Consider the following 42629-nt stretch of genomic DNA (forward strand, 5'->3'; position numbering starts at 1 on the left):
GCTTGGCCGGGCGCCCTGTGCAGTAGGCCGCGCCTTGCAAGGGGACACGGATGTCGTCGACGATCGAAGAACTGGAACGCCGCCGCGCCGCCGCGCGGCTGGGAGGAGGCCAGAAGCGCATCGATGCGCAGCACGCCAAGGGCAAGCTGACCGCGCGCGAGCGGATCGAGGTGCTGCTCGATCAGGGATCGTTCGAGGAGCTCGACATGTATGTCGAGCATAACTGCGTCGATTTCGGGATGCAGGACCAGATCGTTCCCGGCGACGGCGTGATCACCGGCAGCGGCACGGTCAACGGCCGGCTGGTCTTCGTGTTCAGCCAGGACTTCACCGTGTTCGGCGGCTCGCTCTCGGAGCGGCATGCGCAGAAGATCTGCAAGGTCATGGACATGGCGATGAAGGTCGGCGCGCCGCTGATCGGGCTGAACGACAGCGGCGGCGCGCGCATCCAGGAGGGAGTGGCGAGCCTGGCCGGCTATGCCGAGGTGTTCCAGCGCAACGTGCTGGCGAGCGGCGTGGTGCCGCAGATCTCGCTCATCATGGGGCCGTGCGCGGGTGGCGCGGTCTATTCGCCTGCAATGACGGACTTCATCTTCATGGTGAAGGATTCGTCCTATATGTTCGTTACCGGCCCGGATGTAGTGAAGACCGTTACCAACGAGATCGTCACGCAGGAGGAACTGGGTGGTGCGGTGACGCATACCACGAAGTCGGGGGTCGCTGACCTGGCCTTCGACAATGATATCGAGGCGCTGCTCGCGGCCCGCGACTTCGTGGATTATCTGCCGGCCTCGAACCGCGAGGCGGTGCCCGAGCGGCCGTGCGACGATCCCTGGGATCGGATCGAGGAGAGCCTCGACACGCTGATCCCGCCGAGCGCGAACCAGCCCTATGACATGCACGAGCTGATCCGGAAGACGCTCGACGAGGGCGAGTTCTTCGAGATCCAGCCGAGCCATGCGGGCAATATCCTGATCGGCTTTGGCCGGATCGAGGGGCGCACGGTGGGCGTGGTGGCGAACCAGCCGATGGTGCTGGCCGGATGCCTCGACATCAATTCGTCCAAGAAGGCGGCGCGGTTCGTGCGCTTCTGCGATGCATTCGACATTCCGATCGTGACGTTCGTCGACGTGCCGGGCTTCCTGCCGGGCGTGGGGCAGGAGCATTCGGGGATCATCAAGCATGGCGCGAAGCTGCTGTTCGCCTATGCGGAGGCGACCGTGCCCAAGATCACCGTCATCACGCGGAAAGCCTATGGCGGGGCGTATGACGTGATGAGCTCGAAGCATCTGCGCGGCGATCTGAACTATGCCTGGCCGACCGCCGAGATCGCGGTGATGGGCGCCAAGGGCGCGGTGGAGATCATCTTCCGCGGCCGCACGCCCGAGGAGATCGCCGAGCGGACCGCCGAATATGAGGCACGCTTCGCCAATCCGTTCGTTGCGGCGAGCAAGGGGTTCGTCGATGAGGTCATCATGCCGCATTCGACACGCCGGAGGATCGCGCTGGGGCTACGGAAGCTGCGCAACAAGCAGCTCGAGAATCCGTGGAAGAAGCATGACAATATTCCGCTATGAACTCCCCTCCCGCTTGCGGGAGGGGCTAGGGGAAGGCGTGTTCCTTTCCATTATTCAAATCGGTTGCGGACAGGCCCTCCCTCGGCCGCTCTCGCAAGCGGGAGGGGAGAGATCATGAAACTCGGCCGCCTCAACCATGTCGGCATCGCGACGCCTTCGATCGAAGCGTCTATCGCCTTCTATCGCGACGTGATGGGCGCCGAGGTGATCCGGGAGCCCTTCGACATGCCCACGCAGGGCGTGAAGGTCTGCTTCGTCGACACGCCGAACAGCCAGATCGAACTGATCGAGCCGCTGGGCGAGAATTCACCGATCCATGGCTTCCTTGCCAGGAACCCGTCGGGCGGGCAGCATCACCTCTGCTACGAAGTGCCCGACATTTACGAGGCCAAGGCGTGGTTCGAGGCGAAGGGCGCCAAGCTGCTCGGCGAGCCGCGGATCGGGGCGCACGGGACGCCGATCTTCTTCGTCCACCCCAAGGACATGGGCGGCGTGCTGACCGAGATCATGGAAACGCCGAAGGGAGACGGGCATTGAGCGATGTCCTTTACACGCTCGACGGCGACGTCGCCGTCATTCGGCTCAACCGGCCCGACGAGCTCAACGCGCTGACGCTCGACATGCTCGATCTGCTCGCCGCGACGCTCGCCCGCGCGGTGGAGGATGGCGCGCGCGCGGTGCTGCTGACAGGCGAGGGCAGGGCCTTCTGCTCGGGCGCGTCGCTCAGGCAGGGTGCGGGCGGTGATCCGGGCGAGCGACTGCGCAATCACTACAACCCCGTCCAGCAGGCCATGGCCGATCTGCCGATCCCGATCGTCAGCGCGGTGAACGGCGCGGCGGCGGGCGCGGGCGCTGCGATCGCGTTGGGGGCGGACATCGTCGTGGCCGCCACAGATTCCTATCTGCTGCTCGCTTTCGCCAATATCGGGCTGGTTCCCGATGCGGGCGCGACCTGGCTGATCGCCAAGGCAGCGGGGCGCGCCAAGGTGCTGGAGATGGCGCTGCTCGGCGAACGGCTCCACGCGCATGAGGCGAAGGAGGCGGGGCTCGTCACCCATGTGACCGACAACAGCGCGCTGTTCGAGATGGCGATGGGTTATGCCCGGCGGCTGGCGTCCATGCCGACGGTCGCGCTGGGGCTGATCCGCAAGCAGGTGAAGGCCGCGCTTTCGGGCACGCTGGAGGAGACGCTCGCGCTGGAGGCGGAGCACCAGTCGATCGCGGCGCGTTCCGAGGATTTCCGCGAGGGCGTCGCGGCGTTTCTCCAGAAGCGCAAGCCGGAGTTCAAGGGACGATGATGGGATCGGCTGGAATCTCCCTCTCCCGTTGGGAGAGGGAAGGGCCCCGCTCGGCGCAGCCGAGTGGGAAGGGTGAGGGCGGCATGAAATTGCTGGCACCTGCCCGCACCCTTCCGCCGACTTCGTCGGCTCCCTCCCTCTCCCAAAGGGAGAGGGTTTGTGGTTGAAAAACCGAACCTCGACGCCTGGGCCGAAGCCGCCGCGAAGGAAGTGAAGGGCCGTGACCTGACCTGGCACACGCCGGAGGGGATCGACGTCAAGCCGCTCTACACTCCCGAGGATGTGGCGGGCATCGACCCCGGCCTGCCGGGCTTCGCGCCGTTTACCCGGGGCGTGCGCGCGAGCATGTATGCCGGGCGGCCCTGGACGGTTCGGCAATATGCGGGCTTCTCTACCGCCGAGGAATCCAACGCCTTCTATCGCCGCAACCTGGCGGCGGGGCAGAAGGGACTTAGCGTCGCCTTCGATCTCGCCACGCATCGCGGCTATGACAGCGATCATCCGCGCGTCACCGGCGATGTCGGCAAGGCGGGGGTGGCGATCGACACGATCGAGGACATGAAGATCCTGTTCGACGGGATACCACTCGATCAGATGTCGGTCTCGATGACGATGAACGGCGCGGTGATCCCGATCCTTGCCTTCTTCATCGTCGCGGGCGAGGAGCAGGGCGTCCCTCAGGAGAAGCTGGACGGCACGATCCAGAACGACATCCTGAAGGAGTTCATGGTCCGCAACACCTATATCTATCCGCCCGAGCCGAGCATGCGGATCATCTCGGACATCTTCGCCTATACCTCGACCCATATGCCGAAGTTCAACAGCATCTCCATCTCCGGCTATCACATGCAGGAGGCCGGAGCGACGCAGGTGCAGGAGCTGGCCTTCACCATCGCCGACGGCATGGAATATGTGAAGTATGGCGTCGCCTCGGGGCTGGATATCGACAAGTTCGCGGGGCGGCTGTCGTTCTTCTTCGCGATCGGCATGAACTTCTTCATGGAGATCGCCAAGCTGCGCGCGGCGCGGGTGCTGTGGCACCGGGTGATGACGAAGCTGGGCGCGCAGGACGAGCGTTCCAAGATGCTGCGCACGCATTGCCAGACCTCGGGCGTCTCGCTCACCGAGCAGGATCCCTACAACAACGTCATGCGCACCACGATCGAGGCGATGGCGGCGATGCTGGGCGGCACCCAGAGCCTCCACACCAATGCATTGGACGAGGCGATCGCGCTGCCCACCGACTTCTCCGCCCGGATCGCGCGCAACACGCAGATCGTGATCCAGGAAGAGACGGGGATGACCAAGGTGGTCGATCCCCTGGGCGGCTCCTATTATGTCGAGGCGCTGACGCAGGAACTGGTCGACCGCGCCTGGGAGATCATCGCGCGGGTCGAGGCCGAGGGCGGCATGGCCAAGGCCGTGGCGGCCGGCTGGCCCAAGGCGATGATCGAAGAGGCTGCCGCCGCCACCGCCGCGCGGATCGACCGGGGCGAGCAGGTGATCGTCGGTGTCAACAAATATCGCAAGGACGGCGAGGATCCGATCGACATCCTCGATGTCGACAACCACGCGGTACGCGAGGCGCAGATCGCGCGGATCAAGCGGGTGAAGGCCGAGCGCGACGAGGCGGCGTGTCAGGCGGCGCTGGAGGCGCTGCGCGTCGGCGCAGAGGGCAAGGAGAATCTGCTCGGTCTCGCGGTGGAATGTGCCCGCAGGCGCGCGACGCTGGGCGAGATCTCGTCGGCGATGGAGGCGGGTTTCGGCCGCTATGCGACTCAGCCCGAGCCGGTGAAGGGTATCTATGGCGGCGCCTATGCCGACGATATCCGTTGGGAACGGCTGAAGGACGGCCTGGCCGCCACCGAGCGGCGGCTGGGCCGCAAGCCGCGCATGCTGGTCGCCAAGATGGGGCAGGACGGGCATGATCGCGGGGCGAACCTCGTCTCGTCGGCGTTCGGCGATTTGGGGTTCGAGGTGGTGCCGGGCCCGCTCTTCCAGACTCCGCAGGAAGCGGCCGCCTTGGCCCTGGAGAAGAATGTCGATGTCGTCGGCGCCTCCAGCCTCGCGGCGGGGCACAAGACGCTGATCCCTGAGCTGATCCGCGAATTGCAGGACGCCGGCCGCGCCGACATCAAGGTGGTCGCGGGCGGCGTCATCCCCGCGCAGGATTACGAATTCCTGCGCGAGGCCGGCGTGCAGGCCATCTTTGGTCCGGGAACGAACCTCGTTAAGGCGGCCGAGGAAGTGCTCCGGCTGCTGGGGCACAATATGCCCCCGATCGAGGAAGCCGCCGAATGAGTAGTGAAGTGCGTACCGACTGGACCCGCGACGCGATCGCCGCGCTGTTCGACATGCCGTTCCTGGACTTGGTGTACGAGGCGGCGTCGGTCCATCGCGCACATCATCCGCGCAATGCCGTGCAGCTCTCGACCCTGCTCTCGATCAAGACCGGCGGCTGCGCGGAGGATTGCGGCTATTGCAGCCAGTCGGCCCATGCCGAGACGGGGCTGAAAGCCACCAAGCTGATGGACGTGCGCGCGGTGCTCCAGGCGGCGGCGCAGGCCAAGGACGATGGCTCGTCCCGCTTCTGCATGGGCGCGGCGTGGCGCAGCCCCAAGGACCGCGACATGCCCGCCATCGTGGAGATGGTTAAGGGCGTGCGGCAGATGGGCATGGAGACCTGCATGACGCTGGGCATGCTCAGCGAGGGGCAGGCGAAGACGCTCGCCGATGCGGGGCTCGATTACTACAACCACAATATCGACACCTCGCCCGAGAACTACGCCAACGTCATCACCACGCGCGGCTTCGAGGAGCGGATCGAGACGCTGGAGCATGTCCGCTCGGCGGGGATCAATGTGTGTTGCGGCGGGATCGTCGGCATGGGCGAGACGCGCGCGGACCGGGTGGGCTTCCTCCACGCGCTGGCGACGATGCCGCACCCGGAAAGCGTGCCGATCAACGCGCTGGTGCCGGTGAAGGGCACCGTGCTGGGCGACATGCTGGCGGATACGCCGCTCGCCAAGATCGACGAGATCGAGTTCGTGCGTACCGTGGCGGTGGCGCGGATCCTGATGCCGCTGTCGATGGTGCGGCTGTCGGCCGGCCGCGAGAGCATGAGCGACGAGACGCAGGCTTTGTGCTTCCTGGCGGGGGCTAACTCGATCTTCACCGGCGACAAACTGCTGACGGCCGGCAATGCAGGCGACGACAAGGACGCGGCGCTGTTCGCGCGGCTCGGCGTCACGGCGATGCAAGGCGAGGTGAAGGCGGAACTGGAGGCTGCGGAGTGATCCTCTTTGCGGCGGCGATCCTGCTGCAGGATTGGCACCCGGCGCCCTGTACGGACAAGAGCGAGCGCGGTGACATCCGCTGCGCTCAGCGCGATCTCGCCAAGGCGGAGCGTGCGATGGGAACTGTGTTCAGTCAGGCGATCTTCCGGTTGCAGCACTGCACGCCGCGCAACTCGACATCCTGCTATAACCGGCCGCGCGCGATCAAGCTGCTCCAGGCCGAGCAGCGGACATGGCTCGCCTGGCGGAATGCCCATTGCGATGTCGTCGCCTTCGGCATGGAGGGAACCTCCGGTGAGATTCAGGTGCGAAGCGATTGCAGGACCGGGTTGACCGTGGCCCGTACCAAAGAATTGCAAGAGGTGGGGCACCGCTGACCATGCTGGAGACTGCACAATGATCTCGCTGGCGATGGCCCTGCTGTTGGCGGATGCCCAGACCGACGCGCAATGCAGCAATGCCGTCACCCAGGCGGATATGACGGGCTGCGCGGTGCGGGAATTCAACGCGGCGGACGCGGCGATGAACCGGCAGTGGAAGCTGACGCTGGCAGCGATGCACAATGCGGACCGCTATCCCGCGCAGGACGGGCGCCCCACCTATGCCAACCAGTTGCTGGCCGCCCAGCGGGCATGGCTCGCCTATCGCGACACGCATTGCGTCAGCGCCGGATATGCCGCGCGTGGCGGCAGCATGGAGCCGATGCTCGTCGCCCAATGCCGGGCTAAACTCACGCGCGAGCGCACCGAACAGCTCAAAGCCCTTATCGGAAACCATTGATGTTCAAAAAAATCCTGGTCGCCAATCGCGGCGAGATCGCCTGCCGTGTGATGCGCACCGCCAAGAAGATGGGGATCGCCACGGTGGCGGTCTATTCTGATGCCGATGCCCGCGCACCGCATGTGCGGATGGCGGACGAGGCGGTGCGGCTTGGGCCGGCGCCGGCGGCGGAGAGCTATCTGCGCGCGGACCTGATCCTGCTCGCCGCCAAGGAGACCGGGGCGGACTGCATCCATCCAGGCTATGGCTTCCTCTCCGAGCGCGAGAGCTTCGCGCGCGCCTGCGCCGAAGCGGGGATCGCGTTTGTCGGCCCGCCGCCGGGCGCGATCGCGGCGATGGGCGACAAGATCGAATCGAAGAAGCTCGCCAAAGCGGCCGGCGTGAACGTCGTCCCCGGCTTCCTGGGCGAGATCGCGGATACCGAGGAAGCGGTGCGGATCGCTTCCGAGATCGGCTATCCGGTGATGATGAAGGCTTCCGCCGGCGGCGGCGGCAAGGGGATGCGGCTCGCGTACAGCGAGCAGGACGTGCGCGAAGGCTTCGAGGCTACCAAGCGCGAGGGGCTCGCCAGCTTCGGCGACGACCGCGTCTTCATCGAGAAGTTCATCGAGCAGCCGCGCCATATCGAGATCCAGGTGCTGGGCGACCAGCATGGCAACATCGTCTATCTGGGCGAGCGCGAATGCTCGATCCAGCGGCGCCACCAGAAGGTGGTGGAGGAAGCCCCGTCGCCCTTCGTCACGCCGGAGATGCGCAAGGCGATGGGCGAGCAAGCCGTCGCGCTGGCGCGGGCGGTGGACTATTTCAGCGCGGGCACGGTCGAACTGATCGTCTCGGGCGCCGACAAGACGGGGCAGGGCTTCTACTTCCTGGAGATGAATACCCGGCTCCAGGTGGAGCATCCGGTGACGGAGTGCATCACCGGGCTCGATCTCGTCGAGCAGATGATCCGCGTCGCGGCCGGGGAGAAGTTCGCCTTCACCCAGGAAGAGGTGACGCTCACCGGCTGGGCGATTGAGAATCGCGTCTATGCCGAGGATCCCTATCGCGGCTTCCTGCCCTCCACCGGGCGGCTGGTGCGCTATCGGCCGCCCGCGCAGGGGGACGGGGTTCGCGTCGATGACGGTGTGGTCGAGGGCGGCGAGGTCTCGATGTTCTACGATCCGATGATCGCCAAGCTGGTCACTTATGGGGCGACGCGCGACGAGGCTGCGGACAAGCAGGTCGTCGCGCTCGATCGCTTCCGGATCGACGGGATCGGCCACAATATCGATTTCCTCTCGGCGATCATGCAGCATCCGCGCTTCCGTGAAGGCGCGCTGACCACGGGCTTCATCGCTGAGGAATATCCGGAGGGATTCCATGGCGCGCCCGCTTCGGCGACGCTCAGGCGCAAACTGGCGGCGGTGGCCGTGGCAATCGACCTCGAACGATCCCATCGTGCATCATGTATTTCGGGCCAGCTCGCGGATCGGGTGATCGGGGCGGCCGAACGCACGGTGATGATCGACGGCGAGCGGTTCGAGATCACCGTCGATGGTTATGAAGGCGGATTGCTCGTCAATTTCGGTCCGGCGGAGCCGCCGCTCGACCTGATCGGTCATTGGCGCCCCGGCGAGCCGCTGTTCGCGGCAACGATCGATGACGAGCCGCTCACGGTCGGGATCGATCGCAAGGGTGCCGCGTGGAAGCTCACCGCGCACGGCGCTTCGCATCTGGTCGGGGTGCTGCCGCCGCACATCGCGCAATATCGCCACCACATGATCGAGAAGGTGCCGCCCGACCTCTCCAAATTCCTGCTCGCGCCGATGCCGGGGCTGCTCACCCGGCTCCATGTCGCGCCCGGCGATCAGGTCGAGGCGGGCCAGCCGCTTGCGGTGGTCGAGGCGATGAAGATGGAGAATATCCTCCGCGCGGAGCGTGCAGGGACTGTCAGGGCCGCCAATTTCGGTCCCGGCGACAGCCTGGCCGTGGACGCCGCCATCCTGGAATTCGAATAGCTTGCGGGCGGCTTTACGCATCATCGTGCCGTTCTGAACCCGGATCAACAAGTGTAACCGCGCCCGCTTTCGCCTTTGGTTCACAAAGGGATGGCGGTATCTGTCCATCGCGTTACGATGGTTGCCCCACAAGCCGAACAAGGCGTGGGCTGGGGAGTGCTTGAGAGTGCAGGAGGAGGATGACAGCTTCACGCGGTGGATCGAGGCCTGTGCAGCCGGCGAGCTGCTGGGCATCGCCAGCGCGGCGCTGTGGTGGGTCACCTGCGATCGCTTCGATCCCGCGCCGGTGGGGCTTACCGCACAGATCGTAATGCTGGTCGCGAAGGCCGGAAGCGGAGTCCTTCAGGGTCTGATCCTGGGCTATCTCCAGGGCTGGGCGCTGCGGCGCCCCTATCCGGCGCTGGGCGTGGGGCATTGGGCCTCCGCGACGACGGCGATCGCGACGGCGGGATGGGGGCTGGCTGCCTGGGTATCGGTCTTCGGGCTGGAGAGCGGGCCGGAGGCGCCGGTGCTCGATCTGCTCCAGACCGCGCTCACCGCCGCACTGTTCGGCATCGTCGTCGGATTGCTCTTCGGAACGGTCCAGGCGCTGGTATTGCGCGGCGTCGCCTATGGCGCGCATTGGTGGATCCTCGCCAACATGATCGGCTGGGGGCTGGCCTTGCCGTGCATCTATGTCGCGTCCGCGGTGGGCAGCGCCGATCCGGGCTCGCTGGAAATCGCGTTCCGCGGGCTGATCGGCGGCGTCGTCTCGGGCGTGGTGCTGGGCACGGTGACGGGCCTCTCGTTCAACCTGATGCCGTCGCGCCGTCCGTCAACCGAATCGCTCGACGTCAGGTTCTGACGAACAGGTTCTTGAGCCAGAGCGGGCCGGTGTGCGCCGCTTGGCCCCAATCCGCTTCCTCGTCGAACGCATCTGGCGCATAGCCCCAGGGATTGAAGACCTTGACCCGGCCCGCCTTGAACGCGGCGGGGGTGCGGGTGACCAGCGTTAGGCCGTGTTCGAGCGCCGTCGCGGCGATCAGGCCGTCACGCGCATCGGCATAGGCGAGCTGGGCGCGCCGGCGCACTACCGCCGTGTCTATCGCCAGGATGCGTCCTTCGAACGCGGGCAGCACCTGCTTGTCGATCCAGTCGCGGAGCGCGGTTCCTGCCACCTTGTCCTGGCGTTCGACTGCGGCGGCGCCGGTGTCGAGCTCGAGAAGGGCCAGCGCGGAAAGGAACAGGCTCTGTCGCGGCACGCTTGCCGCCCAGCCCGCAAGGCCGGGATCGGTGCGCCCGGCCTTGGCCTTGCGCAGCTCGAATACGACGCCGGTATCGAGCAGGTACATCAGCCGGCGCTCCTGTCCCAGGCGCCGCCCGCGCGCGCCGCTTCCAGGTCGATCTCCGTGGTGGCCGGCATTGCCAGAAGCTCGACGATCGTCTCGCCATGGCCGGTCAACTGGCGGAACGCCTCGATGCTCATCAAGACATGGGTGGGCTTGCCGCGATCGGTGATGAAGACCGGTTCGAGTCGCGCGGCGCGCTTGGCGCGGCTCACATCCTGGTTGAGATCGCGGCTGCTGATGACCTTCATATCGAGCCTGTATAGCTACACTTGACAGCGTTGGCGTGTAGGCACGTTACTACCTTGTGTCGGTTCGGCAACATTTCATTTGCCGGTCATGAAAAACCGCATTCCCCAATCCCGATCGCTGCAATTTCCGGTTGCGCGCGATCCCTGAACTGCGCTCCCTGAAGCCAGATCGTGCGAAAACGACGCGAAGCAAGCCGGGGGGAGAATATGATGCTGACGGATCTGTTGAACGATGCCGTGCGCGTGGCAGGCGATATATTGAGCGCGCATGGTCCGGCGGTGAACGCCGCCAAGAGCTTCGCCCCGAGCGACTACAGCATCCATTTCTTCCTGCAGCTCGCGGTAATCATCCTCGCGTGCCGCGTCTTCGGCTGGCTCGGCCAGAAATTCCTGGGCCAGCCCCAGGTGGTGGGCGAGATGGTCGCGGGCGTGGTGCTCGGGCCATCGCTGCTCGGCTTGCTCTTCCCCGATTTCCAGGCGCTGCTGTTTCCCAAGGAGACCAAGAACGTCCTCTATGCCGGGGCACAGCTCGGCGTGGGGCTCTACATGTTCCTGGTCGGCACGACGCTGCGGCTCGATCACTTCCAGAGCAAGGGCAAGAGCGCGTTCGGCGTCTCGATGGCGGGAATCATCGTGCCGTTCCTGATCGCCACGGCGATCACGCCCTTCCTGCTGACGGTGCCCGGCCTGTTCGCACCCGGCATCAGCCAGTCCAACGCGACCTTGTTCATGGGCGCGTGCATCGCGCTCACCGCGTTCCCGATGCTCGCGCGCATCATCAACGAGCGCGGGCTTGCCAATAGCGCGCTCGGCACGCTCACGCTCACGGCCGGCGCGTTCGACGACGCGGCGTCGTGGTGCGTGCTCGCAGTGGTGCTGGCGACCTTCGGCGGCGGACCCGGGATCGCGGTGCTCGCGATCGGCGGCGGCGTGCTCTATGCCGCCTTCATCCTGGTGTTCGGCCGCAGGCTGCTCGCGCCGCTCGGCCGGATGGTCGAGGCCAAGGGCGAGATGAGCACCGGCATACTCGCGATCACGATGATGTTCTTCTGCCTCTCGGCGTTCCTGACGGACGCGATCGGCATCCATGCGGTGTTCGGCGGCTTCCTGCTGGGGGTGGCGATGCCGCGCGGCCTGTTCACCCAGGAGATCAAGCGCAAGGTGGAGCCGCTCGCGCTCGTCCTGCTGGTGCCGATGTTCTTCACCTATTCAGGGCTCAACACCCGGATGGACATGGTGAATTCGGTGCCGCTGCTCCTGATCGCACTGGGCGTCCTGGCGGCCTCGATCCTTGCCAAGTTCGGCGCCTGCTGGGCCGCGGCGCGGCTGGCCGGGGAGGACAACCGCACCGCATTGGGCATCGGTGCGCTGATGAACTCGCGCGGACTGATGGAGCTTATCATCATCAATATCGGCCTGCAGAAGGGCATCATCGGCCCCACGCTCTTCTCGATGCTGGTGCTGATGGCGATCGTCACCACGGTGATGGCGACTCCGTTGTTCGAGCTGGTCTATGGCCGCAAGGCGCGCCAGACCGGCGAGCTGGGCGCCGTTCCCGGCAGCATGGCCGCCGGCGCCGTCTGAAATCGCGGATCGCCCCTTAAACCGCGAGCAACTGCTCGTCGTCGGCGTTTATCCGGGCGATGAGTTCGCGGTGCGAGGGGAGATCGTGCATCGCGCGCTCGCCGAAATTGCGGATGCGCGCGAAGATCCGCTCCGCCGCGGCGACATGGGGGAAATCGCCGCGCGCCGGCCCCAGATCGGTTTTGAACTCCATCCCGTAGAGGATGTACTGATAGTTGAAGAAGGCGAAGCTTTCGAGATCGAGGACGAAATCGAAGCGGCCGGGCGGGCGATAGCGCCATTGATCGAGCAGTCCGGCCAGCCGATCGGGAATCGAGCCGGCCTGAGTGTTGTTGCGCCAGAAGGGCTCCCGGCGCTGGCTGAGGCAGTAATGGAGCTTCAGGAAGGAGACGATGTTCTCGTAGCGCGCCGTCATCAGCTCGTTGAAGCGCCTGGCGGGCGCATCGATCGGGCCGTTATGCGGGAACAGTTCCGCGATCATGCCGATCGCGGCTTCGATCAGCACCACGCCGGTCGATTCGAGCGGCTCGAGGAAGCCCGCCGACAGGCCGACCGCAATGCAGTTCTTCACCCATTGCCGTTCGCGATAGCCGGGCTCGAACGGGATGCGGCGCGGCGCGATCTCGACATCGCCCGCGCCGATATAGTCGTGGAGGATCTCGGCAGCGCGATCGTCGTCGATATGGTCGCTTGAATAGACGCAGCCGATGCCGCGCGCGCCGGCCAGGCCGATGTCCCACGTCCAGCCCGCTTCATGCGCGGTGGCGATGGTGAAGCTTTCCAGCGGCGTGTCGGGCCGGTCATAGGGAATCTTGCAGGCGAGCGCGCGATTGGTGAACAGGCTGGAGCGTACCGACTTGAACGGCGCCTGCATCGCGCTGCCGATCAACTCGGCGCGGAAACCCGTGCAGTCGATATAGAGATCGGCTTTCATCTCACCATGGCCGTCGGTCAGGACATGATCGATCGCGCCGTCGGAATCGAGCGCGACGCCGTTCAACCTGTCCTCGATATGCCGGACGCCCAGCTCCCGACCCCGGGCAGCGAGCACCCGGGCCAGCCGCGCCGCATCGAAATGATAGGCATAGTTGAGCGGCCCGCCGAAATCCCCCTCATGCGCGCGCTTGGGCGCGCGGCGGGCATCGGCGACGCGGTTCTGGATCGTCACGGCCTGGGCGAAGGGCGGGCGGGTCTTCTCGTCCTGGAGCAGCCAATAGGCCGCCAGGTTCGCCCCTTCGGCATAGAAGGGCGCTTCGAACGGGTGGAGGAAATGGCTGTGCGCGCCGTTTTCGGGCGTGTGGACCCAATCGGTGAAGCGGATACCCTGCTTGAACGTCGCCGAAGTGCCCCGGATGAACTGGCCTTCATCGATCCCGAGGAACTTCAGCGTCTCGCGGATGGTGGGGAAGGTGCCTTCACCCACGCCGACGATGCCGATATCGGGGGATTCGAGCAGCGTGATCTCCAGATGGCCGCGCCCGGAAAGATCGAGGAACCTGGCGAGATACGCCGCGGTCAGCCAGCCGGCCGTGCCGCCGCCGACCACCAGAATGCGTCGCTTCCGCTCCATATCCGCTGCATATCCCAGCCGGCATCAGCCGAACAGGCTGTGCAAAACCTTTGTATGCGCCATTAGCGGAATGCGCGTTGCTAATGTTGCCTATATATTGCAGCGCGCGAGTCCGCGTTTCTGAGGGATCCCATGTCTCGGCCCATCTTCTTCGATCCCTCCGGCAGCCGGCGACGCTGGACCCTGCGCGCGGTCGTCGTGGCGATATTGCTCGTGGTGGCGACGGCGGTGGTGTTCGCGATCACCATCCTCGACGTGCCGCGCGGCGGCGACCTGCCGGTGCGCTGGGGCAGCACCAAGCCGGCGGCACTCCATTCGAAGGACGCGCGGGGGCACAAGGGCGGACGCTGGCTTCCGGCCGGAAACGCCAAGACGATCGGATCGGCGCTGACGATCGGCTTCTACGTTCCGTGGGACCAGTCGAGCGCGAGTTCGCTCCAGCGCAATATCCGCAATCTCGATTGGGTGGTGCCCGCGCTGGTGACGGTCGCGGGGCCGAAGCACGCGATGCATATCCAGGACGACGTGCCTTTCGCCGCCATCCTCGCCGGAGCGCCGCACCCACCCAAGGTGCTGCCGATGGTGCAGAACCTGGCGAACGAGCAATGGGACGGGGCCGGCGCGGCCAGGCTGATCGCCGATCCCGCCGCGCGAGCGAAGTTCGTGCACGACCTCGCGGCGATGGTCGCGGCGCGCAAGCAGGCCGGGCTGGTGATGGATTTCGAGAGCCTGCCGGCCGGTGCCGTGCCGCACTATCTCGGGCTGCTCGCGCAGATCAACGCCGCCTTGCCCAAGGACAAGGTGCTCGCCGTCACCGTGCCCGCGGGCGATCCGGACTGGGACTATAAGCGCTTCGCCGCCGTCGCCGATCGCGTAATCCTGATGAACTACGACCAGCATTGGCAGGGCGGGACCGCCGGGCCGATCGCGGCGCAGCCTTGGTTCGTCGATCAGTTGCGCAGCGCCGTGCGGCAGATCGGCGCGGAGAAGCTGATCGTCGCGATCGGCAGCTATGCCTATGACTGGCACGGCAGCAAGGTGGATGCACTCAGCATCGAAGAGGCGTGGATCGCCGCGCATGACAGCGAGGCGCCGATCGAGTTCGACAAGGCGAGCGGCAACGCCGCCTTCGCCTATGACGAGGACAATGGCGAGCATCACGAGATCTGGATGCTGGATGCCACGGCGACGTGGAACCAGCTCCAGGCCGTGCGCGCGATGGGCGTGGGCAGCGTCGCGCTGTGGAGGCTGGGGACCGAGGATGCCGGGGTCTGGCCGGCGCTCCAGGCGTTCCGCAACGGTGGGCGGCCCGACCTGGGCACGATGGTGCCGGCGAGCGAAGTCGATGTCGAGGGATCGGGCGAGATATTGCGCGTCACCGCATCGCCCACCAACGGTCGGCGCGAGGTGCATTTCGATGCGGCGGGGATCATCCGCGATGTCGATTATGCGGTGCTGCCCACGCCCTATGTCGTCTCGCGCACCGGCGCCGCGCCGAAGCTGGTGGCGCTGACCTTCGACGACGGGCCGGATACGACCTACACGCCGCAGATTCTGGACATATTGAAGCGCGAGAAGGTGCCCGGGACATTCTTCATCATCGGCGAGAATGCGCTCCAGCACCCGCTGCTGCTGCGCCGGATGGTCGCCGAGGGGCATGAGCTGGGCAACCATACCTATACCCACCCCAATCTAGCGCTCGCTTCGGCGCGCAGCACCTCGATCGAGCTCAATGCGACCCAGCGGCTGGTCCAGGCCTATACCGGCCGCGGCATGCGGCTGTTCCGCGCGCCCTATTTCGGCGATGCCGAGCCGACCACGGCGGACGAGCTCGATCCCGCCGTGGTGGCGCAGCAGCAGGGCTATACGGTGGTCGGCCTCCATGCCGATCCGGACGACTGGAAGCGGCCCGGCGTCGATGCGATCATCCAGCGCGCGGTGTCGCAGGTGCTCGCCGCCTCGCCCGAGCGATCGGCCAATGTCGTCCTGCTCCATGACGGCGGCGGCGAGCGCAGCCAGACGGTGACCGCGCTCCCGCAGATCATCGCCCAGTTGCGCGCCAAGGGATACAGTTTCGTGCCGGTGTCGCAGCTCGCCGGGCTCTCGCGCGACGCGGTGATGCCGAAGATCGAGGGAAGCGACCTGCTGGCGGTGCGCGCCGATGTGGCGATCTTCGTGGTGCTCGCGGGGCTGGCGGCGGCGCTTCGATGGCTGTTCTTCGTCGCGATCACGCTGGGCATCGCGCGGGCGCTGATCCTCGCGGGGCTGGCGCTTCGCCAGCGGCGGCGCGAGCGGGGCGAGAAGCCTGTCTTCATGCCGACCGTCTCGGTCATCATCCCCGCCTATAACGAGGAGCGCGTGATCGAGGGATCGATCCGCCGCGTGCTGGCGAGCGACTATCCGGCGATCGAGCTGATCGTCGCCGACGACGGATCGAAGGATGCGACCAGCGCGATCGTGGCACGGGAGTTCGGCGACGATCCGCGCGTGACGCTGCTGACGCTGGAGAATGGCGGCAAGGCGGCGGCGCTCAACCGTGCGCTGCAATCGGCCAGGGGCGAGGTCATCATCGCGCTCGACGCCGATACCCAGTTCGAGCCCGAGACGATCGGACGGCTGGCGCGCTGGTTCGTCGATCCCAAGCTGGGCGCGGTGGCGGGCAATGCCCAGGTGGGCAACCGCGTCAATCTCGTCACCCGCTGGCAGGCGGTGGAATATGTGACTGCGCAGAATCTGGAGCGGCGCGCGCTTGCGGGCTTCAACGCGATCACCGTAGTTCCCGGCGCGGTGGGGGCCTGGCGCCGCGCCGCGCTCGATGCCGTGGGCGGCTATCCCGAGGATACGCTGGCCGAGGACCAGGATCTGACCATCGCGATCCAGCGCGGGGGCTGGCGCGTGACTTATGATACCGACGCGGTCGCCTGGACCGAGGCGCCCGAGAGCTTCAAGGCGCTCGCCAAACAGCGCTATCGCTGGGCGTTCGGGACGCTCCAGTGCCTGTGGAAGCATCGCGGCATCTATCGCGATCGCGACCGTTCGGCGCGCGGGCTGGCGCTGGTGGGCCTTCCCCAGGCCTGGATATTCCAGATCGGGTTCGCCGCGATCTCGCCGCTGATCGACCTCGCCCTGGTGGTGGCGGTGATCGGGACCGCGATCAACGTGTCGCAGCATGGCTGGGAGCAGACCCAGGGCGATGTCGGCACCATGGCGATCTATTGGGTGGCCTTCACTGCGATAGACGTGGGCTGCGGCTGGATCGCCTACCGGCTCAACAGCCGCAAGATCCGCTATCCCGCGCTGCTGCTGGTGGCGCAGCGCTTCGTCTATCGCCAGCTCATGTACTGGGTGGTGCTGCGCGCGATCAGCTCCGCCGTGGGCGGTTGGTGGGTCGGCTGGGGCAAGCTGGAGCGCAGCGGGCGGGTGGGGACGGGCGCGCCCGCTGCGCAGAATCCGGGCTGAGGAGCGCTCAGCCCGGCAGCACGAGCCGGGCGTCGCGCACTTTCACCATGGCCTCCACATTGCCGAGCAATATCTGTGCGGCGCGCTCCGGCAGGCCATCGACCGCCACTTCGAGCCAGAGATGATCGTCCCGCCGCTCGGACGTGATGGTCAGCGGAACCAGCGCGTGGCGGGAGACGAGGTCGAGCACCCGCAGCAGCACATTGGGGCAGATCTCCGCTTCCACCTGCAATCGGCAGAGGCGGTCGTTCGGGGTCTTGCGGACAGGGCGATACAGGGTGGGCGCGCTCGATATGGCGCGCGCGCAATCTTGGTGCGACATGGGAAATCCATCGATTCGAAACTGGAAATGACGAGCCGCGAGAGGCGGCCCCGACGCGCGCCGGATCAGCCGATCCGGCAGCCACTAATTCGCTGGCGGCTCCGTTCGCGCACGAACGAAGCGCCGGAGCTAAGTCGCTCCGCCGTCCGGATCGTGATCGCCATCAGAGCCTCGGTCATCCAACTGCCCGATATCGTGGAATGCCGCGCATATCGGTCCGGTGGGGATTTATCAATGCCGCGCTCGCCGGAAGGTCGCGCGCCGATTGATACGACGCGGGTCAGGTTCTAGATTCCCCGTGCCGGCCTGCTTCGCCGTGCGCATTCGGACATCAAGGGAGAATCAGCAATGGACGCCATCGCGCCCGGCCATGTGGCCGTCGTCACCGGAGCCGCCAGAGGGATCGGGCTCGCCGCCGCCCGCAGGTTCGCGGCCGAAGGGATGCGGGTCTGCCTTGTCGACAAGGCGCCGGCGGTGGCCGAGGCAGCTGCTGCGATCGGTCCCGAAGCCGCGTCGTTCCTCGTCGATGTGAGCGACCGGGCCGCCGTCGAGTCGCTCGCCGGGGAAGTGCGCGCGCGTTTCGGCCCGGTTTCGGTGCTGATGAACAATGCGGCCATCCATGGTGGCGCCGATGCTCTGTCGAGCCCTGACATCTGGGACAGCGTGATCGGGATCAACCTGATGGGCGTGGTGCACGGCGTCCAGGCGTTCGTGCCGGCGATGATCGACGGCGGAAAGCCCGGGCTCGTCATCAACACGGGCTCCAAGCAGGGAATCACCCAGCCGCCCGGCAACACGGCGTATAATGTCAGCAAGTCCGCGGTGAAGGCGCTGACCGAGGGGCTGGCGCACAGCCTGCTGGAGAAGACCGGGGGGCGTATCGGCGCACATCTCCTGATCCCGGGCTTCACCTTCACCGGCATGACGCGCTCGGGCGGCGAGAAGCCCGCCGGCGCCTGGACTGCGGAGCAGGTGATCGACTTCATGATGGAACGGATGGCGGCGGGCGACTTCTACATCCTGTGCCCGGACAATGAAGTCACCCGGGATCTGGACGAAAAACGCATGGCCTGGACGATGGGCGACGTGATCGAGAATCGGCCGGCGCTCTCGCGCTGGCATCCGAAGTATCGAGAAGCCTTCGCCGCGTTCATGGCTGAGGACTGACTGAGGTGGCCGGGGGAGGATCGGTTTCCTCGGCCAGTGCCTTTCGGCCGCGCCGGCGAGGCTGGAAACAAGTGGCTCCCCGGGCCTGATTCGAACAGGCGACCATTCGATTAACAGTCGAACGCTCTACCGCTGAGCTACCGGGGAATGCCGTCTTGTAGCGGCCTGGGCCGCTGCGGAGGGGCGCCTATAGCAGCGGGTTTTCGTGCTTTGCAAGGGGCTCAGGCGATGAATTGTTCCATCGTTATGCGATCGTCCAGTGCATGCTCGGGATCGAAGAGCAAAGTGAGGTCGCGCATATGGTCGATCTCCACCTGGACCTCGGCGACTTCGCGCACCTCGCGCTGATCGGCGACGGCGCTGACCGGGCGCTTGTCCGCCTCCAGCACGCGCAGGCCGATGCGGGTCTTCTCGGGAAGAATCGCGCCACGCCAGCGCCGAGGGCGGAACGGGCTGATCGGCGTGAGCGCCAGCAGCGCCGAGCCGAGCGGCAGGATCGGCCCCTGGGCGGAGAAATTATACGCGGTCGATCCGGCTGGCGTGGCCACCAGGATGCCGTCGCACACCAACTCGGGCAGCACGATGCGATCGTTGACGGTGACTTCGATCTTGGCGGTCTGGCGGGTCTCGCGCAGCAGCGAGACCTCGTTGATCGCAGGCAGCGTGCAATGCTCGCCGTCGACCGTGATCGCGGTCATGCTGAGCGGGGAGACGCGGAACGGCTTGGTGCGGGCCAGGCGCTGATCGAGCCCTTCGAGCGCCCAGTCGTTCATCAGGAAGCCGATCGTGCCCAGGTTCATGCCGAACACCGGGACGATCCGCCGACGCTCCAGCATCGCGTGAAGCGTCTGGAGCATGAAGCCGTCGCCGCCCAGCGCCACGACCTGCTCGGCCTGGTCGAGCGGCACCCAGTCGTAAGCCTGGCGCAGTTCCTCGGCCGCGATCTGGGCGGGAGCGGTGGGGGAGGCGAGCAACGCGCGGGGGATCGTCATCCGCCGGTGACGCTCATGTGGCGCGCGACCGCGGGCGCCGCGCCGCGGACGATGTGGAAATCATGCGCCTCCGGCTTGCTGCCCAGCGCCTGGTCGATACGGATGTCGACCAGGGTGAGGCCGCCGGTGCGGATCGCGGCCTTGAGATCGACCGAATCCTCATGGCCCAGGCACATATGGAGCCGTCCGTCGGTGGAGAGGCGGACGCGGTTGCAGGTCGCGCAAAAATTGCCGGTGAGGGGCGAGATCAGGCCCAGCCGCGTGCCGGTGCCGGCGACGCGCCAATAGCGTGCGGGGCCGCCGCTGTTGTGGGTATCGGGGAGCAGATCGAATTGCTTGCGCAACTCGTCCATCACCCGGGTAAGCGGGAGGAAGCGATCGGCGCGGTCCTCGTCGATCGTGCCGAGCGGCATCGTCTCGATCAGCGACAGGTCCATGCCCTGCGCGACCGCCCAGGCGAGCATCGGAGCGAATTCGCGGTCGTTGAAGCCCTTCAGCGCGACCATGTTGATCTTGACCGCCAAGCCGGCTGCGCGGGCGGCGGCGATGCCCTCCAGCACCTTCGACACGTCGCCATGGCGGGTGATGGTGCGGAAGGTCTCGGGATCGCGGCTGTCGATGCTCACATTGACGCGGCGGATGCCGGCAGCGAACAGTGCCTCGGCATGTTCGGCCAGGTGCGTGCCGTTGGTGGTGAGCGTGAGTTCGTCGAGGGCCGTGCCGACATGGCGGCCGAGCCGGCGCGCGAGATCGATCATGTCGCGCCGCACCAGCGGTTCGCCGCCCGTCAACCGGATCTTGCGCACGCCGCGGGCGATGAAGCGTTCGGCGATCAGCGCGATCTCGTCGAGGCTGAGCAGCGCGTCCCGGGGCAGGAACGTCATCCGTTCGGACATGCAATAGCGGCAGCGCAGGTCGCAGCGATCTGTCACGGAAATGCGCAGATAGCGGATCGCGCGACCATGACGATCCACCAGAGCTTTGGGCGCAAGGGCAGGATCGCTGGCCATTCTGCTTGGGTAAGCACTCCTTCCCGAGCAAACAACCCTTGCGATGGCGGTTCCGTCCGTTACCCACTATCGGTCTGCCCATGGATGAAGAATTCACGATCGTTCAGACCAACACGACGGCGCCCGAAACGCCGGTCTTCGTGCTGTCCTTCCGCCAGCGCGACGAAGTGGCGGCCGCGGCGGCGGGCGGCGGATGGCGGGTCGTGGCGGCGCGGCGCAGCGACGGGCTGGAGACGCGGTTCCTGGCGAGCGGCGCGGCGGTGGCGGTGATCGACGCGCGCGGCGCGATGACCGACGGGCTGGACGCGGCCAAGATCCTGGGGCCGGCGATCGAGACGCATGGCGCGGCGATGCTGATCCTCGTCTCGCAGAGCGATACCGTGCATATGCAGCGCTTCTACGATGCGGGCGCGACGCATTTCCTGGGCAGCCCGATGTCGTCCGCAGCCATGGCGCATGCGATCCGCTTCGCCCAGCGCCATGTCGAGCGGCTGGCCGGATGGCTGGGGCAGGGGGCCGGCGGCGGCGATCCGCTCGGCTGGCGCTTCGATCGCGAGATGCGCTCCCTGGAGATGACTCCGGCGCTGGCGACGATGCTCGACCTGCCCGAGGCGCCGGGCGTGCGCGCGATGCTGGGCCGGCTCGATCCGGCGGACCGCAAGCTGGCGCGGGCGGCGCTGCGGCGGCTCGACGGCGGAGGGGGCTCGACTGCGTTCGCGCACGACCTGCCGGGTGTCGGCCGGGTGGTGCAGCATCTCCAGTACGATGCCGAATCCGGGCGGCTCGATTCGCTGGTCGAGCCGCTGGGCATGGCGCCCGATGCCGGCGCGGCGGTGCGCGACGCGCTGACCGGCGCTCGCGACGGACCCAGTGCGCGACGCTGGATCGATAAGCGGCTCGATGAGGGAAGTCCGGTGGGGCTGGTGCTGATCGGGCTTACCCGGTTCGACACGGTCAACACTGCTTATGGCCGGGCCGCCGGCGACGAGTTGTTGCGCGGCGTTTCGCGGCGGGTGGCCGAAGTCGCCCGCGAGACGCTGGGCAAGGACGCGGTGGTCGCGCGGGTCGGCGGATCGGATTTCCTCGCCGCGAGCGTCGATCCCGGCGGCAAGGCGCTGGCGGTCGCGGCCGAGCGGATGGCGGAGGCCCTGGCGCGGCCGTTCGTGGCGGGCGGCGAGCTGGCGCATCTCGGCGCGAAGCTGGTCACGGCGGAAAGCCTGGCTGCGGACACCGCGTCGAGCCTGCTCAGGCGCGCGAGCGAGACGCTGCTGGGCGACGCCCCGGCGAACGGGCAGAGCGGGCCGCCGATCGAGGCGTTGGTCGGCGACCTGCGCAAGGGGCTGGAGCGCGGCGAGATCGGCGTGCTGTTCCAGCCGCAGGTGGCGGTCGCGACGGGCGCGATCACCGGCGTCGAGGCGCTGGCGCGCTGGCAGCATCCGCAGTTCGGCGAGGTGGGGGCCGAGCCCCTGTTCGCGGCGGCGGAGCGGGCGGGGCTGGAAAGCCTGCTAAGCGATCATGTCCAGAAACGGGCGCTGACGGTGGCGGCCCTGTGGCCGCAATCGCTGAACAAGCTGCGGCTCTCGATCAACGTGACCGCGGCCGATGTGGCCCGGCCGGGCTTTGCCGACAGTCTGCTCGGGCGGATCGATGCGAGCGGTTTTCCGCGCGCGCGGCTGACGATCGAGATCACCGAAAGCGGGATCATGGCGGACCTGAGCGAGGCGGCGCGGCTGCTTTCCGAGCTGCGCACTGCCGGATGCCGGGTGGCGATCGACGATTTCGGCACGGGCTATTCGAGCCTCGCCTATCTGAAGGCGCTGCCGCTCGACTATCTCAAGATCGACCGGAAGCTGAGCCAGGACATCACCGGCTCGCATCGCGACCGGATCGTGGTGCGCGGCGTGATCGACATGGCGCGATCGCTGGGGCTTTCAGTGGTGGCCGAGGGCGTGGAGACCGAGACGCAGCTCGACATGCTCGCCAAGGAAGGTTGCCAGTATTTCCAGGGCTATCTCTGCTCGGGGCCGATCGACGTGCCGGCACTCGCGACGCTGGTGCGCGACTGGTGAGCGGCGACGGGCGCGACGTCTCCGGCATCTGGTACGGGAGCTGGAGCTCGAACGATCCGCTTGTCTATCCCAACAGCTTCATCGCGGTGCTGGAGGAAGTGGGAGGCGCGATCGACGGCAGCGTGAGCGAGCCCGATCCTCATGGCCCGGCGCCCCTGCGCGCCACGGTGCATGGTGGGCGATCGGGCGCGCAGATCCACTGGATCAAGCAATATGACGGCGGGCGATTGTCCCACTCGGTTTATTATGCCGGCACGGTGAACGGCGACGCGACCGAGATCAGCGGTGGCTGGCGACTGGCGCATTGGAGTGGCGGCTTCTCGATGCGGCGCGAGAAGTTCAGCATCGAGGAGCTGGAGGAGGAGCGCCACGTCCTGGTCGAGCCGGGACGTGGCGGGGATTAGGCTGTTCTAGGCATCAGGCCGGGTCAGGGCCGAGATTGCCGCCGCCGGGAGCGGACGGACCGGGGGCAGCAGGGCGGTGGTTCCGTTCGCCTTGCCACGATTGCCCGCTTTGCCGGTGACGATGAAGGCCGATGCGCGTTCGGCAAGTTCGGCCACTTCCGCGCTCAGCGTGCGCGCGGCGGCCGAAGTCTCCTCGACCATCGCCGCGTTCTGCTGCGTGGCGCGGTCCATGGTGCCGATCGCGCTGGAAATTTCGGTGACGGCGATCGACTGCGCGCTATTGTCCTCGGCCATTGTGGCAAGGAGCTGGTGCACCTGGCCGACATCGCCCGAAATGTCGGCGAGCGCATTGTCGACCTTCTGCACCGCCTCGACCGCGGTGCTGATCTCGTCCTGGGTGGTGGTCAATTGCTCGCGGGCGCGCTGCGCCTCTTCCTCGGCGCGCATCGCGAGCGCCGAGACCAGGTCCGCCACGACCGCGAAGCCGCGGCCAGCCTCGCCGGCGCGGCCAGCCTCGACCGCGGCGTTCATCGCGAGGACGCGCGTCTGGAACGCGATCTTGTCGAGGCCCTCGATCACATTGTCGATGCCCTTGGCCGAGTCCGAGACGCGGCCCATGGCCTGGACCGCGAGATCGGCGATGCCGCGCCCGTCGCCGACGGTGGAGATCGCCTGATCGGCGCGGGAAACGGTCTGCCGGGCCGCATGCGCCGTGGTCTTGAGGCGAGTCTCCATCTGGCCGACCGCCGCGTTGGTTTCCTCCAGCGAAGCTGCGTTGCTCTCGGTGCGGCGGGCCAGGTCTTCGGATGCCTGGGCGATCTCGCCGATGCCGCTGTTGAGCCGGGCCGTGCCTTCGCCGACCGCGCCGATCATCGTGCGCATCTTGGCGAGGGTGGAATTATAGGCGCGCTCCAGATCGGTGAAGCCGGCAGGCATGCCGTCCAGCTCGTTGGTGAGATCGCCGCCGGCGAGCGCGTCCAGCGCTTTTTCGATGCGCTGGACCGCCATGTTCCGATCCGCCTGCGCCTCATCGACATAGGTCGTGAGCGAGACTTCCATGTCCAGCACGGCGGCCTTGGCGATGGCGATGCTCGCATCGCGCGCCGAGGGCGTGCGGAACAGGTTGAGCGCGCGCCGCCAGGGTGCGCAATGCCGATGGACGCCGGCCAGGAACTCCTCGATCAGGATCGCATAGCTGCCGACATACCAGCGCGGCTCCAGGCCGATACGCGCATGGGTGGAGCCGATGCGCCGCGTGCTGGCGTGATAGGTGCCGTCGAAATCGGCCTGGGCGATATGCTCCCAATGCTTGGCCTGGGCGGCCTTGGCCTGGCCCATGTGCGCGGCGTTGCGGAAGAAGCGGGCCGTCTCGGGCGTCTTGGCGGCGCGGGCATAGAAGCGGTCGAGCGCGCCTCCCATGATCGCGCGCAGGATAGGGTGGCTGGCCCGAAGCGTCGCGCGTTGGGTATCGCTGAACTCCATGAAGACCAATCGGGAAGAGAGTTCGTTGGTCGTCACCATGGATTCCTTTGCGGCAGATGGGCCGGCAACAGGACGTTGCCGGAAAATCGGGCTATGCCAACATTATAGGCGGCCATTCGGTGACGATTTCGGCCTACGTATATTCCCCTAGTGTGCGGCGGCGGACCTAATCAGCCCGCCGCCTTCGCCAGTCCCCGCGAAAGCTGGAGCGCGCCGTGCAGCCTGGCGCGGGGGTTCGCCCAGGTGCGGTTGATGACCAGCTTCATGTCCGGGCGCAGCCGGGCCGTGCCGTCGAGCTTGTCGACATAGGCGAGCAGGCCCGGCACGTTCGGGAACTTGTCGTCATGGAAGGTGACGAGCGCGCCCTTGGGGCCGACATCGAGCTTGGCGATGCAGGCCGTCTTGGCGTTGAGCTTCGCTTCGATGAGCTGGAGGAGATTGTCGGTCGGCTCGGGCAGCTTGCCGAAGCGATCGATCATCTCGGCGGCGAAGCTCTCGATCCCGGCCTTGTCCTCGACTTCGTTGAGGCGGCGATAGAGGCCCATGCGCAGGTCGAGATCCGGCACATATTCCTCGGGGATGAGGATCGGCGCGTCGACGGTGATCTGGGGCGACAGGTCGCGCGGGCGCTCGTCGCGCAGCCCGCCGGCGCGGGCGTCGAGGATCGCCTCTTCCAGCATCGACTGGTAGAGTTCGTAGCCGACCTCCTTGATATGGCCGGACTGCTCGTCGCCGAGCAGGTTGCCCGCGCCACGAATGTCGAGATCATGGCTGGCGAGCTGGAAGCCGGCGCCGAGCGATTCGAGATCGGACAGGACTTTGAGGCGCTTGTCGGCGGCCTCGGTCATCTGCCGCTCGGGCGGGGTGGTGAGATAGGCATAGGCGCGGGTCTTGGAACGCCCGACGCGGCCGCGGATCTGGTAGAGCTGGGCCAGGCCGAACTTGTCGGCGCGGTTGACGATCAGCGTGTTGGCGCTGGGAATGTCGAGGCCGCTCTCGATGATCGTGGTCGAGACGAGCAGGTCGTAGCGGCGATCGTAGAAGGCGGACATGCGCTCCTCGACCTCGGTCGGCGCCATCTGGCCGTGCGCGACGACATAGGTGATCTCCGGCACGTCCTCGCGCAGGAACTTCTCGATATCGGGCAGGTCGGCGATGCGGGGCGTGACGAAATAGGCCTGGCCGCCGCGATAATGCTCGCGCAGCAGCGCCTCGCGCAGCACCACCGGATCCCAGGGCATGACATAGGTGCGCACCGCCAGCCGATCGACCGGCGGGGTCTGGATCACCGACAGCTCGCGCAGGCCCGACATCGCCATCTGGAGCGTGCGCGGGATCGGCGTGGCGGTGAGGGTAAGGACGTGGACGTCCGCCTTCATCGCCTTGAGCCGTTCCTTGTGGGTGACGCCGAAACGCTGCTCCTCATCGACGATCACCAGACCCAGGCGCTTGAAGTCGACGGTCTTGGACAGCATCGCATGGGTGCCGATGACGATGTCGATCGTGCCGTCGGTGAGGCCCTCCTTGGTCGTCTTCGCCTCGGCGGCGGGGACGAGGCGCGAGAGGCGGCCGATGTTGAGCGGGAAGCCCTGGAAGCGCTCGAGGAAATTGCGGTGGTGTTGGCGGGCGAGCAGGGTGGTGGGGCAGACGACCGCGACCTGGAGGCCGCCCATCGCCGCGACGAAGGCGGCACGCAGCGCCACCTCGGTCTTGCCGAAGCCGACATCGCCGACGATCAGCCGGTCCATCGGCCGGCCGGCGGCGAGATCGCCGAGCACGTCGTTGATCGCGCGGTCCTGATCGTCGGTCTCCTCATAGGGGAAGCGATCGACAAAGGCGGGATAGCCGCCATGATCGGGTTCGAGCACCTCGCCGGGACGGACGGCGCGCTGGGCGGCGGTGGCGATGAGCTCGCCCGCGATCTCGCGGATGCGCTCCTTCATCCGCGACTTGCGGCGCTGCCATGCCTCGCCGCCCAATTTGTCGAGCGTCGCGCCTTCCTCGCCCGCGCCATAGCGGCTGAGGACTTCGAGATTCTCGACGGGGACGTAGAGCTTGTCGCCGCCCAGATAGGTGAGCGCGACGCAATCGTGCGGCGCCTTCTGGACCGGGATCTGGGTCAGCCCCTCATAGCGGCCGATGCCGTGATCGGCATGGACGACCAGATCGCCGGGGGAGAGGGTGGCAAGCTCGTTGAGGAAGGCGTCGGCGGACTTGCGACGCTTGGCGCGGCGGATGAGCCGGTCGCCCAGCATGTCCTGCTCGGTGAGAACCACGACATCGGGCGCGCTGAAGCCGTGATCGAGCGGCAGGACGGTGAGGGCGACGCCCCCACCATTATTGGTTCCCGCGGCGCCGAGCGCTTCCTGCCAGGTGTCGGCGTTGCGGGCGTTCTTCAGGCCATGGTCGGCGAGGAGGCCGGCGAGACGATCACGCGCACCCCCCGAATAGCTGGCGAGGATCGCCTTGCGGCCGCCCTTGCGGGCCTTGGCGAGGAAATCGACTACGGCTTCATAGACGTTGGCGGCGGCGGCGCGCTCGGGAGCGAAATCGCGGGGACCGTCGACGTTGAATTCGAGGACAGTCTTCGATTCGGGCTCGTGGAACGGAGTCGCGGTGTGGACCGGGCCGTGATCGAGCTTTTGTGCCCATTCCTCACCGGTCAGATAGAGCGCGGCGGCATCGAGCGGACGATAGCTGCCGGGGACGCTCGACTCGGCGCGGACGCGGTTCTCGTGATAATCGGCGACGGCCTCGAAACGCTGTTCCGCCGCTCCGCTGGTGGCGGAATCGCGGACGATCACGGCTTCGTCGGGCAAATGATCGAACAAGGTCTCCAGCCGCTCCTCGAACAGGGGCAGCCAATGCTCCATGCCGGCGAGGCGGCGGCCGTCGCTGATCGCCTGATAGAGTGGATCTCCAGTGGCAGTGGCGCCGAACTTATCACGATAGCGGCTGCGAAAGCGCTTGATCGACTCCTCGTCGAGCAGGGCTTCGGAGGCGGGGAGGAGGGTGAAGCCGTCGATGCGGCCGGTGGTGCGCTGGTCCTCGGGCGAGAAGGTGCGCACCGATTCGATCTCGTCGCCGAAGAAATCGAGGCGGAGCGGTTGCTCGGCGCCGGAGGGGAAGAGATCGACCAGGCCGCCGCGCACCGCGAACTCGCCGGCGTCGTTGACCGTGTCGAGCCGGACATAGCCGTTCGCCTGGAGCAAAGCGGTTAGGCGATCGAGGCTGATCCGCTCGCCGGGGGCGAGACGCGCGACGAGCTGGCGGATGCGGAACGGCGTGAGCGTGCGCTGGGTGGCGGCATTGACGGTGGTGACGAGCAGGCGTGGCCTGGCGGCCTTGGCCTGGAGGGCATGGAGCGTGCCGAGCCGCTCGGACATGATGCGCAGCGTCGGGCTCGCGCGGTCATAGGGGAGGCAGTCCCAGGCCGGGAAGCTGAGGATTTCCAGCTCGGGCGCGAAGAAGGGCGCGGTGGAGGCGACCGCGCGCATCGCCGCTTCGTCGGGCGCGATGAAAACGGCGGTGCCCGCGGCGCGGGCGAGATCGGCCAGCATCCAGGGCAGAAAACCGGTGGGCACGCCAGCCAGCGTCAGCGGGCGGGTGGCGGAGAGGATCGTCTTCAGGTCGGGCATCTTGGTCCAGCAAAAGCCCTCTCCCCATCGGGGAGAGGGTTGGGAGCGGGGCAGGGAGGGAGAACGCATCACACTTCCCCCTCTCCTTCACCCTCAGAGGGAATTATTCGGCGATCGGCACGTAGTTCAGCGTCTTGAGGGCATTCATCACCGTGCCCGCATAGCGCTCCGGCGCGGGCTCGATCCCCATCGCCCAGGCCATGATGTCCACGTCCTGCTCCTCCAGCAGTTCCTCGAACAGCGCGATCTCCTCTGGGCCCCAGTCGGCCGAATAACGATCGAAGAAGCCGCCGATCAGCAGGTCGGCTTCCTTGACGCCGCGATGCCAGGCACGGAAACGGAGGCGCTTGAGGCGGTGTTCGCGATCCATAGGGCTCCAACGCATATTAGCCGACAGCGCTGGAATGCGCGGTCGGCTTGGGTGTAGGGGCGGGAGATAGTCATGCGGCCCGATATTCTCAATCCACTCTTTGCCGAGATCACGGCGCTGAAGGGCATCGGCCCGGGGCTCGCCAAGCCGCTGGAGCGGCTGGGGCTGGCGCGCGCCGTCGATGTCGCCTTCCATCTGCCGACCGGATTTATCGACCGGTTGCCGCGCGAAGAGCTGGACGCGGCCGATGCGGGGCGGGTGATCGCGATCACGTTGACGGCGGTGAGCTATCGCTTCGGTGGCAGCGCCCGGGCCCCGGCGCGGGTGCAGGCGGTGGACGCCCTGGGCAATCACGTCACCCTGGTGTTCTTCGGGGGCAATTCGGGCTGGGCCAGGAAACTGCTGCCGCTGAACGAGCCGCGCTTCGTCTCGGGCAAGCTGGAGACCTATGGCCAGGAACTCCAGATCGTCCATCCGGACATCGTGGTTCCGCTGGAGGAGGCGCAGTCGGTGGGTCGCGAGGCGGTCTATCCTTGCTCCGAAGGCATCACTTCGAAGCGGATCGCGGCGCTGGCGGCGCAGGCGATCGAGCGGGCGCCCGATCTGCCCGAATGGATCGAGCCGAGCCTGAAGGCGCGGCATGGCTGGCCCGACTGGCGCGAGGCACTGGTGCGCATCCATGCCGATCCGGCGGATGCCAAGGCCCGTGAGCGGCTCGCCTATGACGAGGTGTTCGCCAACCAGCTCGCGCTGCTGCTGGTGCGGGGCGAGGCGCGGTCCAAGCGGGGTCGGGCGCTTCAGGGCGACAGGCGGCTGCGGGACGCGCTGGTCCTGCCCTATGTGCCGACCGGGGCACAGTCGCGCACCGTCCGCGAGATCGAGGGCGACATGGCGCAGAGCCAGCCGATGCTGCGGCTGCTCCAGGGCGATGTCGGCTCGGGCAAGACGCTGGTGGCGACGATGGCGCTGCTGATCGCCGCCGAGGCCGGAGCGCAGGGCGCGCTGCTGGCGCCGACCGAGATACTGGCGCGGCAGCATTTCGACAATCTCAACCGGCTGCTCGCCGGGCTCGGCGTGCGGATCGCGATCCTGACCGGGCGGGACAAGGGCAAGGCCCGCGAGGCGACGCTGATGGGGCTCGCTGCGGGCGAGATCGATATCCTGATCGGCACGCATGCGATCTTCCAGCAGGGCGTGACCTATCGCGACCTGGGGCTGGTGGTGGTCGATGAGCAGCATCGCTTCGGAGTCGCCGAGCGGATGATGCTCCAGGCCAAGGCGCAGGTGCCGCCGCATCTGCTGGTGATGACCGCGACGCCGATCCCGCGCACCCTCCAGCTCGCGAGCCATGGCGAGATGGACGTGAGCCGGCTCGATGAGATGCCGCCGGGGCGCCAGCCGATCCAGACGACGGTCATTTCGGAGGAGAAGCTTGGCCAGGTGGTGGAAGGCCTTGGCCGGCATCTCTCCGCAGGCAAGCAGGCTTATTGGGTGTGCCCGCTGGTCGAGGAGAGCGAGAAGAGCGACCTCGCCGCGGCCGAGGAGCGGGCGGAGACGCTCAGGGCGCGCTTCGGCGACAAGGTCGGGCTGGTCCATGGCCGGATGAAGGGGCCGGAGAAGGACGCGGTGATGGCCGGCTTCGCCAGCGGCGACATCGGCGTGCTGGTCGCGACGACGGTGATCGAGGTGGGCGTCGACGTGCCCAATGCGACATTGATCGTGATCGAGCATGCCGACCGGTTCGGGCTGGCGCAGCTCCATCAGTTGCGCGGGCGGGTCGGGCGAGGCGGGGGGCAGTCGCACTGCATCCTGCTGCGCGGCGACCGGCTGAGCGAGACGTCGCGGGCGCGGCTGGCGCTGATGCGGGACACGACCGACGGCTTCGTGATCGCCGAGCGCGACCTGGAGCTGCGCGGCGCGGGCGAATTGCTCGGCACCCGGCAGTCCGGCGAGCAGACCTTCAGGCTGGCGACGCCCGAGAGCCTGTCCGCGCTGATCGCCGCCGCCAATGCCGATGCGCGGCTGCTGGAGGACCAGGACCGCGCGCTCAGAACGCCGCGGGGGCAGGCGGCACGGCTGGCGCTGTACCTGTTCGAGCGCGACGCGGCGGTGGGGCTGCTCAGGGCCGGATAGCGCCCGATGAGAAAGAGCAGTCCCTCAATCGCTCGCGAAATCCTACATTGCAAGCCCGGGGTTCAGTTCGCCCGGACCATCGTGGCGATGAGCTCGTAATAGCTTGCCAGGTCGACTGCGCGCTCGAACTGGCAGCCGATGCGGCCGCCCAGCGACCAGCGGACCTCGGCGATCACCACGCCGACCTTGGGAAGCTGGACGCGGACGCGGTCGCCGACTTCGAAATGGGCCTCGCAGCGGGCCATCAGGCCATGCGGCGAGACGTTGACGATCAGGAAGGTGAGCTGTCGGGCATCCGGACCGAAGGCACGTGCGCGATAATGGACCTCGTCGCGATCGACGCGGCGATTGTCCGCAAAAGCCAGATTCCCGTACCCGAAACTCACGCGCGCCTCATCAAATGCCTTGAGGTACAATCACATATATAGACGGCGCGCATGAATTCCGGGCCAATGAAGCTGCTTAACGCGAACTTACGCACCCGGTGTCAGCAGCCCGTGATGCTTGCGCCCCGCCGAGATGCGGACGGGGGCGGAAATGGTTAATACCAGCGTTTCGTCCTCGATTTTTTCGTTGTCGACGCGCGCGCCGCCGCCCTTGATGAGCCGGCGCGCCTCGCCCTTCGACGCGCACAGGCCGAGCTCGACCAGCGCATCGACGACGCCGATGCTGCCCCCCGCCACGACGAAGGTGGGCAGCGCCTCGCCCGCGCTGCCTTCCTCGAAGGTGCGGCGCGCGGTCTCGGCGGCTTCCCCGGCGGCGGCGCGGCCGCGGCAGAGCGCGGTCGCTTCGTTGGCGAGGATCTTCTTGGCTTCGTTGATCTCCGCACCTTCGAGCGATTCGAGGCGGGCGATCTCGTCGAGCGGCAGATCGGTGAACAGGCGGAGGAACTTGCCGACGTCGCGATCGTCGGCGTTCCGCCAGAACTGCCAATATTCGTAATGCGAGAGCTGGTCTTCGTGCAGCCACACCGCGCCATTGACCGACTTGCCCATCTTCGAGCCGTCGGCCTTGGTGATGAGCGGCGTGGTGACGCCGAACAGCTCGTCGCCGTCGATGCGGCGGGTGAGCTCGATGCCGTTGACGATATTGCCCCACTGATCCGATCCGCCCATCTGGAGGCGGCACTTCACGCGGCGGGAAAGCTCCAGGAAATCATAGGCCTGGAGGATCATATAGTTGAATTCGAGGAAGGTCAGCGGCTGCTCGCGATCGAGCCGGAGCTTGACCGAATCGAAGGTCAGCATCCGGTTGATCGTGAAGTGCCGGCCGACATCGCGCAGGAACGGGATATATTCGAGCTTGTCGAGCCAATCCGCGTTGTTGACCATGACCGCGTCGGTCGGGCCGTCGCCGAAGGTGAGAAAGCGTTCGAAGATGCGGCGGATCGCGGCGATGTTGGCGGCGATACCGTCATCGTCGAGCAGCTTGCGGATCTCGTCCTTGCCCGAAGGATCGCCGACCTTGGTGGTGCCGCCGCCCATGACGACGATCGGCTTGTGACCGGCCTGTTGCAGGCGGCGCAGCAGCATGACCGAGACGAGATTGCCGACATGGAGCGACGATGCCGTGGCGTCGAAGCCGATATAGCCGGGGATCGCCTGCTTGCCCGCAAGCGCGTCGAGGCCGGCCGCGTCGGTGACCTGGTGGATATAGCCGCGCTCGGAGAGCAGGCGGAGGAGATCGGACTTGTATTCGGTCATGATGGGGGCCGCATAGCCAAAGCCGGGCCGCGCGTCATCCCCGAGGGCACGGTGCGGCGGTTGACACGGTTGACACCAGTATTGCGAAAAAATCCGGCTCGCCAAAACATGGGCCGCTTCGCATCCGCGATACGATCGGGCGATTGGGCGGAGAAAGGGCAAAAGGGCGCCATGCGGTGGAGTGGAGCAGGCGAAATCCTATTTTGAAAGCGGTTTCCGGCAGGGGTGGACGCCGCCGCGGCGCCCATGGCAGGGGACGGCGATGGCCATCCGCGTCCCGCTGCAGCTTCATCCGGACTCGATCTGCGCCGTGCAGGCGATCGAAGTGGAAGTGTCGCGCATCGCGCCGCGCCGGATCGGGCTTCGCTACTTCGCATTGGGCGGTGCCGATCACATCGAGACCGGGAGCCGGCGCGGCAAGCCGGAGCGCACCGACGAATTGTGGAAGACCACCTGTTTCGAGGCATTCGTCCAGGCCGAGGGCGATGTCGCCTATTACGAGTTCAATTTCGCGACTTCGGGCAATTGGGCGGCCTATCGCTTCGACAATCGCCGCGAGGGCATGACGGACGCGCGGGTGGAGGCCCCGCAGGCGGAATGGTCGCGCCAGCCGCCGTTCGTGCTGCGCGCCGCGCCGCTCATGCGCGAGGAGGAGCAGGAGAAGGCGGCCTTCCGGGCAAACGATGGCTGGCTGGGCGCGAGGCTGATGCTCGACCATGCGATGGACCTGCCGCTCGGCCGGCCCTGGCGGCTGGGGCTGAGCGCGGTGATCGAGGAGCGTGGCGGCCGCAAATCCTGGTGGGCGCTGAAACACCCCGCCGGCGCGCCGGATTTCCACGATCCCGCTTGCTTCACCCTGCAACTCCCGGCAGCATGCTGAACCCATGAAATTCGGTATCGACCGGCTGCTCGCCGACCCTGAACTCCGCAAGCCGCTCGACGGCAAGCGCGTGGCGCTGCTGGCGCATCCCGCCTCGGTCACGGCGGATCTGACGCATTCGCTCGACGCGCTGGTGGCGAGCGGGCTCGACATCTCGGCAGTGTTCGGGCCGCAGCACGGCGTGCGGGGCGATCTGCAGGACAATATGATGGAGTCGCCCGACTTCACCGATCCGACCTATGGCATGCCGGTGTTCAGCCTGTACGGCGAAGTACGGCGGCCGACCGGGCAATCGATGGGCACGTTCGACGTGATTCTGATCGATCTTCAGGATGTTGGCTGCCGTATCTACACTTTCGTCACAACATTGCTCTACGTGCTCGAAGCGGCGGCGGAGCATGGCAAGGCGGTGTGGGTGCTCGATCGCCCCAATCCCGCCGGGCGGCCGGTGGAGGGGCTGACGCTGCTGCCGGGCTGGGAGAGCTTCGTCGGGGCGGGGCCGATGCCGATGCGGCACGGGATGACGCTGGGCGAGATGGGGCGCTGGTTCGTCGATCATTTCGGGCTCGACGTCGACTATCGCGTGATCGGGATGGAGGGCTGGCAGCCCGAGGCCGGACCCGGTTTCGGCTGGCCGGGCGAGCGCGTCTGGATCAATCCGAGCCCCAATGCGGCGAACGTCAACATGGCGCGGGCCTATGCCGGCACGGTGATGCTGGAGGGGACGACGCTGTCCGAAGGGCGCGGGACGACGCGGCCGCTGGAGCTGTTCGGCGCGCCGGATATCGACGCCAAGCGCGTGATCGCCGAGATGCGGGGGCTGGCGCCCGAATGGCTGGCGGGCTGCACGCTGCGGGACATGTGGTTCCAGCCGACCTTCCACAAGCATGTCGGCCAGCTCTGCTCGGGCGCGTTCATCCATGCCGAGGGTCCGGGATACGATCATGCGGCGTTCAAACCGTGGCGGCTCCAGGCGCTGGGCTTCAAGGCGATCCGGCGATTGTACCCCGATTACGAGCTGTGGCGCGATTTTCCGTATGAATATGTGTTCGACAAGCTGGCGATCGACGTCATCAACGGCGGGCCGGGCCTGCGCGAATGGGTGGACGATGCGGGCGCCGTGCCGGGGGATCTGGATGCGGTGACGCTGCCGGACGAGGCTGCGTGGGTCGAGACGCGGCGGGGGTATCTGCTGTACTGATTCTTGTTCGCGCAACGGCGCGGCGACGCGACGATTTCGGGATATGCGGGCGAGGCGCCCATTTTTCTTCTCGTCGCGGCGTCGCGCGAATTTCTACACTTGATCCCAAAGCCACCGGCCGAAGTGCTGGGCCTTGTCCGCCAGCGAACCCTTCACGCCTCCAATGGCTCTCCCAGCCTCCCGGTGGACCCCGGCGCTTCGGCCGGGGTGACGATGGGGGAGGCGATCCGCCCGACTTCATAACATTCGAGATGTCTTCCCATGATTGCGCGCCATGTCCGAACCGCTTAACCACCCGATCATGCTGGCGGGGTTGATTTTTGCGATCGAGGAGGCGAGCGACCGGCCGGGCTCGCTCGTGGCGACGCTGCCGTTCGGCGGCATGACGCTGCTCGAATATCAGATAAGGCTGCTGAACGGCGCGGGCGCCGGGCAGATACTGATCGCGGTGGGCAAGATGACGCCCGGACTGCTGGCGGCGGTCAACCGCGCGTCGAAACAGGCCCCGATCGAGATCGTGCGATCGGCCGAGGAAGCGGCGGAGAAGGCGCATCCCGATGCGCGCGTGCTGGTGCTCGCCGATGGGCTGGTTACGATCGATCCGGTGGTGGACCGCATGGCCGCCGATGGCCCCGAGGCTTTGCTGGTGACCGACGACGCGGGATCGCCCGCGGCGATCGAGCGGCTCGACATGAAGGATTGCTGGGCCGGGATCGCGCGCATCTCCCCCGATCAGCTCGCCCAGATCGCGCGGATGCCCGAGGATTACGACTTCCAGTCGGCGCTGCTGCGCGTGGCGGCGCAATCGGGCGCCGAGCATGTGTCGCTCACCAAGGGCTGGCAGCGCGGCGGCCATGCCGTGGAGCGCAGCGCCGAGGGGCTGGCCTCGCGCAATGCCAGCGTGCTGACCGCGCTGACCGAGCGGCGGCCCGACTGGGCGGATCGCTGGATCTTCACGCGGGGCGCACGGATGGTGCTGCCCGAGCTGGTCTCGCGCGGGGTGCCGGGGATCGCGCCGACGCTGCTGGGCGGGATTCTGGGGCTGGGTTCGCTGGCAGGCATCTGGTTCGGCTGGAGCGGCGTGGGGCTGGCGGGCTCGCTGGCGGCGACGGCTTCGATCGCGACCGGCGCGGCGATGGCGGCTTTGAGGGGCGAGGAGCGGCGGGCGCGGCGGATCGAGGCCGGCATAACCTTGCTGTTCGCGGCGGTGATCCTGCTGTGCGGCTGGACCGGGTTCCGGGCGATCGGGACGGCGACGCCGCCAGTGCTGGCGCTGATCGGCGTCGCGGCGCAATTGCTGGTCGAGCGGGCAGCCTCGCTGCCGCGGCGCTGGTGGGCGAGTCCTTCGGCGCATCTGCTGCTGCTGACGCCCTTCGCGCTGGCCGGGCAGATCGAATATGGACTGGGCGCGGTGGCGGCCTATGCCTTCGCCACGCTGGCGGCCGCGGTTGAGGCGACACGCGAAAAGCCTTAGTCTCGTCTTAACGACGCTTCGCATATTCCGGGGGCTATGTCGGACCATCCCGTCGACATGCGCGATGGCCACGCCATCGGCGCAACCGAGCTGCTCGCGCGTGCGGCGGCTGCGGAGCTCTGCGTCCAGCGCGGATTGCAGGTGACGATCGACGATTTCTTCCTGCCCGAGGGCGCGCGGCTGGACGAGCATAGCCGATCGGCGCTGGCGGAGTTGCTGCGCGCGCTGGTCGCCACGGTGGAGAGCCAGATACGGCGTCATGGCGGCGATCTGACGCCGGAGCCGGTGTTCGCGCGGCTGATGCGATCCGGGCTGCTGCACGATCCCGAGCTGATGGCCGAGCTGATCGGACGGGTGCGGCAGGATCTGCTGGGGCAGGAATTGCCGGCGCATGCGCCCGACGATCCCGAGCGGCCGAGCCTCATCAACCGATTCGTCGAGCATCCGGACCGGGTGGTCGCGGCGAGCGCGATGGCGCTGCTGATCGCCGAAAGCCGGCGCCGGGCCAGTCCCGAAACGGGACATTTCATCCAGACCGACCTGCCCGCCGAGCTGCACCACCGTCTCGTCTGGTGGGTGGCGGCGGCGCTGCGGGAGGGAAGCGACGACCCGACCGCCGCGCTCGACCATGCGCTGTCCGAGGCGGCGACGCGCGCGCTTGCCGCCTATGACGAGGGCGACCGGCTGGAGACTTCGGCGATGCGCTTCGCCGTTGCGGTCAATCCGCAGCGTGGGGAGCTTTCGGACCTGCTGGTCGAGGCGCTGGGGGACCGGCGCATCGTGCTGTTCATCGCGCTGCTCGGGCATGCGCTGGGCGTGGACTACGGACTTGCGCGCGAGATGGTGCTGGACGCTTCGGGCGATCGGCTGTGGCTGGCGCTGCGGGCGCTGGAGATGCCGCGCGCGGCGGTGGCGCAGGTGGGTTATGCGCTGTGCGAGGCCGATCCGCGGCGCGACCTGGAGAGCTTCGCCGAGCTGCTCGACGCGATCGCCGCGATCGAGCCGATTCAGGCACGCGCGGCGCTGACGCCGCTGCGGCTCCATCCCGATTATCGTGCCGCCCTGCTGGCGCTGCGGCGGGGAGGGGCGCGATGAACGCGCACGATCCTGTCATGCCGATGGCGATCGGGCGGCTCGATTCGGGCGGGCGGCTGATCGATGCCGAGCGGCTGCTGCTGGAGCTCAACCAGCGGGCGGGCGGCGTGCCTGGCGCGCCGCTGGCCGTGCCGCAGATCGCGGCGCTCGCCCGGCTTTCGCAGCGGCTGGGCATCGCGATCTCGCGCAACGTGATCGCGGCGGACGGCGACGACGATATCGAGCTTTGGGTGCGGGCCGAGCCCGAGCTGGGCGGCGTAAGGCTCGAAGTGAGCGGGTGGCGGCCGCGGCCGGCATGGCGCGCCGCCGCGACCGATCCCGAGCGCGACGGCGATTTCTTCCGCTCCGCCGCCGACTGGCTGTGGGAGACCGATGCGTCGCTGCGCATCACCTTCCTCTCGATCGATGCGGGGGAGCGGTACGGATTCGATACGGGTGCGATGTTCGGGCAGCCGCTGACCCGGCTGTTCGCGCTGGAGCATGACGAAGCGGGCAATCTGCCGATCCTGAACGCAGTGACCGCCCAGGCGCGGTTCGACGGGCAGAAGGCGGAACTGCGCGGCACCGGGCGGATGGTGCGGCTGGCCGCGACGCCGCGCACCGATCCGGGCGGGCGCTTCGCCGGGTTCGTCGGCGGGGCGTATATGATCGACGAGGCGTTGCCGCGCCCGCCGCTCGACGCGCCGGTGCCCGGGCCGGCCATGCCGTTCGGGGGCTTTCCCGATTCGTTCAGCCGCCGGCTCGACCGCGCGCTGCGGGGGCCGCTCAGCAAGATCATCGCCAATGCCGATTCGATCAGCGCCGAGACCGAGGGCCCTCTCAGGAGCGACTATGCCGAATATGCGGCCGACATCGCCAATGCGGGGCGGCACCTGCTGGGGCTGGTGGAGGATCTGGTCGATCTCCAGGCGGTGGAGCGCGAGGACTTCGCGCCGCTGCAGGAGCCGATCGACCTTGCCGATGTCGCGCGGCGTGCCGGCGGGCTGCTGACGGTGCGCGCCAACCAGGCGAATGTGCGGATCGACCGGTCGGCGCTGGACGAGGAAATGCCCGTCACCGGCGAGTTCCGCCGGGCGCTGCAGGTGATGGTGAACCTGATCGGCAATGCGGTGCGCTATTCGCCGCCGGGCGGGATGGTGTGGCTGCGGCTGGAGCGCGACGGCGACATGGGCTGCGTGATCGTCGCCGACCAGGGCAAGGGCATCGCGATCGAGGACCAGGAACGGATCTTCGAGAAGTTCGAGCGAGTCGACCCCAACGAGCCGGGCGGCAGCGGGCTGGGCCTCTATATCTCGCGGCGGCTGGCGCGGGCGATGGGTGGCGACCTGCTGGTCGACAGCGCGCCGGGCATGGGCGCACGGTTCGTGTTCACGCTGCCCCTGCGCGGCTGAGGCCGGCACCCGCCCGGTGGGCGAGCGACCGGCCCGGGTTCAGCGGCAGATCCTCACGCGATGGTGGTGGCGCCATTCGACCCAGCAATGGCGGTGATAGCGGCCGCGATAGGCATAGCGACGGTCCCAGCCACGATTATAGCCGCGATGGTGTCCGCGATCGTGGCGGTCGTAGCGTTGCTCGTGGCGGTCGCCGCGATAGCGCTGGGCCTCGGCCGGCGCGGCGGCGGCGATGGTGGCGACGGCGATGCCCGCCGCGGCGATGATCCTGGTAAGCGTCTTCATCTCTGCTTCCTCTCTTTTTCCCGCTGGCGAGGGGAATAAGGGACGCATGCGTTCGCGTTGCTGAATCGGTCGTTGGGCTGGGTTAAGGTTAAGGGCTTCACCGGATTCGGCGGGCTTGCCCGGTCGGATAGGCTTCCGCCCATGAGAGCCGGGAATCTTCTGCTGCTGATTTGCGGGCTGGCCGCGTCGATCGTCTATGTCGGCACGGATCTGGTCGCGGCTTCGCGCTATCCGGGATACAGCTTCACGGATCAGGCGGTGAGCGAGTTGTTCGCGATCGGCGCGCCGACGCGTTTCCTCGTGGTTCCCCTGTTCAGCATCGCGAGCCTGCTCCTGCTGGCGTTCGCATGGGGGGTGTGGCTGTCCGCCGGCGGCAGTCCGATGCTGCGACTCGTGGCGGTCATGTCCGCGGCGAGCGCCGTCGATGCCCTGATCCTGTGGAACGCCTTTCCGATGCACATGCGCGGGGCCGAGCGGACCTTCACCGACACGATGCACCTGATATTGGGCGCGAACCCGTTCGTCTGGCTGGCGCTGATCTTCGGCGCGACGGCGTTTCGGGGCCGGTTCCGGACCGCTTCGATCGCGACGCTCATCCTGCTGGTGCTGCCGGCGGTCTTCGCGTTCCGGTACGTCCACGCGCTCGACATGGGCGAGGCCACGCCGGGGCTCGGGCTGGCCGAGCGCGTCTCGCAATATGGCTATCAGCTGTGGCAGGCCGCGCTGGCGCTTCTGCTCATAAACAAAACCGGCACCCCGCTTTCACGGAATGCCGGTTGAATTTCAGCGAGGCGTGCGCTCAGCGCTGGCCGACGGGCACGTAGTCGCGCTGGGTCGGGCCGGTGTAGAGCTGGCGCGGGCGGCCGATCTTCTGCTCGGGGTCCGAGATCATCTCGTTCCACTGCGCCACCCAGCCCACGGTGCGGGCCAGCGCGAACAGCGCGGTGAACATCGTGGTCGGGAAGCCGATCGCCGAGAGGATCACGCCCGAATAGAAATCGACGTTCGGGAACAGCTTCTTCTCGATGAAGTACGGATCCTTGAGCGCCATTTCCTCGAGCTGCAGCGCCACCTCGAACACCGGATCGTTGACCTTGAGCGCGTCGAACACCTCGCGGACGGTCTTCTGCATCACGGTCGCGCGCGGATCGTAGTTCTTGTAGACGCGGTGGCCGAAGCCCATCAGGCGGAACGGATCGTTCTTGTCCTTGGCGCGCGCGATGAACTCGGGGATGCGCTCCGGACGGCCGATCTCGTGCAGCATGTTGAGCGCCGCCTCGTTCGCGCCGCCATGTGCCGGGCCCCACAGGCAGGCGATGCCCGCCGCGATGCAGGCGAACGGGTTCGCGCCCGACGAGCCGGCGAGGCGCACGGTCGAGGTCGAGGCGTTCTGCTCGTGATCGGCGTGGAGGATGAAGATGCGGTCGAGCGCCTTCTCCACCACCGGGTTCACCTCATATTTCTCCGCAGGCACGCCGAAGGTCATGCGCAGGAAGTTGCCGGTGTAGCTCAGCGAGTTGTCCGGATAGAGGAACGGCTGGCCGACGCTGTACTTATAGGCCATCGCCGCGATCGTCGGCATCTTGGCGATCAGGCGGTGCGACGCGATCATGCGCTGTTTCGGATCGGTGATGTCGGTCGAGTCGTGATAGAAGGCCGAGAGCGCGCCGGCGACGCCGCACATCACCGCCATCGGATGCGCATCGCGGCGGAAACCGCGATAGAAGGTGGCGAGCTGCTCGTGCAGCATGGTGTGGCGGGTGATCGTGTTCTCGAACTTGGTCAGCTCGTCCTGAGTCGGCAGCTCGCCGTTCAGGAGGAGGTACGAGACTTCCATGAAGCTCGAATTCTCGGCGAGCTGGCCGATCGGATAGCCGCGATGGAGCAGGACGCCCTCGTCGCCGTCGATGAAGGTCAGGCCCGATTCGCAGCTCGCCGTGGAAGTGAAGCCGGGATCATAGGTGAACATCCCCGTCTGGCCATAGAGCTTGCGGATATCGACGACGTCCGGGCCGGTGCTGCCCTTCAGGATCGGATATTCGACTTCCTTCCCCGGAACCTGCAGCTTCGCGGTGTCGCTCATACACGTCGTCCTTTGTTGGCCCGTTTTTCAGGCGGGCACGGTCATCTGATCTGCGATGCGGGCCAGGCTTTCCTCGCGTCCCAGCAATGCCAGGACATCGAAAATGCCCGGCGAGGTTCGCCGCCCGACCAGTGCTGCGCGCAACGGTTGCGCAGCGGCGCCGAGCTTGACCCCCGCATCTTCCGCGACGGTGCGTACCGCCGCTTCGAGCGCCTCCGTATCCCAGGCTTCGACCGCGTCAAGCGCGGTGTGGAGCCGGGCCAGCAGCGCCCGCGCGTCGCCCTCTAGCAGAGCCGCCGCGCCCTCGTCCAATTCGAGTGGGCGCGTGCGAAACAGGAAGGCGGCACCTTCCGATAATTCCAGCAGATTCGCGGCCCTGGGCTTCAAAGCTGCCATGCCGCGACGCAGCAGATCGTGCTGCGACTCGGTGAGTTCGAACGGGAGTCGCGCGGCCACCAGATCGGCCAGCCGGGCATCGTCGGCGGCGCGGATATAATGGCCGTTGAGGTTTTCGAGCTTCTTGAGATCGAAGCGCGACGGGCTCTTGCCGACCCCCGAAAGATCGAACCATTCGATCGCCTGTTCGCGGGTGATGATCTCGTCGTCGCCATGGCCCCAGCCGAGTCGGAGCAGGTAATTCGACAGCGCCTCGGGCAGGATGCCCATCTCGTCGCGATAGGCGTCCACGCCCAGCGCGCCGTGGCGCTTGGAGAGCTTGGCGCCGTCGGCCCCATGGATCAGCGGGATATGGGCATAGGCCGGCTCGGGCCACCCCATGGCCCGATAGATGGGAAGCTGGCGGAAGGCGTTGTTGAGATGATCGTCGCCGCGGATCACGTGCGTCACGCCCATGTCGTGATCGTCCACCACCACCGCGAGCATATAGGTCGGCGTGCCGTCCGAGCGGAGCAGGACCATGTCGTCGAGCTCGGCATTGTTGACGGTGACCGGGCCCTGGACCTGATCCTCGATCGTGACCGAACCCTCGCGCGGGGCCTTGAGGCGAATCACATAGGGAGCGCCGGCCGGAGCCTCGCTCTCGTCGCGGTCGCGCCAGCGGCCGTCATAGCGCAGCGGCTGCTTGTTCGCCCTCTGCTCGGCGCGCATCGCTTCCAGCTCTTCGGCGGTGGCGAAGCATTTATAGGCATGGCCGTTCGCCAGCATCGCGCGGGCAACCTCGGCATGGCGTTCGGCGCGGGCGAACTGGAAGACTTCCTCGCCGTCCCAATCGAGGCCGAGCCAGCGCAGCCCGTCCAGGATCGCCTCGATCGCCGGCTGGGTGGAGCGCACGCGATCGGTATCCTCGATGCGCAGCAGGAACTTGCCGCCGTGATGGCGGGCATAGAGAAGGTTGAACAGCGCGGTGCGCGCGCCGCCGATGTGCAGGAATCCGGTGGGGGAAGGCGCGAAGCGCGTCACCACGGGTTTGGTGCCGGTGTCAGATGTTGCGCTCAACCGCGCATGCTCCCAGACTTGATGATCGATGGCCAGTTCAGCCGCCGAGGCCCCTAGCACGGGGTTTTCCTCCCTACAAATGGGGGCGTGGCTGCGATTCCACCAGATAGGCGCGGCGCTGGAGCGCCGGTTGGAAGCGGAGCGCGAGCAGCTCGTGCTGTGGCTGCCGGTGCTGCTGGGAGCGGGAATCACCGGGTGGTTCGTGCTGCCCGATGCGCCGCGATGGATCGGCTTCCTGCTGGCCGGTTCGGCGCTGGGGCTGATCGGGGCGATTCTGGGCGGCCGGTTCGGGCGGGTGGTGCTGATCGCGGGCGTGACGGCGGCGGCGGGGTGCG

Annotated in this window: 35 protein-coding genes, 1 tRNA gene and 1 pseudogene; 22 read left to right on the plus strand and 15 right to left on the minus strand. The window is 67.2% G+C overall.

Annotation, left to right across the window (positions count from 1 at the left end; genetic code table 11):
• Nucleotides 1-50 precede the first annotated feature (50 nt).
• The 9 genes from HB724_RS03155 (at nt 51) to HB724_RS03195 (ending at nt 9795) form a co-directional block, all read left to right on the plus strand.
• Nucleotides 51-1577, plus strand: coding sequence for an acyl-CoA carboxylase subunit beta (locus HB724_RS03155; protein ID WP_213979447.1), 1527 nt, complete (start codon nt 51-53; stop codon nt 1575-1577).
• A 114-nt stretch (nt 1578-1691) separates the two neighbouring features.
• Nucleotides 1692-2114, plus strand: coding sequence for a methylmalonyl-CoA epimerase (gene mce, locus HB724_RS03160; RefSeq protein WP_213979448.1), 423 nt, complete (start codon nt 1692-1694; stop codon nt 2112-2114).
• The gene (locus tag HB724_RS03165; protein WP_213979449.1) at nt 2111-2875 is read left to right on the plus strand and encodes an enoyl-CoA hydratase-related protein; all 765 of its coding nucleotides are present in this window, start codon (nt 2111-2113) and stop codon (nt 2873-2875) included. Before mce ends, HB724_RS03165 begins: the two co-directional genes overlap by 4 nt.
• A 159-nt stretch (nt 2876-3034) precedes the next feature.
• Entirely contained in the window at nt 3035-5176 is a 2142-nt protein-coding gene (gene scpA / locus HB724_RS03170; protein ID WP_213979450.1) for a methylmalonyl-CoA mutase, read from the plus strand.
• On the plus strand, nt 5173-6171 hold the full coding sequence (gene bioB, locus HB724_RS03175; protein ID WP_213979451.1) for a biotin synthase BioB: 999 nt from the start codon (nt 5173-5175) through the stop codon (nt 6169-6171). Before scpA ends, bioB begins: the two co-directional genes overlap by 4 nt.
• Nucleotides 6168-6548 (plus strand): lysozyme inhibitor LprI family protein, encoded by a 381-nt coding sequence (locus tag HB724_RS03180; protein WP_213979452.1) that lies wholly within the window; start codon nt 6168-6170, stop codon nt 6546-6548. The genes bioB and HB724_RS03180 overlap by 4 nt, the downstream gene beginning before the upstream one ends.
• 19 nt (nt 6549-6567) lie before the next feature.
• The gene (locus tag HB724_RS03185; protein WP_213979453.1) at nt 6568-6951 is read left to right on the plus strand and encodes a lysozyme inhibitor LprI family protein; all 384 of its coding nucleotides are present in this window, start codon (nt 6568-6570) and stop codon (nt 6949-6951) included.
• A complete protein-coding gene (locus tag HB724_RS03190; RefSeq protein ID WP_213979454.1) occupies nt 6951-8951 on the plus strand; it encodes an acetyl/propionyl/methylcrotonyl-CoA carboxylase subunit alpha in 2001 nt (666 codons plus the stop codon). The genes HB724_RS03185 and HB724_RS03190 overlap by 1 nt, the downstream gene beginning before the upstream one ends.
• A 166-nt stretch (nt 8952-9117) precedes the next feature.
• The gene (locus HB724_RS03195; protein ID WP_213979455.1) at nt 9118-9795 is read left to right on the plus strand and encodes a hypothetical protein; all 678 of its coding nucleotides are present in this window, start codon (nt 9118-9120) and stop codon (nt 9793-9795) included.
• On the opposite strand, the gene HB724_RS03200 is transcribed toward HB724_RS03195, so the two are convergent.
• Nucleotides 9785-10282, minus strand: coding sequence for a PIN domain-containing protein (locus HB724_RS03200; protein WP_213979456.1), 498 nt, complete (start codon nt 10280-10282; stop codon nt 9785-9787). The genes HB724_RS03195 and HB724_RS03200 overlap by 11 nt on opposite strands.
• Nucleotides 10282-10527 (minus strand): type II toxin-antitoxin system Phd/YefM family antitoxin, encoded by a 246-nt coding sequence (locus tag HB724_RS03205; protein WP_213979457.1) that lies wholly within the window; start codon nt 10525-10527, stop codon nt 10282-10284. Before HB724_RS03205 ends, HB724_RS03200 begins: the two co-directional genes overlap by 1 nt.
• A 207-nt stretch (nt 10528-10734) precedes the next feature.
• Here HB724_RS03205 and HB724_RS03210 point away from each other — a divergent pair, with 207 nt between their 5' ends.
• Nucleotides 10735-12111: a cation:proton antiporter gene (locus HB724_RS03210; protein WP_213979458.1), complete on the plus strand. Its 1377-nt coding sequence runs from the start codon at nt 10735-10737 to the stop codon at nt 12109-12111.
• A gap of 16 nt (nt 12112-12127) precedes the next feature.
• Here HB724_RS03210 and HB724_RS03215 read toward each other — a convergent pair whose 3' ends face one another.
• A complete protein-coding gene (locus HB724_RS03215; RefSeq protein WP_213979459.1) occupies nt 12128-13681 on the minus strand; it encodes a tryptophan halogenase family protein in 1554 nt (517 codons plus the stop codon).
• A 132-nt stretch (nt 13682-13813) separates the two neighbouring features.
• Between HB724_RS03215 and HB724_RS03220 the strand changes: the two genes are divergently transcribed.
• Nucleotides 13814-17140, plus strand: a complete 3327-nt coding sequence (locus HB724_RS03220) for a glycosyltransferase (protein ID WP_213979460.1) — start codon at nt 13814-13816, stop codon at nt 17138-17140.
• A gap of 7 nt (nt 17141-17147) precedes the next feature.
• Here the strand turns inward: HB724_RS03220 and HB724_RS03225 are convergent, their stop codons facing one another.
• The gene (locus HB724_RS03225; RefSeq protein ID WP_213979461.1) at nt 17148-17462 is read right to left on the minus strand and encodes a hypothetical protein; all 315 of its coding nucleotides are present in this window, start codon (nt 17460-17462) and stop codon (nt 17148-17150) included.
• A gap of 348 nt (nt 17463-17810) precedes the next feature.
• On the opposite strand from HB724_RS03225, the gene HB724_RS03230 reads away from it, so the two are divergent.
• A complete protein-coding gene (locus tag HB724_RS03230; protein WP_213979462.1) occupies nt 17811-18629 on the plus strand; it encodes an SDR family NAD(P)-dependent oxidoreductase in 819 nt (272 codons plus the stop codon).
• Nucleotides 18630-18701: 72 nt separating this feature from the next.
• Here HB724_RS03230 and HB724_RS03235 read toward each other — a convergent pair.
• From HB724_RS03235 to moaA, 3 genes are all read right to left on the minus strand, one after another.
• Nucleotides 18702-18776, minus strand: a tRNA-Asn gene (locus HB724_RS03235).
• Nucleotides 18777-18850: 74 nt separating this feature from the next.
• Nucleotides 18851-19621: an NAD kinase gene (locus tag HB724_RS03240; protein WP_213979463.1), complete on the minus strand. Its 771-nt coding sequence runs from the start codon at nt 19619-19621 to the stop codon at nt 18851-18853.
• Nucleotides 19618-20631: a GTP 3',8-cyclase MoaA gene (gene moaA / locus HB724_RS03245; RefSeq protein ID WP_213979464.1), complete on the minus strand. Its 1014-nt coding sequence runs from the start codon at nt 20629-20631 to the stop codon at nt 19618-19620. The genes HB724_RS03240 and moaA overlap by 4 nt, the downstream gene beginning before the upstream one ends.
• Before the next feature lie 80 nt (nt 20632-20711).
• On the opposite strand from moaA, the gene HB724_RS03250 reads away from it, so the two are divergent.
• Both HB724_RS03250 and HB724_RS03255 read left to right on the plus strand, forming a co-directional pair.
• Nucleotides 20712-22700, plus strand: coding sequence for a bifunctional diguanylate cyclase/phosphodiesterase (locus HB724_RS03250; RefSeq protein WP_213979465.1), 1989 nt, complete (start codon nt 20712-20714; stop codon nt 22698-22700).
• Nucleotides 22697-23104, plus strand: coding sequence for a hypothetical protein (locus HB724_RS03255; protein ID WP_213979466.1), 408 nt, complete (start codon nt 22697-22699; stop codon nt 23102-23104). The genes HB724_RS03250 and HB724_RS03255 overlap by 4 nt, the downstream gene beginning before the upstream one ends.
• Before the next feature lie 6 nt (nt 23105-23110).
• Here HB724_RS03255 and HB724_RS03260 read toward each other — a convergent pair whose 3' ends face one another.
• The 3 genes from HB724_RS03260 to HB724_RS03270 all read right to left on the minus strand — a co-directional run bounded on the left by HB724_RS03260 (nt 23111) and on the right by HB724_RS03270 (nt 28594).
• A complete protein-coding gene (locus HB724_RS03260; protein WP_346344658.1) occupies nt 23111-24622 on the minus strand; it encodes a protoglobin domain-containing protein in 1512 nt (503 codons plus the stop codon).
• A 134-nt stretch (nt 24623-24756) separates the two neighbouring features.
• On the minus strand, nt 24757-28224 hold the full coding sequence (mfd, locus tag HB724_RS03265) for a transcription-repair coupling factor (protein ID WP_213979468.1): 3468 nt from the start codon (nt 28222-28224) through the stop codon (nt 24757-24759).
• A gap of 103 nt (nt 28225-28327) precedes the next feature.
• Nucleotides 28328-28594: a succinate dehydrogenase assembly factor 2 gene (locus tag HB724_RS03270; protein ID WP_213979469.1), complete on the minus strand. Its 267-nt coding sequence runs from the start codon at nt 28592-28594 to the stop codon at nt 28328-28330.
• Between the two features lie 72 nt (nt 28595-28666).
• On the opposite strand from HB724_RS03270, the gene recG reads away from it, so the two are divergent.
• The gene (gene recG, locus HB724_RS03275) at nt 28667-30727 is read left to right on the plus strand and encodes an ATP-dependent DNA helicase RecG (protein ID WP_213979470.1); all 2061 of its coding nucleotides are present in this window, start codon (nt 28667-28669) and stop codon (nt 30725-30727) included.
• 62 nt (nt 30728-30789) lie between these two features.
• On the opposite strand, the gene HB724_RS03280 is transcribed toward recG, so the two are convergent.
• Both HB724_RS03280 and tyrS read right to left on the minus strand, forming a co-directional pair.
• Nucleotides 30790-31113, minus strand: coding sequence for a PilZ domain-containing protein (locus tag HB724_RS03280; RefSeq protein ID WP_346344659.1), 324 nt, complete (start codon nt 31111-31113; stop codon nt 30790-30792).
• Nucleotides 31114-31200: 87 nt separating this feature from the next.
• Nucleotides 31201-32430, minus strand: coding sequence for a tyrosine--tRNA ligase (gene tyrS / locus HB724_RS03285; RefSeq protein ID WP_213979471.1), 1230 nt, complete (start codon nt 32428-32430; stop codon nt 31201-31203).
• A gap of 262 nt (nt 32431-32692) precedes the next feature.
• Between tyrS and HB724_RS03290 the strand changes: the two genes are divergently transcribed.
• The 5 genes from HB724_RS03290 (at nt 32693) to HB724_RS03310 (ending at nt 38471) form a co-directional block, all read left to right on the plus strand.
• Complete coding sequence (locus tag HB724_RS03290; RefSeq protein WP_213979472.1) at nt 32693-33310, plus strand: DOMON-like domain-containing protein; 618 nt, start codon at nt 32693-32695, stop codon at nt 33308-33310.
• Nucleotides 33311-33314: 4 nt separating this feature from the next.
• Nucleotides 33315-34511, plus strand: a complete 1197-nt coding sequence (locus HB724_RS03295; protein ID WP_213979473.1) for a DUF1343 domain-containing protein — start codon at nt 33315-33317, stop codon at nt 34509-34511.
• Nucleotides 34512-34785: 274 nt separating this feature from the next.
• Nucleotides 34786-35985 (plus strand): hypothetical protein, encoded by a 1200-nt coding sequence (locus HB724_RS03300; RefSeq protein ID WP_256731291.1) that lies wholly within the window; start codon nt 34786-34788, stop codon nt 35983-35985.
• Nucleotides 35986-36021: 36 nt separating this feature from the next.
• Nucleotides 36022-37080, plus strand: coding sequence for a DUF2336 domain-containing protein (locus tag HB724_RS03305; protein WP_213979474.1), 1059 nt, complete (start codon nt 36022-36024; stop codon nt 37078-37080).
• On the plus strand, nt 37077-38471 hold the full coding sequence (locus HB724_RS03310; protein WP_213979475.1) for an ATP-binding protein: 1395 nt from the start codon (nt 37077-37079) through the stop codon (nt 38469-38471). The genes HB724_RS03305 and HB724_RS03310 overlap by 4 nt, the downstream gene beginning before the upstream one ends.
• Nucleotides 38472-38510: 39 nt before the next feature.
• Here HB724_RS03310 and HB724_RS03315 read toward each other — a convergent pair whose 3' ends face one another.
• The gene (locus HB724_RS03315) at nt 38511-38756 is read right to left on the minus strand and encodes a hypothetical protein (RefSeq protein ID WP_213979476.1); all 246 of its coding nucleotides are present in this window, start codon (nt 38754-38756) and stop codon (nt 38511-38513) included.
• Between the two features lie 141 nt (nt 38757-38897).
• Between HB724_RS03315 and HB724_RS03320 the strand changes: the two genes are divergently transcribed.
• Nucleotides 38898-39536, plus strand: coding sequence for a DUF998 domain-containing protein (locus tag HB724_RS03320; protein ID WP_213979477.1), 639 nt, complete (start codon nt 38898-38900; stop codon nt 39534-39536).
• 19 nt (nt 39537-39555) lie between these two features.
• Here HB724_RS03320 and HB724_RS03325 read toward each other — a convergent pair whose 3' ends face one another.
• Together HB724_RS03325 and gltX are read right to left on the minus strand one after the other, a co-directional pair.
• The gene (locus HB724_RS03325; protein ID WP_213979478.1) at nt 39556-40839 is read right to left on the minus strand and encodes a citrate synthase; all 1284 of its coding nucleotides are present in this window, start codon (nt 40837-40839) and stop codon (nt 39556-39558) included.
• A 27-nt stretch (nt 40840-40866) separates the two neighbouring features.
• The gene (gene gltX / locus HB724_RS03330; RefSeq protein WP_218625051.1) at nt 40867-42294 is read right to left on the minus strand and encodes a glutamate--tRNA ligase; all 1428 of its coding nucleotides are present in this window, start codon (nt 42292-42294) and stop codon (nt 40867-40869) included.
• A gap of 79 nt (nt 42295-42373) precedes the next feature.
• Between gltX and HB724_RS03335 the strand changes: the two are divergent.
• Nucleotides 42374-42629, plus strand: a pseudogene (locus tag HB724_RS03335) (competence protein ComEC); the annotation flags it as partial.

Source organism: Sphingomonas sp. dw_22, assembly GCF_018449795.1.
GTDB lineage: Bacteria > Pseudomonadota > Alphaproteobacteria > Sphingomonadales > Sphingomonadaceae > Sphingomonas.

Coding starts and splice junctions, on each gene's coding strand:
- HB724_RS03305 (WP_213979474.1), top strand. CDS start 36,022: ATGTCGGACCATCCCGTCGACATGCGCGATGGCCACGCCATCGGCGCA.
- HB724_RS03250 (WP_213979465.1), top strand. CDS start 20,712: ATGGATGAAGAATTCACGATCGTTCAGACCAACACGACGGCGCCCGAA.
- bioB (WP_213979451.1), top strand. CDS start 5,173: ATGAGTAGTGAAGTGCGTACCGACTGGACCCGCGACGCGATCGCCGCG.
- HB724_RS03325 (WP_213979478.1), bottom strand. CDS start 40,839: ATGAGCGACACCGCGAAGCTGCAGGTTCCGGGGAAGGAAGTCGAATAT.
- HB724_RS03185 (WP_213979453.1), top strand. CDS start 6,568: ATGATCTCGCTGGCGATGGCCCTGCTGTTGGCGGATGCCCAGACCGAC.
- HB724_RS03225 (WP_213979461.1), bottom strand. CDS start 17,462: ATGTCGCACCAAGATTGCGCGCGCGCCATATCGAGCGCGCCCACCCTG.
- HB724_RS03320 (WP_213979477.1), top strand. CDS start 38,898: ATGAGAGCCGGGAATCTTCTGCTGCTGATTTGCGGGCTGGCCGCGTCG.
- moaA (WP_213979464.1), bottom strand. CDS start 20,631: ATGGCCAGCGATCCTGCCCTTGCGCCCAAAGCTCTGGTGGATCGTCAT.
- HB724_RS03310 (WP_213979475.1), top strand. CDS start 37,077: ATGAACGCGCACGATCCTGTCATGCCGATGGCGATCGGGCGGCTCGAT.
- tyrS (WP_213979471.1), bottom strand. CDS start 32,430: ATGACCGAATACAAGTCCGATCTCCTCCGCCTGCTCTCCGAGCGCGGC.
- recG (WP_213979470.1), top strand. CDS start 28,667: ATGCGGCCCGATATTCTCAATCCACTCTTTGCCGAGATCACGGCGCTG.
- HB724_RS03200 (WP_213979456.1), bottom strand. CDS start 10,282: ATGTACCTGCTCGATACCGGCGTCGTATTCGAGCTGCGCAAGGCCAAG.
- HB724_RS03210 (WP_213979458.1), top strand. CDS start 10,735: ATGATGCTGACGGATCTGTTGAACGATGCCGTGCGCGTGGCAGGCGAT.
- HB724_RS03220 (WP_213979460.1), top strand. CDS start 13,814: ATGTCTCGGCCCATCTTCTTCGATCCCTCCGGCAGCCGGCGACGCTGG.
- HB724_RS03155 (WP_213979447.1), top strand. CDS start 51: ATGTCGTCGACGATCGAAGAACTGGAACGCCGCCGCGCCGCCGCGCGG.
- HB724_RS03190 (WP_213979454.1), top strand. CDS start 6,951: ATGTTCAAAAAAATCCTGGTCGCCAATCGCGGCGAGATCGCCTGCCGT.
- mce (WP_213979448.1), top strand. CDS start 1,692: ATGAAACTCGGCCGCCTCAACCATGTCGGCATCGCGACGCCTTCGATC.
- mfd (WP_213979468.1), bottom strand. CDS start 28,224: ATGCCCGACCTGAAGACGATCCTCTCCGCCACCCGCCCGCTGACGCTG.
- HB724_RS03295 (WP_213979473.1), top strand. CDS start 33,315: ATGAAATTCGGTATCGACCGGCTGCTCGCCGACCCTGAACTCCGCAAG.
- HB724_RS03230 (WP_213979462.1), top strand. CDS start 17,811: ATGGACGCCATCGCGCCCGGCCATGTGGCCGTCGTCACCGGAGCCGCC.
- HB724_RS03240 (WP_213979463.1), bottom strand. CDS start 19,621: ATGACGATCCCCCGCGCGTTGCTCGCCTCCCCCACCGCTCCCGCCCAG.
- HB724_RS03290 (WP_213979472.1), top strand. CDS start 32,693: ATGGCCATCCGCGTCCCGCTGCAGCTTCATCCGGACTCGATCTGCGCC.
- HB724_RS03205 (WP_213979457.1), bottom strand. CDS start 10,527: ATGAAGGTCATCAGCAGCCGCGATCTCAACCAGGATGTGAGCCGCGCC.
- HB724_RS03215 (WP_213979459.1), bottom strand. CDS start 13,681: ATGGAGCGGAAGCGACGCATTCTGGTGGTCGGCGGCGGCACGGCCGGC.
- HB724_RS03270 (WP_213979469.1), bottom strand. CDS start 28,594: ATGGATCGCGAACACCGCCTCAAGCGCCTCCGTTTCCGTGCCTGGCAT.
- HB724_RS03300 (WP_256731291.1), top strand. CDS start 34,786: ATGTCCGAACCGCTTAACCACCCGATCATGCTGGCGGGGTTGATTTTT.
- HB724_RS03315 (WP_213979476.1), bottom strand. CDS start 38,756: ATGAAGACGCTTACCAGGATCATCGCCGCGGCGGGCATCGCCGTCGCC.